General features: G+C 66.3%; 51 protein-coding genes (1 of these 51 running past the window's edge). 18 read left to right on the top strand and 33 right to left on the bottom strand.

The features are described from left to right. Both VGM20_12585 and VGM20_12590 read left to right on the top strand, forming a co-directional pair. A partial coding sequence (locus VGM20_12585; GenBank protein HEY4101701.1) for a M13 family metallopeptidase occupies positions 1–1,416 on the top strand: 1,416 nt, incomplete at its 5' end. 6 nt (positions 1,417–1,422) lie between these two features. After that, complete coding sequence (locus VGM20_12590) at positions 1,423–2,238, top strand: carbon-nitrogen hydrolase family protein (GenBank protein HEY4101702.1); 816 nt, start codon at positions 1,423–1,425, stop codon at positions 2,236–2,238. A 9-nt stretch (positions 2,239–2,247) separates the two neighbouring features. Here VGM20_12590 and VGM20_12595 read toward each other — a convergent pair whose 3' ends face one another. The 3 genes from VGM20_12595 to VGM20_12605 form a co-directional block, all read right to left on the bottom strand. Next, positions 2,248–2,616 (bottom strand): hypothetical protein, encoded by a 369-nt coding sequence (locus tag VGM20_12595; protein ID HEY4101703.1) that lies wholly within the window; start codon positions 2,614–2,616, stop codon positions 2,248–2,250. Positions 2,617–2,670: 54 nt separating this feature from the next. Beyond that, positions 2,671–4,143, bottom strand: a complete 1,473-nt coding sequence (locus VGM20_12600; protein ID HEY4101704.1) for a pyridoxal-dependent decarboxylase — start codon at positions 4,141–4,143, stop codon at positions 2,671–2,673. Between the two features lie 103 nt (positions 4,144–4,246). Next, entirely contained in the window at positions 4,247–4,636 is a 390-nt protein-coding gene (locus VGM20_12605; GenBank protein HEY4101705.1) for a hypothetical protein, read from the bottom strand. A 481-nt stretch (positions 4,637–5,117) separates the two neighbouring features. Between VGM20_12605 and VGM20_12610 the strand changes: the two genes are divergently transcribed. Together VGM20_12610 and VGM20_12615 are read left to right on the top strand one after the other, a co-directional pair. Continuing rightward, positions 5,118–5,588, top strand: a complete 471-nt coding sequence (locus tag VGM20_12610) for a hypothetical protein (protein ID HEY4101706.1) — start codon at positions 5,118–5,120, stop codon at positions 5,586–5,588. Positions 5,589–5,626: 38 nt separating this feature from the next. After that, complete coding sequence (locus tag VGM20_12615) at positions 5,627–6,286, top strand: hypothetical protein (GenBank protein ID HEY4101707.1); 660 nt, start codon at positions 5,627–5,629, stop codon at positions 6,284–6,286. 42 nt (positions 6,287–6,328) lie between these two features. On the opposite strand, the gene VGM20_12620 is transcribed toward VGM20_12615, so the two are convergent. Both VGM20_12620 and VGM20_12625 read right to left on the bottom strand, forming a co-directional pair. After that, positions 6,329–6,454 carry a hypothetical protein gene (locus VGM20_12620; GenBank protein ID HEY4101708.1) on the bottom strand — a complete coding sequence of 42 codons (126 nt, stop codon included), beginning with the start codon at positions 6,452–6,454 and terminating at the stop codon, positions 6,329–6,331. Between the two features lie 140 nt (positions 6,455–6,594). Further along, on the bottom strand, positions 6,595–7,236 hold the full coding sequence (locus VGM20_12625; GenBank protein HEY4101709.1) for a hypothetical protein: 642 nt from the start codon (positions 7,234–7,236) through the stop codon (positions 6,595–6,597). Positions 7,237–7,463: 227 nt separating this feature from the next. Between VGM20_12625 and VGM20_12630 the strand changes: the two genes are divergently transcribed. Further along, complete coding sequence (locus tag VGM20_12630; protein ID HEY4101710.1) at positions 7,464–9,347, top strand: serine/threonine-protein kinase; 1,884 nt, start codon at positions 7,464–7,466, stop codon at positions 9,345–9,347. 21 nt (positions 9,348–9,368) lie between these two features. On the opposite strand, the gene VGM20_12635 is transcribed toward VGM20_12630, so the two are convergent. Genes VGM20_12635 through VGM20_12650 form a run of 4 tightly spaced genes read right to left on the bottom strand, consistent with a single transcriptional unit; the run spans position 9,369 to position 12,058 of the window. After that, the gene (locus VGM20_12635) at positions 9,369–10,514 is read right to left on the bottom strand and encodes a hypothetical protein (protein HEY4101711.1); all 1,146 of its coding nucleotides are present in this window, start codon (positions 10,512–10,514) and stop codon (positions 9,369–9,371) included. After that, entirely contained in the window at positions 10,511–11,035 is a 525-nt protein-coding gene (locus tag VGM20_12640; protein ID HEY4101712.1) for a hypothetical protein, read from the bottom strand. Before VGM20_12640 ends, VGM20_12635 begins: the two co-directional genes overlap by 4 nt. A 31-nt stretch (positions 11,036–11,066) precedes the next feature. Further along, positions 11,067–11,525 carry an isoamylase early set domain-containing protein gene (locus VGM20_12645; GenBank protein ID HEY4101713.1) on the bottom strand — a complete coding sequence of 153 codons (459 nt, stop codon included), beginning with the start codon at positions 11,523–11,525 and terminating at the stop codon, positions 11,067–11,069. Continuing rightward, positions 11,522–12,058, bottom strand: a complete 537-nt coding sequence (locus VGM20_12650; GenBank protein HEY4101714.1) for an RNA polymerase sigma factor — start codon at positions 12,056–12,058, stop codon at positions 11,522–11,524. The genes VGM20_12645 and VGM20_12650 overlap by 4 nt, the downstream gene beginning before the upstream one ends. Before the next feature lie 105 nt (positions 12,059–12,163). Here VGM20_12650 and VGM20_12655 point away from each other — a divergent pair, with 105 nt between their 5' ends. Continuing rightward, complete coding sequence (locus tag VGM20_12655; GenBank protein ID HEY4101715.1) at positions 12,164–12,847, top strand: hypothetical protein; 684 nt, start codon at positions 12,164–12,166, stop codon at positions 12,845–12,847. Positions 12,848–12,853: 6 nt separating this feature from the next. Here VGM20_12655 and VGM20_12660 read toward each other — a convergent pair whose 3' ends face one another. Then, entirely contained in the window at positions 12,854–13,831 is a 978-nt protein-coding gene (locus VGM20_12660; GenBank protein HEY4101716.1) for a deoxyhypusine synthase family protein, read from the bottom strand. Positions 13,832–13,948: 117 nt separating this feature from the next. Between VGM20_12660 and VGM20_12665 the strand changes: the two genes are divergently transcribed. Beyond that, on the top strand, positions 13,949–15,112 hold the full coding sequence (locus VGM20_12665) for a hypothetical protein (protein ID HEY4101717.1): 1,164 nt from the start codon (positions 13,949–13,951) through the stop codon (positions 15,110–15,112). Positions 15,113–15,119: 7 nt separating this feature from the next. On the opposite strand, the gene VGM20_12670 is transcribed toward VGM20_12665, so the two are convergent. Genes VGM20_12670 through VGM20_12685 form a run of 4 tightly spaced genes read right to left on the bottom strand, consistent with a single transcriptional unit; the run spans position 15,120 to position 20,600 of the window. Further along, positions 15,120–16,076: an EamA family transporter gene (locus tag VGM20_12670; GenBank protein ID HEY4101718.1), complete on the bottom strand. Its 957-nt coding sequence runs from the start codon at positions 16,074–16,076 to the stop codon at positions 15,120–15,122. Continuing rightward, positions 16,028–16,921 (bottom strand): hypothetical protein, encoded by an 894-nt coding sequence (locus tag VGM20_12675; GenBank protein ID HEY4101719.1) that lies wholly within the window; start codon positions 16,919–16,921, stop codon positions 16,028–16,030. The genes VGM20_12670 and VGM20_12675 overlap by 49 nt, the downstream gene beginning before the upstream one ends. A 13-nt stretch (positions 16,922–16,934) precedes the next feature. After that, positions 16,935–19,757 carry an insulinase family protein gene (locus VGM20_12680; protein HEY4101720.1) on the bottom strand — a complete coding sequence of 941 codons (2,823 nt, stop codon included), beginning with the start codon at positions 19,755–19,757 and terminating at the stop codon, positions 16,935–16,937. 45 nt (positions 19,758–19,802) lie between these two features. Next, entirely contained in the window at positions 19,803–20,600 is a 798-nt protein-coding gene (locus VGM20_12685) for a metallophosphoesterase (protein HEY4101721.1), read from the bottom strand. A 134-nt stretch (positions 20,601–20,734) separates the two neighbouring features. Here VGM20_12685 and VGM20_12690 point away from each other — a divergent pair, with 134 nt between their 5' ends. The 3 genes from VGM20_12690 to VGM20_12700 all read left to right on the top strand — a co-directional run bounded on the left by VGM20_12690 (position 20,735) and on the right by VGM20_12700 (position 26,356). Next, positions 20,735–21,307, top strand: coding sequence for a hypothetical protein (locus VGM20_12690; protein ID HEY4101722.1), 573 nt, complete (start codon positions 20,735–20,737; stop codon positions 21,305–21,307). An 87-nt stretch (positions 21,308–21,394) separates the two neighbouring features. Further along, entirely contained in the window at positions 21,395–23,899 is a 2,505-nt protein-coding gene (hrpB, locus tag VGM20_12695) for an ATP-dependent helicase HrpB (protein ID HEY4101723.1), read from the top strand. Positions 23,900–24,004: 105 nt separating this feature from the next. Further along, entirely contained in the window at positions 24,005–26,356 is a 2,352-nt protein-coding gene (locus VGM20_12700; protein ID HEY4101724.1) for a DUF5916 domain-containing protein, read from the top strand. A gap of 105 nt (positions 26,357–26,461) precedes the next feature. Here the strand turns inward: VGM20_12700 and VGM20_12705 are convergent, their stop codons facing one another. The 11 genes from VGM20_12705 to VGM20_12755 form a co-directional block, all read right to left on the bottom strand. Next, positions 26,462–28,570: a CocE/NonD family hydrolase gene (locus VGM20_12705; GenBank protein ID HEY4101725.1), complete on the bottom strand. Its 2,109-nt coding sequence runs from the start codon at positions 28,568–28,570 to the stop codon at positions 26,462–26,464. Then, positions 28,567–30,000, bottom strand: a complete 1,434-nt coding sequence (locus tag VGM20_12710; GenBank protein ID HEY4101726.1) for an APC family permease — start codon at positions 29,998–30,000, stop codon at positions 28,567–28,569. Before VGM20_12710 ends, VGM20_12705 begins: the two co-directional genes overlap by 4 nt. Continuing rightward, the gene (locus tag VGM20_12715) at positions 29,997–31,382 is read right to left on the bottom strand and encodes a dipeptidase (protein ID HEY4101727.1); all 1,386 of its coding nucleotides are present in this window, start codon (positions 31,380–31,382) and stop codon (positions 29,997–29,999) included. Before VGM20_12715 ends, VGM20_12710 begins: the two co-directional genes overlap by 4 nt. Next, complete coding sequence (locus VGM20_12720; GenBank protein ID HEY4101728.1) at positions 31,379–32,146, bottom strand: SDR family NAD(P)-dependent oxidoreductase; 768 nt, start codon at positions 32,144–32,146, stop codon at positions 31,379–31,381. The genes VGM20_12715 and VGM20_12720 overlap by 4 nt, the downstream gene beginning before the upstream one ends. Beyond that, complete coding sequence (locus VGM20_12725; GenBank protein ID HEY4101729.1) at positions 32,143–33,171, bottom strand: 2-dehydropantoate 2-reductase N-terminal domain-containing protein; 1,029 nt, start codon at positions 33,169–33,171, stop codon at positions 32,143–32,145. Before VGM20_12725 ends, VGM20_12720 begins: the two co-directional genes overlap by 4 nt. After that, positions 33,168–33,881: a creatininase family protein gene (locus VGM20_12730; protein HEY4101730.1), complete on the bottom strand. Its 714-nt coding sequence runs from the start codon at positions 33,879–33,881 to the stop codon at positions 33,168–33,170. The genes VGM20_12725 and VGM20_12730 overlap by 4 nt, the downstream gene beginning before the upstream one ends. Positions 33,882–33,992: 111 nt before the next feature. Further along, entirely contained in the window at positions 33,993–35,021 is a 1,029-nt protein-coding gene (locus VGM20_12735) for a hypothetical protein (GenBank protein ID HEY4101731.1), read from the bottom strand. After that, complete coding sequence (locus VGM20_12740) at positions 35,021–35,776, bottom strand: gamma-glutamyl-gamma-aminobutyrate hydrolase family protein (GenBank protein ID HEY4101732.1); 756 nt, start codon at positions 35,774–35,776, stop codon at positions 35,021–35,023. The genes VGM20_12735 and VGM20_12740 overlap by 1 nt, the downstream gene beginning before the upstream one ends. Beyond that, the gene (locus VGM20_12745; protein ID HEY4101733.1) at positions 35,776–36,882 is read right to left on the bottom strand and encodes a carboxylate-amine ligase; all 1,107 of its coding nucleotides are present in this window, start codon (positions 36,880–36,882) and stop codon (positions 35,776–35,778) included. Before VGM20_12745 ends, VGM20_12740 begins: the two co-directional genes overlap by 1 nt. After that, the gene (locus VGM20_12750; GenBank protein ID HEY4101734.1) at positions 36,879–38,231 is read right to left on the bottom strand and encodes a hypothetical protein; all 1,353 of its coding nucleotides are present in this window, start codon (positions 38,229–38,231) and stop codon (positions 36,879–36,881) included. The genes VGM20_12745 and VGM20_12750 overlap by 4 nt, the downstream gene beginning before the upstream one ends. Before the next feature lie 39 nt (positions 38,232–38,270). Further along, positions 38,271–39,227 (bottom strand): hypothetical protein, encoded by a 957-nt coding sequence (locus tag VGM20_12755; GenBank protein ID HEY4101735.1) that lies wholly within the window; start codon positions 39,225–39,227, stop codon positions 38,271–38,273. Positions 39,228–39,368: 141 nt separating this feature from the next. On the opposite strand from VGM20_12755, the gene VGM20_12760 reads away from it, so the two are divergent. Further along, a complete protein-coding gene (locus VGM20_12760; GenBank protein HEY4101736.1) occupies positions 39,369–40,127 on the top strand; it encodes a DUF3108 domain-containing protein in 759 nt (252 codons plus the stop codon). 3 nt (positions 40,128–40,130) lie between these two features. Here the strand turns inward: VGM20_12760 and VGM20_12765 are convergent, their stop codons facing one another. Both VGM20_12765 and VGM20_12770 read right to left on the bottom strand, forming a co-directional pair. Then, entirely contained in the window at positions 40,131–40,856 is a 726-nt protein-coding gene (locus tag VGM20_12765; GenBank protein ID HEY4101737.1) for an alpha/beta hydrolase-fold protein, read from the bottom strand. Between the two features lie 12 nt (positions 40,857–40,868). Beyond that, a complete protein-coding gene (locus VGM20_12770; GenBank protein ID HEY4101738.1) occupies positions 40,869–41,387 on the bottom strand; it encodes a DUF4440 domain-containing protein in 519 nt (172 codons plus the stop codon). A gap of 188 nt (positions 41,388–41,575) precedes the next feature. Here VGM20_12770 and VGM20_12775 point away from each other — a divergent pair, with 188 nt between their 5' ends. Continuing rightward, positions 41,576–42,037, top strand: a complete 462-nt coding sequence (locus VGM20_12775) for a hypothetical protein (protein HEY4101739.1) — start codon at positions 41,576–41,578, stop codon at positions 42,035–42,037. 20 nt (positions 42,038–42,057) lie between these two features. Here VGM20_12775 and VGM20_12780 read toward each other — a convergent pair whose 3' ends face one another. Continuing rightward, positions 42,058–44,739, bottom strand: a complete 2,682-nt coding sequence (locus tag VGM20_12780) for an ABC transporter permease (protein HEY4101740.1) — start codon at positions 44,737–44,739, stop codon at positions 42,058–42,060. Then, entirely contained in the window at positions 44,739–45,083 is a 345-nt protein-coding gene (locus tag VGM20_12785) for a PadR family transcriptional regulator (protein ID HEY4101741.1), read from the bottom strand. The genes VGM20_12780 and VGM20_12785 overlap by 1 nt, the downstream gene beginning before the upstream one ends. A gap of 138 nt (positions 45,084–45,221) precedes the next feature. Between VGM20_12785 and VGM20_12790 the strand changes: the two genes are divergently transcribed. After that, positions 45,222–45,656 carry a GNAT family N-acetyltransferase gene (locus VGM20_12790; protein ID HEY4101742.1) on the top strand — a complete coding sequence of 145 codons (435 nt, stop codon included), beginning with the start codon at positions 45,222–45,224 and terminating at the stop codon, positions 45,654–45,656. 15 nt (positions 45,657–45,671) lie between these two features. Here VGM20_12790 and VGM20_12795 read toward each other — a convergent pair whose 3' ends face one another. Next, on the bottom strand, positions 45,672–47,270 hold the full coding sequence (locus tag VGM20_12795; protein ID HEY4101743.1) for a DHA2 family efflux MFS transporter permease subunit: 1,599 nt from the start codon (positions 47,268–47,270) through the stop codon (positions 45,672–45,674). 25 nt (positions 47,271–47,295) lie between these two features. On the opposite strand from VGM20_12795, the gene VGM20_12800 reads away from it, so the two are divergent. The 5 genes from VGM20_12800 to VGM20_12820 are packed head-to-tail and all read left to right on the top strand — an operon-like array spanning position 47,296 to position 55,156. Next, entirely contained in the window at positions 47,296–48,588 is a 1,293-nt protein-coding gene (locus VGM20_12800) for an MFS transporter (GenBank protein HEY4101744.1), read from the top strand. A gap of 55 nt (positions 48,589–48,643) precedes the next feature. Further along, positions 48,644–49,219, top strand: coding sequence for a helix-turn-helix domain-containing protein (locus VGM20_12805; protein HEY4101745.1), 576 nt, complete (start codon positions 48,644–48,646; stop codon positions 49,217–49,219). Then, positions 49,216–50,829, top strand: a complete 1,614-nt coding sequence (locus VGM20_12810) for a TolC family protein (GenBank protein ID HEY4101746.1) — start codon at positions 49,216–49,218, stop codon at positions 50,827–50,829. Before VGM20_12805 ends, VGM20_12810 begins: the two co-directional genes overlap by 4 nt. After that, complete coding sequence (locus tag VGM20_12815) at positions 50,829–51,944, top strand: efflux RND transporter periplasmic adaptor subunit (GenBank protein ID HEY4101747.1); 1,116 nt, start codon at positions 50,829–50,831, stop codon at positions 51,942–51,944. Before VGM20_12810 ends, VGM20_12815 begins: the two co-directional genes overlap by 1 nt. Before the next feature lie 2 nt (positions 51,945–51,946). Further along, positions 51,947–55,156, top strand: a complete 3,210-nt coding sequence (locus tag VGM20_12820) for an efflux RND transporter permease subunit (GenBank protein HEY4101748.1) — start codon at positions 51,947–51,949, stop codon at positions 55,154–55,156. 36 nt (positions 55,157–55,192) lie between these two features. Here the strand turns inward: VGM20_12820 and VGM20_12825 are convergent, their stop codons facing one another. The 3 genes from VGM20_12825 to VGM20_12835 form a co-directional block, all read right to left on the bottom strand. Continuing rightward, a complete protein-coding gene (locus VGM20_12825; protein HEY4101749.1) occupies positions 55,193–55,606 on the bottom strand; it encodes a DUF1761 domain-containing protein in 414 nt (137 codons plus the stop codon). Then, positions 55,606–56,208: a methyltransferase gene (locus VGM20_12830; GenBank protein ID HEY4101750.1), complete on the bottom strand. Its 603-nt coding sequence runs from the start codon at positions 56,206–56,208 to the stop codon at positions 55,606–55,608. The genes VGM20_12825 and VGM20_12830 overlap by 1 nt, the downstream gene beginning before the upstream one ends. Before the next feature lie 82 nt (positions 56,209–56,290). Next, on the bottom strand, positions 56,291–57,671 hold the 3' portion of the coding sequence (locus tag VGM20_12835; protein ID HEY4101751.1) for an ABC transporter permease. 1,034 nt of this gene lie beyond the right edge of the window; 1,381 of the gene's 2,415 nt are visible here — the last part of the coding sequence; its start codon lies beyond the right edge, outside the window; its stop codon occupies positions 56,291–56,293.

A 57,671-nucleotide genomic window follows, 5' to 3' on the forward strand; every position in this document is an offset into this window, starting at 1 on the left:
AACTACATCACGACGATGCTGCGCCTGGCGGGATTCGATCACGCCGATCTTCGCGCCGGCGCCGTGCTCGCACTCGAAATCTCGATCGCCGGCACGCAGGCAACGCACGAGGCTACCGAGAATGACCACAACGCCGACCACGTCTGGATGCCGGCGGACTTCGTGCGCAACGCTCCCGGCATCGACTGGCCGGCGTTCCTCGCGGCGGCCGGACTCGACACGACGGCAGGGATCGTCGCCTGGCAACCGAGCGCCGTCACCGGAATGGCATCGCTGGTGGCGTCGGAACCGGTGGCGATGTGGCAGGACTATCTCCGCTTTCACCTCCTCGACGACAACGCCGATATCCTGCCGCATCAGTTCGCCGACGCCGCACGTACGATGCACGACGCGATCAGCAGCGCGCCCGCCCCGGCGTCGCGAGCGCAACGGGCGCTCGATGCCACCATGGCTGCGATGAGCGACGAGATCGGCCCGGTGTACGCCGAGCGGTATTTCCCGGCAGACCAGAAGCGTCGCGTACAGGACGCGGTCGCCGGCGTGGCTGCGGCGTTTGCGCGACGCGTCGCGTCGGCAACCTGGATGTCCGCGGCTACCCGCTCGCTGGCGCTGGAGAAGCTCCGCACGTTGTACATCGGGATCGGCTATCCGGAACGATGGCCGGCTGACACCGCGCTGGTGATCGATCCGCACGATCCCGTCGGCAATCTCGGGCGGGTTGCTGCGGAGCGTCGGCGTCGCGCGGTGTCACAGATCGGGCTGCCGGTCGATCGATCCGACTGGTGGATCGCGCCGCAAACCGTCGGCGCCATCCTCATCTTCCAGCAGAACGCCTATGAATTTTCCGCCGGACTGCTGCAGCCTCCCCGCTATGATCCGCGGGGCTCTGACGCGGCGACGTACGGCGCCATCGGTGCGATCATCGGCCACGACATCAGTCATTTCATCGACCGCCTCGGTGCGGAGTACGACACGACGGGGGCGATGCGTCGCTGGTGGCAGGGCGATGAACTTGCGCGCTTCGATTCACTCGCCAGGCCACTCGTGGACCAATTCTCCCAGTATCACCCATTCCCTGACGCATCGGTCAACGGGGCACTCACCGCATCGGAGAATATCGCCGACCTCGCCGGTCTCTCTGCGGCGCTCGACGCATTCCACAATTCCATCGGCGCCCGGGCGAGTGACACGGCGTATGTCGCACCGCTGGATCGCGAGTTCTTCCTTGCCTTTGCGAGGAGCTGGCGAGTTCGCTTGAGCGACTCGGCGATGCGCGCGCAACTCGGCCAGGATCACGCGCCCGAGATGTATCGCGTCGCGACGGTGCGGAATCTCGACGCCTGGTATCGCGCGTTCGGCGTGAAACCCGGCGATCGGCTCTATCTCCCACCCGCCGCACGCGTACGGATCTGGTAGCAGTCGATGCGTGTCACCGCGTGTGAATTGCCGCACGAGCCGAATGTGCTCGCCGCGGCCTGGGCGAAGCTCTGCGAGCACAGCTGGCGTCACGAGTCGGAACTGGTCCTGCTTCCGGAGCTTGCGATGGTCGAGCCGCTGTGGGACGCTCCGGCGTTCGACGCCGCGCGGTGGGAGCGTGCGGAAGAAGCGAGCGAACGATGGCTGGCGCTGTTGCGCGAGCTGCACGCCAGGCAGGTCATCGGTACCGGTCCGATTACCATCGGGGGGAAGCGATACAACCAGGGATTCTGCTGGTCGGCGTCGGATGGCCTGCGGCCGTTGCGGCGGAAGTTTCATCTCCCGTCACAACCCGGCGAATGGGAGACACGCTGGTTCGACCGAGGCGACGCCGAGTTTCCGGAGTTTCGTTCCGGCGAGCTGGTGTTCGGACTCAACATCTGCAGCGAATTGTGGGCGTTGGAGAGTTACGCCGGCTATGCGGCCGGTGATGCCCAGGTGATCTTCGCGCCGCGCGCGACAGCTGCCGCCACTGTGGCGAAATGGTTGGCGGTCGGTGTGGTGGCAGCAGTGCGCTCGGGGGCGTATTGCGTTTCATCCAACCGCGTCGACGCCGCCGGCAATTGCGGCGGCGTCGGCTGGATCATTTCGCCGGACGGAACAATCCTCGCGACGACGAGTGCGGCAACTCCGTGCATTACCGTCGATCTTGATCTCGCCGCGCCGGCGGCGGCGCGCCGGAGTTACCCGCGTTATCTGTTCAACGGACCCGGCCCCACGGCGGCGCAAGGGGATTTCGCCGAACGCCGCCGCATCGCGTGAGCCACCAGTTCACTGCTGATGATCCTTCGCCTGTTCGCGGTCGACCGACAGCGTCGGCTGATTGCCGGCGCCCATCGTGGCCGTGACGGTGTACCTGGTGTCGCCTGCGAGTGATTGCGTCCGGGTTGCCGTGGCGGTATCGCCTTCGATCTTGAGTGAGAAGGTCACCATCGTGTCGGTCACCGTGGCAAAATCGGTCTGCGATCCGGCGGCCACACTTTCGAAGAGCACCTTGTTATTCGCCGACAGCGTGGCGATGTGGCTCATCCCGAGACGATTCGCGAATCGTACCGAGCTCGACGGGAGGATCTTGGGGCCCGCCATTGCCATCGTCGCCACTGCCGCTGCAGCGAGTGAGATTGCATATGCTGCACGCATCGTGTCCACTCCAGCTGAAAGGCACAGTGGGGGACGACGCGCTTCCGTCTCGGGTCACATCGCGGCGAGGAGCTCCTGGCCGATCCGCTGCATGTCGGCAAAGGTCGCCTCGATGTCGGCGATGGTGGTGCGATGCGAACAGATCGACAGGCGCTGCGTCACCCGCCCGCGAATGCGCGTCGTCATCGCAAAGGCGAGGAGGCGATGCTGCAGCTCGTCGGAGATCCGCTGATTGAGTTCGTCGAGCAGTGCATCGTTGCCACGCAAGGCCCTGGGCGCCCAGCGGAAAGCGTAGATGTAGAGCACTGGTGCCGGCTGGACCACTTCGAAATCGTCGGACTCGCTCACCAGCTCATGCAGCCGAGTGGCGCACTTCATCGTCTGGCGGAAGAAGGTCCGCATCCCTTCGGCGCCGTAATAGCGCAGCGTCATCCAGACCTTGAGCGCGCGCCAGCAGCGCGACAACTGCGGCCCGTAGTCGAAGAAGTTGAGGCCGTCGTATTCGTTCTCGCGCGCCGGAAGGAGGTAGGTCGCCTGCATCGACCAGGCGCGCCGCATGGCGTGCTCGTCGCGCACGAGGACGCACCCTGCTTCGTACGGGACACCGAGCCACTTGTGTGCGTCGAACGACACGGAGTCCGCCTCGCCAAGTGCACCGAGGAGCGGTTGCAGTTCGGGAAGCATCCCGCCCAGGGCGCCGCACGCGCCGTCGAGATGGAGCCACAGGTTCTGTCGGCGGGCGATCTCCACCAGCGCAGGGATGTCGTCGATCGTGCCGACGTTGATCGATCCGACGTGGCCGACAATGCAGAACGGCGTCATTCCAGCGGCGCGGTCGGCGTCGATCATCTGCTCGAGCGCGGCGGTGTTGATGGTGAAATCGTCATTCGACGGGACGCCGCGGAGCGCGGCGCGGCCAAGGCCGAGGAGGTCGACCGCGCGCACCAGCGACACGTGGGTTTCGTGGTCGGCCATGTAGACGGTCAACGGTCCGGCGCTACCGCGTCCCTGTACGCCGTGCGTGCCGATATCCCAGTCGGCCTTGGCGACCATCGCCGTGCGCAGCGCCGCGACGTTGGCCATCGTGCCGCCGCTGAGCAGGACACCGGCGCAATCCCTGGGATATCCGATCAGCTCGGCGAGCCAGCGCACGGTGCAGCGCTCGATCTCCGTCGCCGCGGGCGACGCACGCCACCCGCCGCAGTTGGGATTGAGCGTGCTCGCCATTGCATCGGCGAGGGCGCCGATCTGACTCCCCGATCCGTTCACGAAGCCGAACCATCGCGCAGATCCCTGCCGCGATGAATTGGGAATGATCTTGTCGCGCCAGTCGGCGAGGATCGTGCTTACCGGCTCGGCCTGCTCCGGCGGCGGACCGCTGAAGAGCGCAGCGACTTCATCGGGCTTGCACGCCGGAAAGGCCGGAGCGGTGTCGAGCTCGGAGAAATACTGGGCGAGAAGATCGATGACGTCGTGACCCAGCGCCGTGAATTCGGCGGCGGGAAGATCGGGATGAAGATCGGGCACGTCCGCTCCGCAAGGTGGTGAATGACCAGACTCGCGGAGCATTATCGCCGGTTACCGCCGGATCGGCCACCGCAGAACGGATCGGGTATCGGGCAACGACCAGTCAGGGCATCGTGTCACCCGGCGGTCGGTCGCGTTCCACAGCCAGTTCCGGGCGAACGCCGTTGCCATACGTTGCGGTCACGGTGTAGTACGATCCCGCCGCGAACTTGTAATTGGTCGATGCGGCAGCCGAGTCGCCGGCTCGCAACACCAGGGTGAGATGCATGATGGTGTCGTTGAGCGCCGAATACGCGGTGGTTTCATTCGGCCGGACATCGCCGAAGATGACGGCGCCGTTCGCCGCCAGCGACCAGTTCCGGTTTCCGGAGAGATGGTTGGTGAAACGCACTTCGGCGTCGAGCCTCGGCGGCTGCGAGGCGTGGCGAGTCGCGCCGGCACCCACTGTCGCGGCGATTGCGGCGAGAGACGCCGCATAGAATCCGAGCTGCATCGTTCCTCCTTGCGGCCCATGGGGCACGCTTCGCCATGGGTGACGCAGGGGAGACAGCGGCGATCACAGCGGGTGGATCGGTATCGGGCGCTTCCTTGACGCGATTCTTACCGACTGGTGGGGGCTGTCGGGCCGCCGACAATTGCCGTGGTATTGCGAACGCGTCACGGGGATTTTCCGGACCATCGCCGCACCATCGGACGCGCTAGCTTGGTCGCGTTGGCGGCCTGCCTCCGGGGTCCAACTCGATGGAGTGCAAACGCTTCCATCGCGGGAGCCGTCGATCGGGCTCCTCCTGAGTACGGCCTTCGCGGGGCTCCGCAGCGTCGCACCGGAATCTCCTGGCCCCGAGGCGGGGCTGGTTCCGTGCTCTTCGTTCGAGATCGGCGCGGTGCCCTCTCTGCGAATCGCTATCCCCACCGTCGGTACCGACCGTTAATCTGAAAGGGTTCTGCAGCCGGCCCATCACCACGGAGGAACAATGCGCTCTCATCTGTTCGCTGCAGTCGTCGGTGTCTCCGCCCTGGTCGCATGCAGCGGCACGTCCGTTCCCGATCCGCCCAGCGTGTCGGGGACGTGGGACTTCACCTATTCCTCAGTATCCAGCCAGACAATCACCTGTCACGGGAAGTTGAAGATCGCCATCACGCAGACGGGCGAAGATTTCACCGGCCAGCAGGTTGGTGCCGGGATCGTGGGATGTGCCGGCGCGACACCGGCACTCACGACGATCGCAGCCAACGACACCGACCTCGTGCTCGGCAACGAGGTGCTTCATGCCGGGCGTTCCGACAACGGAGATGTCGCCTTCGTGCTGGAGGAGCTGCAGACGCAGGATCACGGGTCGCTCACGTCATCGACGACGATGTCGGGAACGTCGACGTGGACGCTGCCGGTCGAGCCCGCCGGCTCCGTCATCCTCCACGGAAACTGGACCGCGACCAAGGAATAGCCCGGTCGACCATCGCGGCATGCGGCTAGTTTGTCCGCATGCCGCGATCACGTGATGCCACGCGCCTCGGGGGCGTACGCAAGAGCAGGAGCGCCTCCCACGCGCGGGCACGCCGAGAGCTTTCGGCGCGGCACGAGCGGCTCGCACGGCTCTGCACCCTGGCACATCCGATCGAGCGGATCATCCCCGACCAGCGACCGCTGTCGCATCTGGTCGTCCGCACCATCGTGGGCCAGCTGGTCTCCACGGCGGCGGCCCGGAGCATCATGAACACGCTCCTCGCTGCGCACGGCGACATCGACGGCATCATTGCGTGGGCGATGGCGACGCCAGAGGACGCGCCGGTATCACATTCGCTCTCGCGGGCCAAACGCAAGGCGATTGCGCATTGGGGATTCTTTCTGGCCGAGCAGGGCGATCCACGCGCGCGATGGAGCGTGCTCGACGCCGATCAGCTCGTCGCCGAGATCATGACCCTTCGCGGGCTGGGGCGATGGAGCGCCCACATGGTTGCGATCTTCGGCTTTGGCCACCCGCGGATCTGGCCCGAAGGCGATGCCGGCGTCATGCGCGCCGCACGGGTGGTGTTCAAGGGAATGCGCGCGCCCACCGTCCGCAGGCTGATCGAGGGGCACGAAACCCACGTCGCCCTCTGCTGCTGGGCGCTCCTCGACAAGGGGAAGCTGGAGCGATTCTGACGGGGTCGGCGCGGCGCGGCCGCCGCACCGATCGGAAGGGAGCTACTTCTCGCGATAGCCGCGCATCGCCGCGACCACATTCGCGACGACGAAAATCACGATGATGCTGGCGATGAATGCCAGGATCCACGCGTATTCCGGCAGCTTGTGATAGAGCGCGTGATACATCGAACAACTCCATGGTCCGCGGTTCGCTGATCGACCGGTCGCCGGTACCCGGCGGCCTCCGGTAACATAGCCACCGGCCCCGGGTTCGGCACCGGGTCCTGGCTACTCGGTAGTGTCCCAGGTTGAGCCAGGACTGTCCCCTACTCGTCGCTGGCGACGGTGATCCCCGCGATGTGTACCGACAGGGAATGATTGACCCGAAATCCCACCACGCCATCGACGACCAGTTCGCTGCGGGGACGGGTCGTCACCGGCGTTCCGTTGACCGCGAATTCCACCGAATCGGGGGTCGCGTGCACGGAGAGGACATTCTCCACGTTGCCGCTGTCTCCCGCCGGTACCGTCCTGATCGCGCTCGACGGCGTCCAGTCGACCACCGTCGAGACCCGGTTTCCCGATCGCCGCTTGAGGAGATAGGTCCCGTTGTCGGCGACGACGAAATAGACGTACGCCTGACTTGGCCCCGAGAGGTCGCGCCCACCCACGATGACGCCGTATCCCTCGGGGTCACTCCCCGGAGGACCGAAGAAATAGGTGTCGAGTGTCGTGGTGAAGTTCCCCGACGCAGCCATCTCCGGTTTGAAGAAGATCGCGTGGACCGGCCCGGTGGCGACGTGCCAGCCGGGGTTCATCGGCGTCAGCGTCAACTTGCTGACATCAGCCGTGGGATCGTCCGGCCGGACGGTCCAACCGCTCAACCGGGTGAGATGGACCGGCCTGGGATTGCTGCAGCCCGTGGCGATGCCCAGCAGCAGCGCGGCGATCGGCGGGAAGATGCGCATCGCGAGACCTCTGCGGCGTTGGATGACTGTCGCGAATCTACCCGGTAACGAAGCCGGGCGAGAGCCCGCGACGTACCGTTTCAGGACAGTGAGTGTCTCAGCCTTGGACAGAGGGGAGCCGTATATTCTCTGGATTCGGGATCATCGAAGCCGGCAGTCTGACGAGTCACTCGTCGAACAATTCCGCCACACCATGCGGGACAGGGGTTATTCCGGATGAAGGCTGCGTGACCGACACGCTGGTCGAGCATCTCCAGCACGCCCTCGGCGATGCCTACACCATCGAGCGCGAGCTCGAGGGTGGCGGGATGAGCCGCGTCTTCGTGGCGCGCGAGCACGCGCTCGGCCGCGAGGTGGTCATCAAGGTGCTCCCGCCGGATCTTGCCGCCGGGGTCAATCGCGACCGCTTCCGTCGCGAAGTCCAGCTCGCCGCCCGGCTGTCGCATCCGTACATCGTGCCGTTGCTCCATGCCGGTGAGGATGGCGAGCTCCTCTGGTTCACCATGCCCTACATCGCCGGTGAGTCACTCCGCACACGATTGCAGCGGGGCGGGCCATTGCCGCTCGCCGAAGTCATCCGCCTGCTGCGCGACGTGGTCGAAGCGCTTGCCTACGCGCACTCGCGCGGCGTGGTGCACCGAGACATCAAGCCGGCCAACATCCTCTCCGACGGCCAGCATGCGCTGGTCACCGATTTCGGCGTGGCGAAGGCGCTGAACGCCGCGCTTCCGATGACCGGTCCGGGGCACACGACCTCGGGGATGGCGATTGGCACGCCGGCATACATGGCGCCGGAACAACTCGCGGCCGATCCCGAAGCCGATCAGCGAGTCGATATCTACGCAGTCGGGCTGCTGGCCTACGAACTGTTGAGCGGCGCGAGCCCGTTCGCGGCACCATCGCCCACCGCGACGATGACCGCGCAGCTGACCCGCGTGCCGTCGCCGCTGCACGAGCTGCGGTCCGATGTTCCCGAAGCATTTTCGCGACTGGTGCAGCATTGCCTCGCCAAGTCGCCGGAAGACCGGCCGCCGAACGCCGAAGCGATTCTCGCCGAACTCGACCAGATCTCTGGCGCGCTTGCTGCCCACGCGCACCGCGGCGGCGAAGCGCTGCGCCCCAGGGCATCGTCGGTGCCGCTGGTCCTCGCGACGATCGCCGTCGTGGTGCTCGTCGCCGGCGGATTCTGGTGGACGCAGCGTCATGCGATCAACGCGGTCACGCGAGACAGCACCGTTGGCCGCGTCGGGTCGGGCGACACCAGCGACGCAGCCACGATCACCAAGCCGATGACGCACGCCGATTCGCTCGCGATCGCCGAGGCGTTCCGCGATCAACTGAAACAGCTCGACCCGAAGTACGCCAGGAAGCCGCCGGCGAAGAGCGTCGATTCCATGCCGCTCGACATCCAGATCGAGCGCACCGATTCACTGGTGCGCGCGCGGCTGCGCGAATACGCGGCGCAACTTCCCATGGCCGTCCGCCCGCCGGCGGCGAACGTCGTTCCGCCGGGAGGTACTCCGAGCGCACCAACAATCCCGAACGTGGCGGCGACGGTCAGCGGGACACGCTCACTGACGATCGTGCTGCCGGGGCGTCACGGGCCCGACTCGGCCCTCGAGCACGACATCGCCTCCGAACTGGAGCGTCGGCTCACGCGCTTCGGTGAATGGGACAAGGTGACGATCGACAGCAGCTGGCGGGGGAACCGTGCACCGGGAACCGGGCCATCCGACGCGTATATCTATCTCAATCTTCGGCACGGCAGCAACGATTCGGTGACGTTGTCGCTGTACATCCGCAACGCCGCGCCGGGAACGAGCTTCGGCTATAACGCGCTCAACAGCGACCCGGTCTACCGGCCGACCGGAGCCGCGCCGTTCGGCAGCACGATCCGGCGCGCCGGCCAATTGCTGGGGCAGTTGCGACGCCTCCCACCGGGGCAGCCCTGGTCGCAGGACATGGGGCGCGGCGGGCCGTCGTCGTATATCGAGGTCAATCCCGGTATGGGGCGCGGATTCACGCTGCGGATGGATTCGCTGCGGCACATCGGCGATTCGATCCGGGCGCACGGCTATCGCCCCCCGCCTCACCGGGATTCAGTGCCGTAATCCGGCACGCCGCGGTGCGGCCTATCGCACCAGCAGCAATCCGACCCGACCTCCAAACCCATCATCGCCTGACGGCAGGCCAGCCGGCGGTTGCCACGCCCCACCGTTGGTGCTGAGCTCCACGCGATACACTCCGGCAACTGCGGGGAGGACGATTTCCCATCGTCCGTCACCAGTGCGCTTGAGGGTTTGTGCGCGCCACTCGGTGAGATCGCCGGTGAGCGATGCGGTGTGCGTCGAATCCGGGAGCATCAGGTAGAGATGGACGGTCGATGCATTCTCTCGCACCACCGACGCGAGCGCGGCCGGTTGAGGTACGACGGCCGTCTCGGCGGTGTGGTGAATCAGATCGAGCTTGACCCCGGCGGTGGTGTATCCGCCGCCGCGCGACGCCAGCATCGGGTCTGCCGCGAGTTGTCCCGCGCGAACCACGACCGACAGGATCGGCGTGATCCGCATGGCGCCTTCTCCCTCCCACCACGTCTCGGGAGTGACACTCACGCCGAATCGCCGGCCTGCCCGCGCGTTCATCGACCAGAGCCCGTGGTCCCACGCCATCCGGACGGCAAAGTCGCGAATATCGTGGAACGAGCCGGTGCCGAGGGAGTCGCTGTTTCCGGCAATCGGCGGCGCATCACCACGGATTGACGACACCGGGATGCGATTGCTGGTGCTCTGCCACGACGCACCGAAGTGCCACGCCTTGAGATGAAGCTCTGCGTCGAGCATCGGCCGCGACCACGAACTGTTCTGCGCGCCGATCCACGCCATCCCCTCGTCCCACGCCGCGCGTGCCGTCACCGGACCGATGGTGCGTTCCGCGCCGATCTCGCCCGCCGCGGTGGTGGCCCACGGCTCGGCGATGCTCTGACCGCTTTCAACGACAGGTCCGGCGTCAAGCGACCAACCCGCGGCGGTCGTCCGGTAGTGCGCCGCGCCGCTGAACCGACCTTCGACGCCGAGGCCTACGTGATCATCGACGCCGCCGTCGAACGACAGACGGAATCGAGGTGTCGAGGAGAGGAACGCGCTGGAGATGCGCGTCAGCGAACTCGACGGAAGCTGATCGAGCCGCGATTGGCCGCTGCCGGTTTCGAGCGAGAACTGCGCGGCAAGCGGCGCGGTGTACGCTGCCAGCGCAACGAGAACGATCGTCGTGGTCTTCATTCCATGTCTCCGCTTCCCGCGGGGGGGTGTCCCCGTTTGCCGGCCGCATCGTTGGTCAGGCGGACGTAGTCGCCGTCACTGGCGCGACGCTTGGCGAGATCCGTGACGGTGCGCCACGCCTGCGCCGTGCTCACTCCGCTCGCCACCAGATCGAGGTATGCGCCAAGTGGCGCTGTCAGCGGCTGGCCGCCGCGCAGTTGCCGGAGTTCGGCGAGTCGCGTGCCGGGCACGCCGGCCTGCAGCGCGGCAGCGGCGGTGGTGAGCTCCGGTACGCTCGCGCCGGGGCCGAGAGTTGCCTGCGCGGTGTGCAGCGCGTCGCGAAGCCGGTCGAGTGCGTCGACGATGCGGTCGAGCGGGACGCTCTTGGCCTGCCCTTCGAGCGCACGCAACACCAACGGATCGGTCGGGAGATTCTCGCGGCCCGCGCTGTCGATCAACGCGGTGAGGCGCGCTGCGTCGCTGGCCGAAAATCGCGCGCCGATCCGCGGATCCTGTGCCCGCGCCGGCGAGGCGGCCGCCATGAGAACGAAGGTCAACAGACCGGTCCGCATCCTATTCCCTCACCACCGTGACCACCGAAGTGGGACGGCCGAAGTCGTCGGGCGCATTCGCGGCCCGCGCATCGGCTCGCCATTCATCCTGATTGACAAGATACGCGAAGCGGTAGCGACCGGGGGCGAGGCGGACCGTAGCCGTCCACTCCCCACCGGTGGCCCGATGCAGTTCGACGCGGTCGGTGCGCCAGTCGGTGAAATCGCCGACCAGGGCAACGGAGTGGACCGCCGGTGCCGTGAGTGCGAACGTGACCGCAGTACCATCGTGCTGCCTCAAGAGGAAATCAGCGATGCCGATCGCCACCACGAGCATCGCCACGCGGATGCCGCGCGCAATGGTGCGGCGTCGCGCGCGGCGTCGCGCTCGCTCCGGGAGTCCGGGTGTCACGTTGACCGGGCGGCGCAGCGCATCCACCGCACGTCGCAGCGGATCGTCGGGAGAAAGTTCGTCGCTCATCGCTTCACCTCCGCAAGTTGTTGGCGCAGTTCCTGGCACGCGCGAGCCACCCGCATCTTGAGCGCCGGGATGCTGGCGCCGGTACTCAGCGACATCTCCTGATACTCGAGCCCTTCGACGTGCTTGAGCAGGAATGCTTCGCGGAGCACCGGTGAGAGCGCGGCGAGTGCCGCATTGATCTCTGCCAGCCACTCCGGTCCCGATTCGGCATCGGACGCCGCGGTGGCGGCAATGGCGTATTCGGCTTCGCGGCCCGACACGAACGGCCACCATCGGCGCCGCTTCGACCGGCAGCGGTTGACCGCGATCCGGAAAAGCCACGCCTCCATCCGCTCCGGCCTGGTCCCTTTGCGGATGGCGCGTTCGGCACGAAGAAAGACATCCTGGAGGACCTCATCCGCGTCGGCCGCGGAGCGGAGAAAGTGCGTGGCAAAGCGCATCAGCGCCGGCGAATACTTCGCCATGAGCTGACCGAGTGCCTCGCTGTCGCCCCGGGCGATCCGGTCGACCAGTTCTTGATCTGTCGCCGTCACCTATGCCAGACCCCGCGCGTTCGACGAGGGTCACATGTGACTCCGGGGGGGCACCGGGAGTCCTTGCTGTATCGACCGTCAGCTCTCCACACACCCGAGGCTCTCATGCGTGTCCCGATTCTTGTCCGCGGCGCCCTCGCCGTGATGCTCGCCACCGCCTGTACCGACAGCGTCCCGGTGCCATCGGGGAGCGTTTCGCTGCGGATCGTCAACGCCCTCACCGCGTCCGGCGCTCAGCTCAAGGTCGACCAGGCCGGCGTCACCCTTCCGGCAATCGGCCAATCGACGTCGGTCCTCGTCGCTCCGGGGTCGCACCACCTGCAACTCAATGGGTCGGGCGGCGCGTCGCTGGTCGATACGAATGTGTCGGTGAATCCGAACGGCAACCAGACCGTGGTCCTCACAGGGCCGGGTGCGGTGTCGGTGGCCACAGACACCAATACCACGAATCCCGGAAACGGCGGCTACAAGTCGATTGTCGGGAGCGTGCTGCTGGTCAACTCGGCGCCGGGGGTCGGACCATTCGACGTGGTCGTCTACCAGGCCAACAGCGACTCAGTCTATCACTTCGGCAGCTTTGCATACGGGGCCGGATCGCAGCCTCCGCCGGCGCCATACGGCTTCTACATCCCATTCGTTCCGGCCACCTACACCTTCACGGTGGCGAATCCGGGCAGCAATACGGCGCTCGCATCGACGGAGCTCACCCTCGCCACCGATGACAAGTGGACGGTGCTCCTCACCAAGTCCGTCGAAGGCGACCTGGTCCTGACCGCCACGAAGCAGTAGCGCGGATCACTGGCCGAGAATCATCGCGAACACGAGCGGCGCCACGATGCTGGCGTCGCTCTCGATGATGTACTTCGGCGTGTCGATGCCGAGCTTCCCCCAGGTGATCTTCTCGTTGGGAACGGCGCCCGAGTACGATCCGTAGCTCGTCGTCGAATCGCTGATCTGGCAGAAATACGCCCAGACCGGAATGTCCTCGCGTTGCAGGTCCTGATGGAGCATCGGGACGACGCAGATCGGGAAGTCACCGGCGATCCCGCCGCCGATCTGGAAGAAGCCAATCCCTGCGCCATTGGCGTTCGCCATGTACCACTCGGCGAGCGTCATCATGTACTCGATCCCGGTGCGCACCGTGTGGACGTTCTTCACGTCCTTCGTGATGCAATGTCCCGAATACATGTTGCCGAGCGTCGAATCTTCCCAGCCGGGAACCCAGATCGGCAGGTTTCGCTCGCACGCCGCGAGCATCCACGAATGCTTCGGATCGATCTGGTAATGCTGCTCGAGCTTTCCGCTGCGCAGCACGCGATAGAAGAACTCGTGCGGGAAGTAGCGCTCGCCTGCCGTATCGGCCGCGACCCATTCTTCGAGCACCGCGCCTTCGAGGCGGCGCATCGCTTCCATCTCGGGTATGCAGGTGTCGGTGACCCGATTCATGTGCCGGTCGAGGAGCGCCTTCTCCTCGTGCGGCGTGAGGTCCCGGTAGTGTGGCACGCGTTCGTAGTAATCGTGCGCAACGAGATTGAAGATGTCTTCCTCGAGATTCGCGCCGGTGCAGGTGATCGCCTGGACCTTGTCCTGACGGATCATCTCGGCGAGCGAGAGTCCGAGCTCTGCCGTACTCATCGCACCGGCGAGGGTGATCATCATCTTGCCGCCGCGGCCAAGATGCGCGACGTAGCCGTCGGTGGCATCGATGACGGTCGCGGCGTTGAAATGGCGGTAGTGATGCCGCAGGAAGTCGGAGATCGGACGGGTCGTCACTGGCGCAGCCCTGGCTGAGGTCGATGATCGCCCACCGACCGGCTGCGGCGGGCGGCAAAAGATAGCGCGATCGGCGTGGGGAGCCGTGACTGCTGTGGCCGCCGTTACGTTGCTCCGATGCCTCTCGGCGGCACATTCACCGCGTTCGCAAGCACGACTCCCGGGCTCGAAACGATCCTCGCCGGCGAACTCGCCGCGATCGGCGCTGTCCCTGGCCGCGCCGAGCCTGGCGGCATCGAATTCGACGCCACGCCATCGTTGCTCGCCCGGGCGCTCCTATCGCTTCGCACGGCGCACCGCATCACGGTGCGCCTGGCGACATTCCACGCGCGGACGTTCGGGGAGCTGGAACGTCACGCGGCAACCGTTCCATGGACGGAGTTCGTCGCGAAAGGCGGCGCCGTCCACTTCCGGGTCACGTCGAAGAAATCAAAGCTCTACCATCAGGACGCCATCGCCGAGCGGCTCGAGCGCGCAGCGTTGAGCGCGTCGTCGGGCGTGACGGCGGTGCGCGCCCCCTCATCCGCCGAGGCGATGGAAGAGGATCTCGAGCGGGTCCCTGCGATGCAGCGGATCGTGATTCGCGTGATGCGCGATGCGGTGACCCTTTCCGCCGACGCGAGCGGAGCGCTGCTGCATCGACGAGGGTATCGCCAGGCCGTGGCCAAGGCACCGCTGCGCGAAACGCTCGCTGCAGCGCTGGTCATCGCCAGCGGGTGGCATCCGGAGGTGCCGCTGCTCGATCCACTCTGCGGGTCGGGGACGATCGCGATCGAAGCCGCGATGATCGCGCGCCGGATGGTGCCCGGGCGTGCCAGACGATTCGCGGCGGAGCGATGGCCGGGCTTCGGTCCGATCTTCGAGATCGCCAGGCGGGAGGCGCTGGCGGCTGAACTTGCCGCTGCATCGTCGGTGATCATCGGCCGCGACCGCGATGCGGGCGCGATCGACGCCGCGCGATCGAACGCCGAACGCGCCGGGGTCGCGGCCGACGTGAATTTCGGGCTCGGCGCCCTCTCTGCTACGCCCGATGATGCTGCGCCCGGATACGTCGTGACCAATCCGCCGTACGGTACGCGGATCGGCGAACGTGCCAAGCTCAGGGACCTCTATGCCACGATCGGTCAGCTGATGCGGGCGCGCCTGCCGCGGTCGTCGCTGACGATGCTCACCGCCGACCGCGTTCTCGAAGGGCACACGGCGCTGGCGTTTGATGAGCTGTTCCGCACCACCAACGGCGGGATTCCGGTGCACGCCGTCCGCGCCTTCGGACGTTCGTGACGCCGCGTCAGCCGGCGCGATCCTGATCGGATTTCGGCGCCGCGGTCCCGCTCACCACCAGCACCACCGCCGGAATCAGCACCACCGTCGCGATGATGGTGCGCACCGTCAGCACTTCATGTCCGAAGACCACGCCGAGGGCGAGTGCGACGATCGGGTTGACGTAGGTGTAGCTGACGACAGCCGTTGGATCGGCGACCGAGAGGAGCCACTGGAAGACCGGGTACGCGAGCAGCGATCCCGCGATGGCGAGGTAGCTCCACGCCAGTACAACGCCGAGTGAGATCGACTGGCCGTGCCGCAGCGCGAGGTCGCCAGTGACGACACCTGCCGCGAGCGCAATCACTCCGCCGGCGAGCATCTGCGCGGCGCTCGCCATGAGGTGATCCGCCGGTGCGGGCCAGTCGCGACCCCACGTCGACCCCACCGCCCAGGCGATCTCGGATACCACGAGGAGCAGAATCGGCCGCACGTCATGCACCGCGACGAACGCCGAATCGGCGAGGATGGCGAGGCCGGCGGTGCCGAGGAGGACGCCCAGCATCCGTCCGCGGCCGAGCCTTGCACCGGTGCGGCGCCGGTCGAAGAGCGCGATGAGCAACGGCGTCCCCGCGGCGAACAACGCCACGACGCCTGATGCGAGCGATTCTTCCGCTGCGACGACCGCCGCGTTGCTCAGCACCACCATCAGCGTGCCGACCGCTGCCGCGCCGAGCCACTGACGGATGGTTGGGAGAGCGATGCCGCCGCGCCAGCGGCGCCAGAGGAGCAGCGTCCCACCGGCGGCGATGAACCGCAGCCCCGAGAGGACGAACGGCGGGACCTCCGCCACCGCGACACGGATGGCGAGATAGGTCGAGCCCCAGACGAGATAGAGAACGAGGAACGCGGCGACGAGGACCGCGCGCGACGGTGTTACGGATGAGCTCCGGGCGGCGGATCCATCACTTTGTGAAAGAGGCACGGCTCCTCGGAGTAGACGTGCGGGATCTGCCACTGCGTGCCATCCCAGCGGATGAGCCCGCTCGAGGAGACCACCGCATCTGTCGCTCCGTCATCGACCGTACCATAGATGTCGACATTCCCGATGGCCATTGCGACCGGATAGCCCCACGCGTCGACGATCCATGTCTGCGCGGTGTTCGGCCTGTCAGGATAATCATCCCGCATCGCAAATGAGAATGCGGCGTAGGTCCGGCCGCCGGGGCCGCGCACCCCGAACATCTTCACCTTCGACCAGAGCGCGTCATCCTTGTCGGTCCAGAAATCGGTGTGCGCATAGCCGAGGGCGATGTCGCTTGCCGGATGGAGAAAGGTGCGGTAGCGATCCCACGCCGAATCGGCGACGCGCTTGAAGAATTGCCACGCGCCGTCGCGAGCGACCGGCGGCAGCGGCTTCACCTCGGGCGCCGGAAAGGTCCCCGGGACGATGACGGCAAACGGCGCGCGCGCAGCGGGTGTGAGCGCAAAGAACCAGCCCGGATGCGCGATCTCATCGCACGCCGCGCGCCACGACGTGGGCGGCTGGAAGCGCTGCCGCCGGACGATCTTCGCGTGGACCGTGTGTTCGAGATGATCGCCATCGGGGAAGAGATACACCGTGACCGGATCGCCAACCGCTCCCATCGGTACGTCGCCGAGCGAGTCGAACTGCGATGCGATCCCGGATTTCATCAGCCGCGCGCCGGTGAATCGTGCCTCGGCGACACGCGGCGGGTTGGGATCCCTGGTCACAAGTGCCTGCGCACCGAGCACGCCGGGAGCGAGGAGGAAGACTGCAAGCAGGCGGTGGGTTTCGATGGATCCCATGGCGATTACCTCATCATTGTTCCGGCAGCAGGACGAACCGCGCGACACGCGCCGGATCGAAGTATTGCAGCGCCGCGGCCCGGACCCGGTCGGGAGTGAGGGCGTCGAGGCGTGCGCTCCAGTCGAGCATCTCGGCAAGTGGCCGGCCGATCTCCGGACCATCAGGGTCGGCGTAGTCGGCGAGCTGCTGCATCCACCACTCGTTGGTCTTCACCGCAACTTCCGTTTCGCGGCGGGACTGTTCGGTGAACTTCTGCAACTCATCGGCCTTGGGACCGTCGGCCCGAAAGCTGGCAATGATCTGCTGCGCAGCCAACCAGAGAGTGTCGGCCTGCGCTGGTGCCGACTTGAAATCGATGATCGTGCGATAACGTTTTCTCGGCACGCGTTCCAGGGTGGTCGACACATCGACGCCATAGGTCGCCCCCATCGCCTCGCGCAGCTTGTCGAGGAGCCGCTCCTGAATGATCTCTGCCGCAGCGTCGCCGGCGAGATCGTCCGCTGGTCCCGCCGGATCGGCCGGTCCACTGAACAGCACGATCTGTTCGCTCACCGGCTCCTTCCCCTTGTGCACCACCTTGGTCACAACCGCAGCGGGGGGAAGTGGTTCCACGTCGCGCCACGCATGCTCGGTGCGGGACGACGGCAACCCGCCGAGCCATTGCTCCACCAGCGGCCGCAGCGAATCGACCTTGACGTTGCCGACAATGATGAAGACGAAGCCGTTGAAGTCGCGGTACCAGTCCCGGTAGATCGCGAGCGCACGCGTGGCGTCGAACGAATCGGCGCGCGCGGCGGTCATCGGGCGCGCGCGCGGTGATCCCTGGCCCAGTGTGTATGCGATCGTGTCGCTGAGCACCGCTTCGGGTTGCGCGCTGCGGTTCTGCAGGACGGTGCGCACCTGGGTGCGGAACGCCGCCACGGCGTTGGTATCGAGCCGCGGCGCCGTGCCGGTGAGCCAGAGGAGTTGCATTCCCGACTCCAGATCCTGCGGTGCGGTCACGAGACCAAGGCCCTCGCTGGTTTCGTCGACCTGCGGGAAGGCAAAGGCGATCTTGCCGGTCAACTTGCGCTTGAGCGACATCGCATCGAAGTCGCCGGCTCCGCTCTGCTGCATCACCGCCGTCGCGAACGCCGCGTTGGTGAGCTGGTCGTCGGGAATCAGCGACATGCCGCCGGCCGCTTCGCCGGTGACCTGGACCTGATCGGCCTTGAAATCGGTCGGCTTGATCAGCACGCGCACGCCATTCGACAGCTTCCAGTCGGTGACGCCGAGATTCGCGTAGGTGGTCTCGGAGACGATCTTCCCCGGTGGCGGGGGGTTGGGAACCAGCGCGGTGGTGACCGAATGTTCGACCCACTCCGGCAGCGTCATCGTGTCGGTGCGCGCCAGGATTGCGAGGAGCGAATCCCGGGTCGGCAGCGTCGCCTTCGCCTTGTCAGGCGCCACCACCGCGATGAAACGATCGTTGCCGTGCGCCATCTCGCGGATCGAGGCATTGACTTCGTCGACGGTGATCGTCGGGAGGATCCGCTTCGCCAGCGCGTACCGATCGGTCGCCGACACGACGGTGTTGCCGAAGAGATAGAACGACGTCGCGGCGCCGACGAAGCCGGCCGACTCGCTCTTCCCCACTTCCTTCGCCGCGTCTTCGCGTGCGCGAAGCATCGACGCCTTGGCCCGGTCGAGCTCGGCCGGGAGGACGCCGTGCTCCTCGAAGCGTCGGAGTTCGCGCAGCGCGGCCTCGAACGCGGCGGCGCTCTCCCCTTCCTTGGCGGTCACGGCGAGCTCGAACAATTGCAGGTCGCGGATGAATCCTCCCGGGCCGAAGAACGCCGTGACGAACGGTTCTGCCGGCCGGCGGCTCAGCTCCTGCATCCGCTGCGACGCGATGGTGCTGAAGAGCGAATTGATCTCGGTCCGCCGCTCGTCCGCTTCGGTGTGATAGTGCGTCGTGGGGCGGCGGACGAGGAGCTCGACTGATTCGGTGGTCTCTTCGGGATCGGTGATGATCGCCACGCGAGTCCCCGCGATATCCGGGACCGGTGCGTCGACGCGTGGCTTTTCCGGTGCCGGATTCTTCAGCGCGCCGAAGCGGCTCTTGATCAGCGCGCGCAACGAATCGAGCGGATAATCGCCGACCGCAATGACGCCGATCAGGTCGGGGCGATACCAGTCACGATAGAATCTGCGCATCGGCGCGGCGGTCGCCCGCGTGATGATCCCGGTGTCGCCGATCGGGAGCCGCACGGCGTAGCGCGACCCCTGGAAGAGGACCGGGAGTTCCTTGTCGCGAATCCGCGATCCGGCGCCGAGACCGCTTCGCCACTCGCCCAGCACGACGCCGCGCTCACCAATCACCTCGGCGCTGTCGAACTTGTCGCCGGACGCCCAGTCCTGCAGGATGTCGAATGCGCGGGCCACCAGCTCCGGCTTGTCGCTGGGTACGGGGAGGATGTATTCGGTTTCGTCGAACGACGTTTCGGCGTTGAGATCGGCGCCGTATTTCACCCCGATCGATTCGAGATACTTGACGAGGTCGTTGCGCGCGAAGTGCGTCGTCCCGTTGAACCCCATGTGTTCGATGAAATGCGCCAGGCCGCGCTGGTCATCCGCCTCGAGGATCGAGCCCGCGCGGACGACGAGTCGCAGCTCGAGGCGGTGCGCCGGATAGCTATTGTAACGAATGAGATAGCTGAGTCCGTTGGACAGGTGTCCCACGTGCAGCGCGGTGTCGGCCGGGAGACGGGGTGCCGTCGCCGGCGGATGGGCGGCTGGATGCTGTGCGGCAAGGCGTCCGGCCGCGACGATCATCGCGAGGATGGTGAGGCGCATCGTGATTCCCGAAGGGGTCGGCTGGAAGGTAACGGCGGGATCGACCTACACGTCGACTGACTCGATGGCTGGCGCGCCGTACCGCGCGCCGGACACGACGCATCGGAGATTCGGCGCGATCGCGACGTCGGCTGCCACGTGGGTATGACCGCACCACACCGTGAATTGCTGAGTCGGGTGCGCCGCGGCGAACTGCTGCAGAACCGCACCGGTCGCGCCGCACACCAAGATCGGGAGCCACGCCGGGTCGGCGAGGCGTCCCATGGTCGGGAGCGCCTCGGCAAACGGTGGGACGTGCGTCGCGACGATCACGTGGCGAGCCACCGTGACCGCGCAGTCGAGCAGCACCGCCAGGCGCGCTGCGTCGCCGTTCGCGAGTTCGCGCTTGACCGCGATTTTCCCCTGGCGCGACGCAAAGGCGGCGATCTCGGCGATCAGCTTGTCGTCGTTGAGTCGGAGCGGCGTGGCAAGGGGATCACCGGCCCGCCCATCGGCCCAGCCGTCGACGCCAATGAGGACAGTTCCGTCGCCGAGATCAACGACTCCCGCGGGCGGAAGCCAGGTGATATCCGGTCGTCTCATGTTCAGTTCGGCAACGGCGTCGCGGACCGCGGCAACGCTTGAACCGTAGTGATCGTGGTTGCCGAGGACGAGGTAGACTGGGCGCCGGACGGCGTCGGCGATGAACTCGAGATCGGCCACGAGGTGCGGGGCGATCGAGGTGTCGCCGGTCAGGATGACGGCCTGGCCGGGGAGTTCGCGCAATGTGGCGCGCAGGGTGTCGCGGCCATCGCCGGTGACGTGGTCGAGGTGGAGGTCGGCGGCCCGGAGAATCGTTCGCATGCTGAAAGGTACGGCTCTGTACCAATGCCCTAGACGGCGGCGGTTACAGGGGTTACGTCTTGTGTAACCGGTCAAAAAGTAGTCAAATTGGTACTTTACCCTAGGGATTCACTCTACCCCGTTAAGGAGGCTTCATGCTGGTGAAACTGCTTCGTGGAATGACGTTCGGCTCGACCGCCGCTCTCGGGCTGGCGATCGTGGCGCCCGTCGCGGCGCATGCGCAGGCGCAGACTGCAGGGACCCGGTTTGGTGTGGAGGCCGCCTATGCGGATCACTTCAACCTCGGCGTCGGCGCGTTCGTGAAGTTCCATCTGGCGGAATTGAGCGGGCATCCGATCACCGGCAGGGCCTCGTTCGACTACTACTTCCCCGGCAGTTACAACTATTGCGCCCTGGATGCCTGCGATGTGAAGCAGCACTATTTCCAGATTTCCGCCGATGGTCTCTACGACATCTCGTCAAAGGGCAACGTAAAGCCCTACGTCGGCGCGGGGCTGGTGTACTCGCATTACTCCATCGGCAACAGCGATAACTGCCCCGGCTGCGACTTTGGCAGCGGCGGCGTCGGCCTCGACATCATGGGTGGCTTGAATTTCATGGCCAACAGCAAGCTGATGCCATTCGTCGAAGCAAAGCTTGGCCTTGGCGGTTCCGTCGGCGCCTACGGCAGCGGCGAGTTCGTCCTCAAGGGCGGCATTCACTTCTAGTTCGTCGTCACGCAGCAGTTGTCCAGCCGGCGGCTCCCCTGGGGGCCGCCGCGCTGCTTTTCATCCAGCGCATCTAGCTTCCCCCCGATGTCCCTCCCGATCGAATCCGCCATTCCCGCACTGCGCGCCGCGCTGGCCGAGCATCGCGCCGCCGTGCTCGAGGCGCCGCCCGGCGCGGGGAAGACCACGCGGGTCCCGCTCGTGCTTCTCGAGGAGAAGTGGCTCCGCGGACAGCGGATCGTGATGCTCGAGCCGCGGCGCCTCGCCGCGCGAGCCGCGGCGTCACGAATGGCCTCGACGCTCGGTGAACGGATCGGCGAGACGGTCGGCTATCGCATTCGCCGCGAGACGCGCGTCGGTCCGTCGACGCGGATCGAAGTCGTGACCGAGGGAATCCTCACCCGGATGCTGCAGCACGACTTGTCGTTGGAGGGGGTCGGCCTCGTCATCTTCGACGAATTCCACGAACGCTCGATCGTCGGAGACACCGGGCTCGCGCTGACCCTCGCGGCGAGCGAATCGCTCCGCGCCGATCTTCGCATACTGGTGATGTCGGCGACGCTCGACGGACAACGCGTCGCGACGCTCATCGGCGATGCCCCGGTCATCCGGAGCGACGGGCGGAGCTTTCCCGTGACGACGCGGCATGCGCCGTCCCGCGACGGCGTGCGCCTCGACGCGCATGTCGCCGGCGTCGTGCGCGACGCACTCGCGGTCGAGAGCGGTTCGATCCTCGTCTTTCTCCCGGGTGCCGGCGACATCAATCGCACCGCCGACCGACTGGCCGGAGGGATCCCGGCCGACGTCACGGTGTATCCGCTCCACGGATCGATGGCGGCGGATCAGCAGGACGCGGCGATCGCTCCGGCTCGACCTGGGGAACGGAAGATCGTCCTCGCCACGAGCATCGCGGAGACGTCGCTCACGATCGACGGCATCCGGGTCGTGGTCGACAGTGGTGCGATGCGAATCCCGCGCTTTTCGCCGCGCACCGGGATGACGCGGCTCGAGACAGTTCGCGTATCGCGCGCCTCCGCCGATCAGCGCCGCGGCCGCGCCGGGCGCCTCGAACCGGGGATCTGCGTCCGCTGCTGGAGCGCCGCGGAGGATGCCGGCCTCGTGCCGTTCACCCGACCTGAAATTCTCGACGCCGATCTTGCCTCGCTGGCGCTCGATCTGGCGGCTGCGGGGTTCACCGATCCGGCGGAGTTGCGCTGGCTCGATCCGCCACCGGCGGCCGCCTTTGCGCAGGCCCAGGAACTACTGCGCCTTCACGGGGCACTCGACCTGCACAACCGGATCACCCAGCACGGCACCGCCATGGTCGAGCTCGGCGCCGAGCCACGCCTGGCGCACATGCTGGTCCGCGCACGGGAGGCGGGACCGCGGTCGATCGCGACGGCGTGCGCGCTGGTGGCGTTGCTGGAGGAGCGCGACATCCTGCGTGGCAGCGGTAGCGCGCCACCGGCGGATGTCACGCTGCGACTTGATGCGGTCGGCCGCGACGTCGATTCGATGCAGCTGGCAGGGGCGACCCTCGACCGGGGCGCGGCGTCGCGGATGAGAGAGAGCGCCCGTGAATGGGAGCGTCGCGTTGCGCTCGCTCGTGGCGGGCGCACCGGGGACGATGATCTCGATGCCGGTTTGCTGCTGGCGCTGGCGTATCCTGACCGCGTGGCGAAACGGCGCGACGCACCGGGGCGATTTCTCCTGCGCAACGGCCGTGGCGCGACGCTGCCGACAAACGATCCACTTGCCCATGCGGAGTGGATCGTTGCCGCGGCGATTGACGACGCGGGACGCGACGGACGTGTCACCCTCGCCGCGCCACTCGACATCGCGGAACTCATGGCGTGCGCGGCAGAGCAGGTCACGACGTCGGACGAGATCGCCTGGAGCGATGAGCTTCGCGGGGTCGTCGCACGCTCGCGAACGATGCTGGGCGCGCTGGTGCTCCGCGAGACGGCACTCGCCTCTCCCGATGCGGAGCGCGTGGGCGCTGCCCTTCGCGCGGGGATCGGTCGGATCGGCATCGACGCGCTGCCGTGGGGTGACGCAGTAACACTTCGAGCGCGGCTCGGGTTTGTCCACCATCATGACGCGTCGTGGCCAGACATGAGTGCTGACGCACTCGCCGAGCGGCTCGATGAGTGGCTCGGTCCGGACCTGGCAGGGGTGCGCAACCTCGATCAGCTCGCGGGCATCGACATGAAGAGTGCGTTGCTGAGGATGCTCGACTGGGAGCAGCGTCGTGCCCTCGACCAACTCGCGCCCGAGCGGATCGATGTTCCGAGCGGTTCGCGCGTTCAGGTCGACTACAGCGACCCCGCGGCACCGGTGGTCGCGGTGCGGCTGCAGGAGGTCTTCGGGATGACGGCGACTCCGACAGTTCTCGGCGGCCGTATTCCGATCACGATGCATCTCCTCTCGCCGGCGCGCCGACCGGTGCAGGTGACACGTGACCTCGCCTCGTTCTGGGCGAATGGCTATTTCGATGTGCGGAAGGACCTGCGCGGTCGCTATCCAAAGCATCATTGGCCCGACAATCCGCTCGAAGCCGAAGCGGTCCGGGGGCCGAAGAAACGGTCCTGAATCGGCTCCTTGGCCCGAGCCTCCGGGCGGCAGCTCCTTCGTCAACACTCCGTTAGAGCGCCGCGCGGCAGAAACCCGGCACAGGAGAATCACGTACCGCCGCCCATGCTCGCATTCGCATTGTTGCTTGCCGGCTCGATCCAGGGAGCCGGCCCAGGAGATCCGCATGTCTACGCCGGCCGGGCCGGCCAGACAGCAGTCAAGCCGCCGAGGCTGGACGGGGCGGCGACGATCGACGGGGTGCTCGATGAGCCGCAGTGGCAGCAGGCGGCGATTCTCACCGGATTCTCGGAATTCACCCCGGTAGATGGCGTTGCGGCGTCCGATTCCACCGAGGTACGGATCTGGTATTCGTCGACCGCCCTCTACATCGGGGTCAAGGCGCTCGACAAGAGCGGGGCGGTGCACGCCACCGTCGCGGCGCGCGACCAGATCTTCAATGACGACAACGTGCAGATCTACCTGTCGACATTCAACGACGGACGGCAGGCGACGCTCTTCGCCGTCAATCCGCTCGGCATCCAGGGCGACGGCGCGGTGAACGAGAACGGATCGATCTCGTGCAACGGCATGTCGAACTGTGCCACGCAGACGCGCCAGCCGCCAAATCTCTCCCCCGATTTCGTCTGGGAATCAAAGGGGCATGTCACGCCGGACGGATACCAGGTCGAGATCAGGATTCCGTTCCGGAGTATCCGCTTCCAGCAGGCGAAGACCCAGACGTGGGGACTCAACGTCTTGCGCGTGGTGCAGCGGAGCGGGGAAGAGCAGACGTGGACGGCGACGCGGCGCGGAGCATCGTCGTTTCTTGCCCAATCTGGCCAGCTCGAAGGACTGACCGACCTCGATGCGGGGCACGTCCTCGATGTCGTCCCCACCGTGACGTCGCGCGTCGACTACGGCCCGCCGCCCGGAAGCAGGGACTGGCAAACGAGCGGCGGGTCACCGCAGATCGGTGGGGATCTCCGATACGGGCTGACCCACAACCTCACGCTCAATGCGACGGCGCATCCCGACTTCTCGCAGGTCGAAAGCGACGTCCCGCAATTCGCCTTCGATCCCCGTCAGGCGATCTTCTATCCTGAAAAGCGCCCCTTCTTTCTCGAGGGCGCGGAACAGTTCGACGCGCCGTTCGGCCTGATCTACACCCGGCGGATCGTGCAGCCGGTCTTCGCCTCGAAGCTCACCGGGAAGACGTTGGGGACGCAGATCGGTGTCCTCGCCGCGGTCGATGACCGGCTCGCATCCAACTTCGGCGACAATCCGGTCTTCCTCATTGCGCGGCTCGCCCGCGATCTCGGTCCCGGGTCACGCGTCGGCCTCGCGTGGACCGAGCAGCACGACGGCCCGGAGACCAATCGGGTCGGTGGATTCGACGGGCGTATCGTGTTCGGCAAGGTGAACTCGATTGCGTACCAGGGCGCGTTCGCGCACGACGACAACGGCACCACCACCAACAACGGCGATGCGTGGGCGGTCTCATATCACCGCGACGGCGCCCACTTCCGCATGAACTACGGCTTCTCGGGGATATCGCCGGATTTCATCACGCGCTCGGGATTCATCGGCCAGGCGGGTGTCGGCAACGCGCAGCTCAGCACCAGCTACACCTGGCTCCGGCAGCATCGCGCCATCCAGTCGCTCACGTTCGAGATCGTCCCGTCGGCGCACTGGACCTACGAGGATCTGGTCCATGGCGGCCCGATGCAGAACCGGTACCTGCACTTCAATCTGAACGCGCGCATGCAGGGCGGCTGGGCTGCGGGGCTCTCGTATTTCCAGGAGAGCTTCGGCTACGACCCTTCGATCTTCACCAACTACGGACTGTTGCACCCCGACGGTTCGATCACGCCGTTCACCGGCGGCAACGACCGGCTCCCCAATCACGATTACGTGGCGTCGTTCAACACTCCGGCGTGGCGGCACTTCGATTTCGCGATGTTCGTGCTCGGCGGGCTCACCGACGAGAACTACTTCGAATGGGCGCGGGGACGAATCGTCACCGGGTCGCTGTCGGCGGACTACAAGCCGACTGACAAGCTCCGCTTCAATCTCAGCTACAACCACACCCAGGTCTTCCGGCCGAGCGACGGGTCGCGGGTGGTGACGCAGATCGTGCCGGTCTTCACGGCGATCTACCAGCTCTCGCGGGCGGTTCAGCTCCGGGTCATTTCGCAGTACGCGCTCAACGATCAGGATTCGTTGCGGGACGATTCGCGGACCAATCTCCCGATCGTGCTTCGCGGGGCGGATGGGACGTATTCCCGTGCCTCGGCGTTCACCAGCGGCGTGCTGCAGACGAACTTTCTCTTCACCTTCCTCCCGAATCCGGGAACGGTCGCATATCTGGGTTACGGCACCGTCGATCAGCGCCCGGATCTCGACGGCCGCGCTCTGCTCGGCCCGACGCAGAGCTCGTTCTTCCTCAAGGTGTCGTACCTCTTCCGAAGGCAGTGAGGCGGAGTGTGATCACCTCGGCGATACCAGCAACAGAAAGCGCGCGAACCACCTGGTCCGCGCGCTTCTGATTCTGAGCCGCCGGGATTTGGCGACTGGCCGAGCCTACCGCGGGATGATCGGCAGCGTCACGTAGGTCGGATGTGCCGCGTCGTGGAGAATTCGTTGATGCGCCGGGACGAACGTCGAATCGGTCTCGTTATTCCCCCCGGTGTTCAGGTTGCGGTCGTACTTGGGGAAGAGCGCCGACGAGATCGTCACGCGGAGCCGGTGACCTGGCGCGAACACCTTCGATGTGAACCAGAGGCCCATGTTGTACTCCTCCGGCTGCCCCTTCACGAGTGGCACCCCGTGGTCCATTCCTTTCCGGAACCGCGCTCGCACGAAGCCATCCTGGACTCGTTCGGCATGTCCGTCCGGGAAGACGTCGAGCAGCATCACCGCCCAGTCGGTGTCCTTTGCGTCACTCGACGCCCAGACGGTCGCCGTCATTTCGCCGGTGATTTCGAGGGGCCGCGTCAGTGGCTTCGACGTAAACACCAGTTCATCGGGCCGGGTAGCATTGAGCTGCGTGTAATCCTCGTTGAGCGACTCCTCCAGCTCACGCGAGTCGATCAGGTACGGCGTCGGGTCGCCGGGATTGTAGGTGAAGGTATCGGATGCGGCGCCCTTCGGCGGCATCGAGTCGAGCACGCCATTCCCGGAGCTGAGGTGCGCGTTGCCGGCGGACGACACAAACCACTTGGTCAGGTGCTGTTCCTTCAGGGGCCAGTCGCTTTCCTGCCGCCACACGTTGTCGCCTTGCACGAAGATGTCGACCGGCGGGAGCTTGTCGACCCCGTTGTTCCGGCCGAGGAGGTAGTGATCGAACCACCGGATCTGCAGGTCGCGATAGTTGTAGCGTGCGTCGGGGCCGTAATCGCCGGCGACGTAATCATTCCCCTTGTGTGCGCCGAGCCCCATGACGATGTGCCAGGCCGGATGATTCTTGACCTTGAGCAGCGCGTCGGTGTAGTCCATCGGCCCCCGCGAATCATCATGCCAGCCGGCAAGGGACATCGCGGGGACGTTCACCTTGTCGATGTAGGTGGTGGCCGCGTGTGAGCGCCAGTACGCATCGAGCGTCGGGTGCGCGACCCAGCGATCCCACAGTGGCACGTCGCCGCAACCGAGGCGTTGCGGAAGCGTCGACAGCGGCAGGTGGGTGATCGCTTCGCCGATGTCGAGATCAGCGGTGTTCTTCGTCGTTCCCTGCATCATGCATGCCCAGTCCACATTGATCGGTCCGAACGCCATCTCGGCGTACGGCTCGATCTTCCACGGATCGGTCGTGGCTGCCGACGGTGCGATCGCCGCGAGATGTGGCGGGGCGCTCACGGCGGCGTACCACGCCAGGCGTCCTTCGTCCGAGTGACCGATCAGCCCGACCTTGCCGTTGCTCCCGGGGAGCTTGGCGGCATCCTCGACCGCGTCGTATCCGTCCTGGATGTCGGCGGCATAGTCGCCGAAGTCTGCGGGGTTGCCGCTCGACTTGCCGCGGTACCGGACCAGCTGCCCCACGTAGATGTATCCGCGCTCCGCCCACCAGCGTCCCGCCGCGGGATTGGTTGCACGGTACGGCGAGCGCTGCATTACCACGCCGAAGGGACCGTTGCCGGCGGGACGGACGATGTACGTCTCCAGCTTGGCGCCGTCTCGCATCGTCATGGTGCTGGTCGTATCGAAGATCACGGCATACTGCGAGTCCGACGCCGGCATCTTCCAGACTTGATAGTCCTTCTCGACCACACCAGGCGTTGAGCGCGGCACGAAGCGGTAGCGGCGATTCGGAGGCGTATTGCCGGTGTAGAGGACGCCCTCGAGTGTGTCGCGGTGCCATGCTGCGCGCATCACCGTGCTGCCATCCTGCGACAGGATCACCGAATCACCGTTCAGCGCCACCTGGTTGACCTTGAGCACCGGCTGACCGGTGCGCCGTTCGATGAACCCCACATTCCCGGAGTCGCCAGCGGCAAAATGGGCGAACGCCATGCGCCGCCACCCTTCGAAGCCGAACTTCGGTTTCGCGCTGAGCGCGATGTAGACATCCCACTCGCCTGCGAGATTCCCGTTGCGGCGATTGCTTCGCGCGGCGAGCGTCGTTGTCGCCACAGCGAGCACGAGCACCACGGCGAGCCAGCGGGCACCGCGGTGACGCCAATGCAGATCCTTCATGCCACTACCCCCGTTTCAGGCATCGATTGCGAACGCCGCTGTGCGGCGATCAGGATTCCCACACCGACCAGATTCATCACCACGATCATCGCCGTGATCTTGAGCGCGAACCCGAGCACGCTCTGCACGTTGATGATCGGGAAGATCGACAGTACCACGTAGAGAACGGTCATCAGCAGCCCCGACCAGGATGCCACCCGCAGGAACCGCGATGGCCGTGGCGAGACGCCGCGCAATCCGAAGATCGGAATCGCGAACATCACGACATAGGTCAGCGCGTAGAAGATCCCGCCGGCGTTGAAGAGGAGCTGGAATGCTTCCGCCTGGCCGGTGCCGACGAGACTGAGCAGCGAGACGACGAAGGCGCAGATCGCCACCAGCACGATCGAATTGACCGGCGTGCGATACCGCGGATGCAGCTTGCTGAATGACGCCGGCAGGAGGCGATCCCATCCCGCCACCATCGGGAGCCTCGTGACGGCGGTGAACGAGACGCTGAGCTGGGCGACGCGCATGGCGAGCGTCATCAGGATCGCGATCGTCACCAGGGCTCCCGCAATGCCGAACGGACCGAAGCCGATGCGGAGGACCTGCGGCATCGGGCCGACGAGGTCGATGTCGTTGGTCGGGACGTAGGCGACGACCGTCGCCGTACCCAGAATGAAGAGGATCGCAATGATCGGCGCGGCGATGTACACCGACTTGCGCATCGCGCTCGCCGGCGCCCGCGTCTCGCCAGCGAGGATGGCGATGTACTCGAAGCCGCCAAGGGCGCCGAAGCCGAGCTTGCCGAGGATGTTGAGATTGTAGAGCGACAGCTTCGGCATCTCGGTCCGGAACGGGTGGAACTCGTGCAGGTGGCCGCTGGCGAGCCCGATGAACGGCAGGATGATCAGCGCGCCGAAGATGATCAGCATGAAGACGCCGCCGACATTGTGCACCCACTTGCCGACCGCGAGGCCGATCGTCGCGGCAACGGCCATCAGCGTGAGGATGATCGCCGACGACAGCGCGACGAACCAGGTGCTCGACGTCATCCACGCGGCACTCGGTCCGATGGCATACGCCAGATAGGTGGCGCACTGGATCCCGATCTCGGACGTGAAGAGGATCACGTAGAGCCAGAGATTCCACGCCAGCAGAAATCCCACGGTCGGATTGAACCCGAGCTTCGCCCACTGATAGAGGCCGCCTTCGAGCGGCATCAGCTGGTTGAGGTAGATCACGACGGCCGTCATCGGCACGTAGAACAGGATGAGCGCGAGCATCCAGAAGACCACATGCGACGGGCCGAGCTTGCCGGCGACGCCGATCCAGGTGAGGCCGATGATGAAGAGGATCTGTGTCAGTGCCAGGTCGCGGACGCCGAGCTCCTTCTTGAGCTCGGCGCTATGCGCTTCGACTCGCGCCTCTTCCTGGGCCAGACTCATGCCACCCCCTCGCCGAGCGCCTGCCAGAGCCGCGCCCACGAGGCGAGCCCCTCGTGCAGGCGGTGCACGCGGAAGAATTCATTGGGCGCGTGGAAGTCTTCGTCGCCGGTGGAGAACGAGAAGTACACGGTATCCAACCCCATGAGACGCTGGAAGATTTCGGCGAGGGGGACGGTCCCACCCATTCTAACGATCAACGGAGCCACCCCGTAAGTGGCAGCGAGCGCTCCGGCCGCGGCCTTGAGAACCGGGTGATCACGATCGATGTGCGCCGGCCGGGCACCGTGATCGGCGGGGCGCACGGTGAGTGTCACGCCGGGAGGGAGATGCTCCTCGAGGTGACGGGTGACCAGTGCGACGATCTCGTCCGGCTCCTGGTCGGGGACCAGTCGGCAGGTGATCTTGGCGTGCGCCGCCGACGGAACGACGGTCTTCTGCCCCGGGCCCTGGTAGCCGCCCCACATCCCGTTGAGTTCGAGCGTGGGGCGAGTCCACTGGCGTTCGAGCGTCGTGTACCCCGCCTCGCCGATCGCCGCGGGAGCACCGACCTGGGCGAGATACGATGACTCGTCGAACGGCAACCCGGCAATGTCGGCGCGTTCCGCCATACTGAGCTCGCGCACGCGATCGTAGAAACCCGCCACGGCGATGCGCCCATTCACGTCGTGCAACGACGCGATCAATCGGGCCATCGCATGCAACGGATTCGCGACGCTGCCGCCATGACGACCTGAATGGAGGTCCTTCGCCGCCCCGCGCAGCGTGAGCTCGAGCCCCGCCAGGCCGCGATTCGCCACCGTCAACGACGGTTCGTTGATCCGCCACATCGCGCCGTCGGCCGAGACCAGGACATCGGCCGCGAGCATCTCGCGATGTTGTACCACGAACCCCTCGAGGTGGCGCGACCCGATCTCCTCTTCGCCCTCGATCAGGAACTTCACGTTGATCGGCAGCGCCTTCTGCACGGCGAAGAACGCCTCGGCGACCTTGATCGGGATCAGCATCGGTCCCTTGTCATCGGAGACGCCGCGCGCGTACAGGCGACCGTCGCGCAGCGTGGGCCGGAACGGCGGCGACTCCCACAACTCGATCGGATCTTCCGGCTGCACATCGTAGTGCCCGTAGACCAGCACCGTCGGTGCGCCCGGCGCGCCGAGCCATTCGGCGTAGACGATGCTCGCGCCCGGCGTCGGCATGATCTTCACGGTGAGCGGGCCGGCACGCTCGAGCTTTGCCGCGACCCACGCGGCGGCGGTGTTGACGTCGGCAGCATGGGCGGGATCGGTGCTCACGCTTGGAATCGACGCGAATTCCACGAGCTCGCCGAGAATGCGGTCGTGATTCGCCGCGAGCTGCGCGAGAACGGCGTCGATCGCGGTCACTTTCCGCCGTCGATCGAGAGGACCTGTCCGGTCACCCAGCCGATGGATTCCGATGCAAAGAAGAGCACACCGTTGGAGATGTCATCCACCGACCCGAGCCGCTTGAGCGCGATCTTGTCGATGAGTGCCCGCTGTCCCTCGGCACCGTACGATTCCCACTGCCGCTCCGTCGTGGGATTCGACCGGACAAATCCCGGCGCGATGTTGTTGACGGTGATCCCCCACGGCCCGAGTTCGTGCGCCAGCTGCCGGGTGAGGCCGATCTGCGCCGCCTTGGCCGATGCATACGCCTGGATGCCGGTGAGTGAAATGCCGAGACCGGCGCCGCTCGAGATGTTGACGATGCGGCCGAAGTTGCCGCGCTTCATCCCGGGAGCCACCGCCTGGGTGCAGTAGAACGCGCCGCTCACGTTTACGTCGAAGATCGCCTGCCATTGTGCGGGAGTGACTTCTTCGAGCGGCTGCCCCACCTGGCCCAGTACACCGCCGGCGTTGTTGACGAGGATGTGGACCTGTCCCGCGGCCCTCGACGCATCAGCGACAACCTGGTTGACGGCGCTCGTGCTGCTCACGTCGACGATGCGACCGGTGCACTCGCCGCCCACTGACCGGCAAAGCCGTTCCGTCTCGGCCACCTCGTCGGCGAGCACGTCGCACGCCCAGACGGCAGCGCCATGTTGCGCGAGTGCCACCGCGATGGCGCGCCCGAAGCAATGAGCCGCGCCGGTGACGATCGCGGTTTTTCCATTGAAATCGAGATTCATGAGGCCAGTGTGTCGAGGTTGTCGAGAGCGAGCGGCCGGATGCCACGCTCGATGTCACCGATCAGCGTGACCACGCGCGACGTCAACGGCGTGGCAACGGCGCTCTCCGCGCCGAGGGTCACGACGATGCCGAGTTGCGCGTGCACTTCGGTGGGGCGCTTCCGGATGGCGAGGTCGCGCCAGATGCCGCTGTGGGTCTTCGCCGATTTGCGATTGTGTGCCACGAGATGGTCAAGCGACTGCTCCGCGGCCCCCGTCGGCGCGTCGGGGAGATACGCCGCCGGATCGAATCCGTCGAACGCTTCCGGGCGAATTCCGCGTGCCTTCGCAACCGCCAGGATTTCCCGCGCCAGCGCGATGTAGAGGTGCCGGTATTCCGGCCGCGCCAGCGCGTCGGCGATCGAATCGTTGGTGAGCGCGGTGGCGAACAGCATCGCGCCGTATGCTTCCTTCCCCCACAGATAGCCGAAGATGTTGTCGGTGGTGAAGGCGCGCTCGTCGAAATCGCGCCACGCGTCGCGCAGCGCGCTCACGCGCGGCGAGATTCGTGATGCTGGCGGCCCGAACGCTTCGCCCACCGTGACCGTGCCGCGGCCGCCGTAGAGGAGCACGCCGGGCTCGATATAGTCGGCGCCGAAGTTGACGAACGATCCAACGGTTCGCCGTTCGCCGGCGATCGTCGCGATCTCGAGTTCGTTCAAGCCGTTCTGCGCCGAGACAATGGCTCCGGAATCGGTGAGGTGTGGCAGCAGGGCCTGCACCGCGGGGACCGTGTGCTGTGCCTTGGTGGCGAGGACGATCGTGTCCCACGATCCGCGAATGGTATCGGGGGTCCACGCCGGCGCCGTGGCGGTGAAGTCGGCGATCGGTCCGGTGATGCGAAGCCCGGAACGGTTGATCGCGTCAACGTGCTCGGCGACGTTGTCGACCAGCGTCACGTCGTGGCCGGCGCGGGCAAGGAAGGCGCCGATCGTTCCACCGATCGCGCCGGCCCCCCAGATCAGCGACCGGCTCTTGGTCGTCACGACGCGCTACCGCCCCACGAACCGTCCAGGAGCGCCCGCGTTTCCTGCACCGCGACCTCCCAGAGTGCCAGCAGTTCGCTGTCGGGGCGCTCGTACCGGCCCCCGAAATTTCCATCGGGAATCAGGGAACGCATCCCTTTCGGGTCGGTCATCCGCACCCTGAGCATGTCGACCATCGGCCGCCCCGCGGTCGGCATCGTCACGCCCGGAAGGCGGGTCCACGGGAAGTTCTCCATCCACGAGCCATGCGAGGCGACCGGGTCGATCTCCTGCACCTTGGCCCAAGTCCTCGGGGCGTTCCACCAGTTGTGGAAGAGAACCTTGCAGCCGGGGTGGTCCGCCGCCCATTCCTGGGCGAACTGCTGCGCCGCGCCGTTCCCGCCGTGGCCGTTGCAGAGCATGATCCTGCGGAAGCCGCTGTGGGCCATTCCGTCAAGAATGTCGCGCACCATCGCGAGATGTGTTTCGACTCGAATCGAGATCGACCCGGGAAACTCCCGGAAATACGGAGTGACGCCGTACGAAAGCACCGGAAAGACCGGGATCCCGAGCGGTTCGGCGGCGTCGGCGGCGACTCGCTCCGGGAGGATGCAGTCGACGGTGAGGCGGAGATGGGAATGCTGTTCGGTGCTGCCGAGGGGAAGGACGGCGCGATCGTCGTGCTTGAGATACGCCTCGACCTGCATCCAGTTCATGTCGCTGATGCGCACGGGAATAGTCCGGGTCCGATTGGTTGTATTTGGAAGCGAGGGAGAATAGGCGGGATAGGGCGGAGAGGTAAGGGCTCGGCGTGAGCGGTCCGCGCGTTTGGCCATGCCGTTTCAATCAGGTGCGGGAATGGGCGAGTATCCGATCCCATCGGACCACGTCCCGATGACGGCGGTGTTGATGATCTCGTTCGTCGCGAGATCGATCGTGATGACCCGGTTGCGCCCCTGCAACGTCACGAAGGCGAATCGGGAATCGCGAGAGGTCGTGACGCCTTCCGGCGATGCTGAGCCGGCGACTTCGGCGGTTGGTACCAGGGAGTCAGGGGCAATCTTCAGCGTGCGGCGCAGCGTTCGCGTCGGCACATCGTACAGGCGCACTTCGTCGCGTACCGGATCGGTGATCACCGCGATCCTGCTGTCGGGGGTGATCGCGATGCGATACGCCAGGCCGAAGCCCCGCAGGGTATCGACCACGGCACCGCGGTGGGGATCGACGACCATCACCACGCTGTCGACATTGCTTCCTGCCCACACGCTCCTGCCGTCCGCCGCCACCGTGACTCCTTCCGGCTGGCGCGCGACCTTCACGACCTGTGCCGAATCACCGCTCGCGGGGTCGATGATCGCCACCGTGCCGCTGCCGATATTGCCGGTGTAGAGGCGATCACCGGCCGCGGTCGATGCGACGATGTGCGGCGCGCGACCCGAGGTCGGGAGCGTCCTGAGCACCGCTCCGCTGCGAAAGTCGACCAGCAGAACCGCTCCGCGGGTTTCGCAGGTGACCGCGACAACGGTATCGCCAGGCAGGAAGGTCATTCCGTGCGGTCGCTGGTACCCTTCGAGCGTGATGGTGCGGTCGACCGTGCGCGCGGCAATGTTGATGACGGTGAGCGTATTGCCGGGCTGTCCTCGCGCGCCGTAGTTGCTCACCAGCGCCCAGCGGCCGTCGCGGGATATTGCGACCTCGTGCGGCCCGTTGCCGGTGGGCAACGTGGCCCGCACCGAGCCACTTGTCGCGTCGAGAATCATCGCGGTGTTGTCGTTCATGTTGGCGACGACCAGCGTCCCCGACGGGCGGGACTGCGCCATGGCGAGCCGCGGAATGGTGCAGAGAGCGGCGATGGCAATGGCGCGTCGCATCACGCGGCTTGCGCCTCCGCGACGAACTCCTCGAACAACCTCCCCGCCGCGTCATCTCCACTGGCAAACATTTCGGGATGCCACTGCACGCCAACGGCAAACGCATCTCCGGTGAGCTCGAGCCCTTCGATCACGCCGTCCGGCGCCACCGCGGTGGCGACCATACCATCCCCGAGTTCACGAATGCCCTGATGATGCATCGAGTTGACCATCACGCGCAGGCGACCCTGCAGCGCATGGGCGAGGCGCGTATCGGGCTTCACGTCGACCGGATGCGCCAGATGGTTTCGCGCAAATCCCTGACTCGGGAAGAAATCGTGCTTCGCCGATTCCGGCCGATCGTGCGCGAGATCCGGCCAGAGCGTCCCGCCCGCCGCGACGTTCAACAGCTGGATGCCGCGGCAGAGCCCGAGCACCGGCTTCCCGTCGTCGAGCGCCCATTTCGCCAGCATCAACTCCGTCGCGTCGCGATCAGCGTCGAGCCGATCGAGCCGCCCGCCACGCGCCGCGCCGTAGACTTCGGGGTCGATGTCCACGCCGCCCGGAAAGACGATTCCCAGCAGCCCGTCGTACACCGCACGCAACGCCGCTTCATCTCCCGCAATCAGCGGCACCAGCACCGGCGCGCCGCCGGCATGGGTGAGCGCGCGGACATAGTGCTGGTTCATCACCCACGACGGCGGGAGGTCGGCGGGGACGCCATCAATCACCTGAAGTGTCTGGGTGGTGACCCCGATCACCGGCCTCGATCGCATCACAGCACTCCCTCGGCGGTCTCGCGCACCAACTGATCGACGACTGCCTTGAGGTCGCCGGTGGCGCGGAAGGTCGCCAGCTGCCGATCGGCGCTCGTCCCCCCCTCCAGCATCCGGAAGGCGTACTCCACTTCCCTGCGCGAGCCGAGCTCGTCGACGATGTCGCCGATGAACCACTCGATCAATTCGCGAATCAGGTCACGCGCCGGCAGCTCCTTGGCGTGACCGAAATCGATCATCCGTCCATCGAGCCCGAACCGCAACGCGCGCCACTTGTTCTCCTCGATCAGATTCGGCGAGTACTGGCGCCACGTCATGTTGTCGCGGCGCAGTTTCCACAGCTTCGCGATGATCGCCTGGAAGATCGCGCCGATCGCCACCGCTTCGTCCACGCGAGTGCAGACGTCGCACACCCGGAACTCGAGCGTCGGGAACTTGTGATGCGGCCGCACGTCCCACCAGAGCTTGCTTGCGTCGGGAATCGAGCCGGTCGCGACCATGACGTCGACGAACTCCTGGTAGTCCGACCACGACGCCATCGTCCGCGGGATTCCGGTGCGGGGGAAGGAGCGGAAGACAATGCTCCGGTACGACTTGAGCCCGGTGTTGCGGCCCATCCAGAACGGTGACGACGTCGACAATGCCAGCACGTGCGGCAGGAAATACCGGCAGACATTCATCGCGTCGATGCGGAAGTCCGGGTCCTCGATCCCGATGTGGACGTGCGTGCCGAAGATGAGCAGCGACTGCGCCAGTTCCTGCAGATCCTCCTTCACGCCGATGTAGCGCTCGAGCGGGGTGATCTCCTGCTCGATCCACGACGAGAACGGATGCGTACCCGCGGCCGCGATGACGAGCCCGTTTTTCGCGGCGAGATCCATCACCAGCCGCCGCAGGCGAATCAGCTCGGTACGCACTTCGCCCGCGGTGTGGCAGATCTTGGTGCCGATCTCCACCATCGATTGATGCAGTTCGGGCTTCACTTCACCGAGCAGCACCGAATCTTCCTGCAGGATCTCCGTGATATACGAGCGCAACTCGCGCGTCGCCGGGTCGATGATCTGGTATTCCTCTTCGATTCCGATCGTCAGTGACGGTGCCTTCATCGCGGCTCCACGACAAAAGTGGGAATGGTCGAACCGCCGCCCGCGGTGACATTGACCAGCGTCGACGTGGAGATCCGCGACAGCATCCCGTCGGCCCAGGCGCCGTGCCAGCAGAACGGCGCGGTGTCGACGATCCTGTCGTCGCGGGTCACCAGCCCGTCGATCACCGCCGCAAACGGCTCCGACGGCAGGGTGATCCGGCGTTGCACCACGTATGGTTCGGCAAGTGCGCGCGTCACGGCGATCTCCCATTCCGACGGGTCGACTTCCCAGCCGAGGACGATTCCCGATCCGCCATAGTCGTCGTTCGGCTTGAGCACGAGGTGATCGCGGTGCGCGCCGATCCATTCGACGAGATCGATCTCCGCGCCGCCGATCGTCGTGGAGCGTTCCTCGACCACCCGGGTCCATGGCACGTGCCGCGCGATCGCCTCCCGCTGCGGCCCACTGAACAATCGCGCATTGCGCTCGTCGGTCAGCACCGCGAGCGACGCCTTCTTGTGCAGCGGTTTGCACGAGAACGGGTTCACCATGCAGACGGCGCCATCGACGACGGCGCGCACCAGCGGATGGCCGAGTCCGCATTCCTCGATCAATTCGTGAATCAGGACGCGCTTGTATACCAGGTCGACCACCATCCCGCCCGCCTCGCGCAGCTCCCCGCCTTCATAGGTCAGCGCGTCCGGGGTGGTGATTGCGCAGTCGCATCCCATCGACTGGAAATACGATTGGCAGATCCGGAACTCCGGGACCGTCGGAACGTCGTGCCAGTCGACGATGGCGATCGACGGCAACGTCCGCACGCCACGGAAGGCGTGCCAGGTCTCGAGCAGCGTGTTGAAGAGATGATGCCGCGCAAAGAGCGGCTTCACCACCCAGTCCGTGCTGAACCGCCGCATCGCCGGCATGGCGAGAAAGAGCTCGGTCAGCACGTCGCAGTACCCGGTTCCCGCCGGTGTTTCGGCGTTGTACTCGGTGATCTGTACCACGCCATCCGCCGGGTCGACGAACGCATCGAGTCGCGACAGCGGGGCGATCGTCCGGAGCGCGGGTGACGATTCGAGAAGGGTCACTTCCCAGTCGTTCAACCGGAATTGCCCCCGAAAATCGGCGTCGGTCAGCGCTGCGTCGCCGATCACCCTGAACGCCGCGAGCAGGTCGGCCGACACCCCGCGAAGCGCCGCGTATTCGTTCTCGCGCATCAGGCGTGGACGAACCACCGTGCAGAGCGGCCGATCGCCGAAGGCGAGGCCCCGTTCGAGTTGGCGCGCGGCGAGCCACTCCGCCGACTCGATCGCGAGCTCATCAGTCAGGGCGTCGTGCCATGCGCTGATCGGATCGTTATTCACCGCGGCGATCCCCAAGGCGATCAGCGCGAGTCGCCGGCATCACGGAATCGCCAGCTCGCGGCCCGCGAAGAATGCCGAGGCCTTCGGCTTCGGGATTCGTCGTGGTTCGAGCGCCCGCTCGATCGCGACGTCGGCCATGGCGCGCACCGCCCAGTCGAAATACGCGGGTGTCAACGAATTGATGTCGAAGTCGGGGGCCGGATTCATGAAGTCGATCGCGTACGGCACCCCGTCCTTGATCGCCCACTCGATCGAGTTCATGTCATAGTCGAGCGCGCGCACCAGCGTGCGCGACTGCGCGATGATGCGCGCCCGCATTTCCAGCGAGAGGAAGGTGTCGTCAGCGTGGTACTTGCGTTCCTTGGGGTCGTACTTGATCGGCAGGATGTCGGTGCGCCCGATGCAGATGCAGCGCACGAACTCGTCCCACTCGATGAACTCCTGCACGATCATCGACAGGAGGCCGGACTCGTCGTAATGATGAATCAGTTCTTCCAGCGTGCGGCAGACGTAGACGTCGCGCCATCCGCCGCCGTGCGCGTCCTTGAGGATGCAGGGCAGGCCGACGTGGCGGATCACACCTTCCCAGTCGAGCGGATACTGCAGGTTGCGCAGCGACTCGTCGTGCTTGATCCCGGGGACGTACGCCTTGTTCGGCAGCGCGACGGTCTTCGGCGACCGGATCCCGCACGCTTCGGCGAGGGTCGCGCCAAAAAACTTGTCGTCGGCGGTCCACATGTATGGATTGTTTATGACGGTGACACCCTGCAGCACCGCGTGCTTGAGCCAGATCCGGTAGAACGGCACCTCGTGAGAAATCCGGTCGATTACCACGTCGTAGGGAATCTTCTCGTCGAGGGTTGGCGCGCCGAGGGAGACGTACTCGGCGACCACGCCGACGTCGCGCTTGCGGACTTCGTCGATGAACGCCGGCGGCCAGGACCATTCGCGGCCGACGAGGAGGCCGATGGTGCGCGTGGGGGAAGTGTGGGGCATCGCGGCTCCGGTGCGGGATCGACAGCGACGACGGGGAACTGCCGGACGGGTCGTCGCCGGCGCCATGGTCTCGCGATGAATCTATCGGGTTCCGGCGAGGTGGAGCGGGGAGCCGCGGGCGTCCTTACCTTGGAATCAACCATGCTGACCGTCCTGCTCGCGGTCCTCTTCGCGCGTTTCGCATCGGCCCCGCTCCCGGGCGTGGCGCAGGGAACATCCGTCCCCTGGCGGGTCGGTGAGCAGCTGGTCTATGGCGGGAGTTATCGTGTCGTCGTGCCAATCAGCATCGGAAAGATTTCCACGCTCTCCGTGGCGGGGATCGACACCATCGGCGGCATGCCGGCCTGGAAATTCTCCCTGATCACCGACATCTCGGTGCCGCTATACCACAATCACAGCGAACTTCTCTCGTGGACCGGCGTGAATGACTTCGTCTCCCGGCGCTTTGTCGACCGGGTGCACGAGAGCCACTACGACCGCGACGACGACTTTGCCATCCGCGCCGACTCAGGCTTCTATACCAATCACGGCGACACGAACCGGCACGCTACGCCGTCGAAACCCCTCGACGACCTCGCCTTCATCTACTTCCTCCGTCTTCCGTCAACGCCGCTCCAGCCGGGAAAGACGTACAAGCTGCCGCGGTATTTCCGCGATGACCGCAATCCGGTGCTGATCAACGTGCTCGATCGCGAGCCGTGCAAGCTCCCGGGGGGAAATCAGACGATGTGCCTGGTGATCTGGCCGGTCGTGGAGGATCCACCGCACGGCATGTTCATGAGCGGGAAGAACGCCCGCATCTGGATGACTGATGATTCGTTGCGGCTTCCGGTGCAGATCCAGTCCGGGTCGTACACGCTGTTGCTCCGGCAGGTGATCCTTCCCCAGCGAGCGCCGTGATCGCTAGTCGTGCCCACCGATGTACATCGCCAGCATCCGCTGCCAGAACGGCCAGTCATGCGCCCAGCCATCCCACACTCGCAGCGCGTTCCCGATTCCCTTGTTCCAGAGCAGCGTTGAGAACGCCTCGTTCGACGGGCAGAGCGAATCGTCGTGCCCCACGGCGAGGATGATGTCCATCCGCTGGAACGCCGCCATCCGCGCGGGATCGTGCTCGTTGGCCATGAACTCGGCGGGATTGCAGAAGTAGACCGGGCCGCCCAAGTCGCCGTGCGTCAGCCGACGGATGTCGGGGAGGCCGCTCAGTGACAACACCCGCGCGACAAGTTCCGGGTGCCGCATTGCAAACGTGATCGCATGGTACCCTCCGAACGACGCGCCCGCAGTGATCAGCGTCGGATCGGGATTGCCCGATGCGAGCAGCGGCAGGACTTCATCCTTGAGATATCCATCATATCGCAACTGCCACTCGGCACGTTCCGCCACCGGAATCGTCTCGTCGTACCAGCTCGCGTCATCGACGCTGGCGACGCAGCAGAGTTGCAATGCACCCGCCGTCAACTGCTCGCCGAGCACCTCGGGCATCTGCCGATCTTCCCACTCGTGATAGCTGCCGCGGGAGGTCGGAAATGCGAGCACCCGCGCACCGGCATGGCCGAAGAGGAGGAGATCCATCTGCCGGCCGCCGAGCGCGGGGCTCGCCCAGGAATGATGTTGGCGCTGCCACATGCGCCAATATTACTACGGCGCCTTCTGTTTCCCGGCCTTCGGCATCGACGCGGCCATCGCCATCAGCGCGCTGTCGTCGTTCGCGGCGAGCGTGGAAATCGCCTTCCACGTCGAATCCTTCTTCACCGCCGCCGCCATCCAGGCCCCGTGGGAATTCATCCCGTTCGCTGCTGCCATCGTCCATGTTCCGCCCGCGATCGCCGACGTCAGCGTGAGGAAGCGGATGTAGGTCGTGGCGGTGGTCATCGTTCCGCTGTCGGGTGGCATGCCGGCCTTCATCGCCGCAACCGCAGCGTCGTGTCCCTGGGTGACTTTCCCGGTTACATCGACATCCTGATAGTCATCAGCGATGACCGGGGAGATCAGCGTTGCATCGTGCTTGCTGAAGGCCTGGGCGTAGTCGGCGGCAATCGCGCGAATCGCGGCACTGTCCGCCGCCGTGCCCGCCACCGGTCCGCCGGCACTTGGCGCCGTTGCGCACGCCGCCAGCGCACCGAGTACCGCACTCCAGATCAGCTTCTTCATTCGCATCTCTCCTCCGGCTCGATGAAAGGGATGAGGGCCTCGGTCGATATCATACGGCGCGGAACCGCGATCCGTAAGCATCGTCGCATCGCTGCGACGGATTGCACATTCGGCGCATCCTCACTCCCCGAACACGCCAACCACCAACCAGCAGCCGCCCGGCGATTCGCCCGGCCTGGAAAGGGGAGACAATGATGATTCGAATTGCCGCCGCGATGATGATGGTCGCGGCAGGCGCCACGCGGCTGTCGGCGCAGGACCCGATCGCCGGCAAGTGGAGCATGGATTACCCGACCGCGATCCGCAGCGAGAACGGCGAAGAGACCGTCGTCTCGAGCCGGAAGGCGACCTTCGATTTCACGATGCGCGGCGACTCGATCGCCGGGACGTGGACCCTCGCCCCCGACAGCACCGGCACTGCGCCGAAGCCGCTCGCCGTTCACGGCGTGCGCACCGGCACGTCGTACACCATCGAGACCGAACCGGTCGACCGTCACATCGTGATGAACGGCGACGACCACACCATCCGCATGGCGACGAAATACACCTTCGAAGTGCACGGTGAGCAGCTGGCCGGCGCGTCGACCCTCTTCGCGGTCGATGGATCGATGGACATGCCGAGCCGGCTCTTCGTCGCCGCCCGCGAGAAGCCGTAGCGGCGGCTTCAGCGCTCCCGCTAGTCGTTCCGCATCACCGTGGCAGGGTCGACATGGAGCGCACGGCGCGCAGGGACCACGGTCGCGACGATCGCCGCGACCAGCAGCAGTAGCGGCGCCGCGACGAAGGTGACCGGGTCGTGAATCGCGACGCCGTAGACCAGCGATGACGTGACCCGGGCGAGTGCCCACGCACCGGCGAGTCCGACCGCAATCCCGATCGTGGCGACGATCGCCATCTCGCGTGACAGCAACGCCATCAGGTCGGCGCCGGAGGCGCCGAGTGCAGAGCGGATGCCGAGTTCGCGGCGCCGCTGCGTGACGCCGTACCCAGCCACGGCGGCGACGCCGACCGCCGCAAGCACGAACGCGAGTGCTGCGAACACGCTCAGCAGCAGCGTGTTCGTGCGTCTCGGCGCCAGCGACCGCCCGAGCACGTCGGTCATCGTCCTCACATTGTAGACCGCCTGCGTCGGATCAATCGCACGCACAGCATTGCGAATCGCGTCGAGCATGGCGGCAGGCGCCATCGTGCCGCGCGCGACGATCGCGACGTTCGGCGGCGTCCACTGCGCCATCGGCATGTACATCTGCGGCGTCGGATCGACGTCGAGCGTCGATTGGCGAGTGTCGGCGACGACGCCGACCACGGTGATCGGCGTGTTGGGGTCGGAGCGGAATACCCGGCCGAGCGGTGATTGTCCCGGCCAATAGTGGCGTGCCACCGACGTGCTGATGATCGCCACGGACGGGCCGCCGGAATCGTCGGTTGCGGCGAAATCGCGCCCGGCAATCACCTTGATGCCCAGGGCGGCGAAATACCCGGGCGAGGCGAAAAGATCCCGGGCGCCCACGTCATCGTCATGCGCGGGAACCCCGTCCGCCGTGATCTGGAGGGCGATGCCGCCGCTACCGCTGAGCGGCAGGTCGTTCACGGCGCCCGCGGCAACGATCCCCGGCGACGCGCGGAGACGATCGAGGATCGCGTTGATCTCGACCCGCTTGCGCCCCCATGGAATTGACGAGGGAAAGGTCAGTTGCAACGTGCCCGCATGTTCGACCTGCATCCCGGAATCCGTGTCGAGGAGGCGCGCGAACGAGCGCAGCATCAATCCGGCGCCGATCAGCAGCATCACGGCGAGGGCCAGCTCTGCGCCGACCAGCAGCCGTCTCGACATCCCGAACGCGGCCCCCGTCGAACCGTGGCCGCCTCCGGACTTGACGGCGCCACTGAGATCGCCTCGGGACGCGCCGAGCGCCGGCCAGAGTCCGAGGACGATGCCCGTGAGCAGTGCGAGTGCCGCCGCAAAGGCGAGGAGGCGCAAGTTCACGCCGATCGGCGCGACGCCCGCGAGTTGATGCGGTATCAGCGACGCAATGACCCGCAGCGCCGCCGGCGCGGCCGCGACGCCGATCGCCGTCCCCATCATCGCGAGCAGCACGCTCTCGGTGAGGAGTTGGCGCACGATTCGCGATCGCGTGGCGCCGAGCACTTCGCGCACCGCGACTTCCCGTCGACGCGTGCTTCCCTGCGACAAGAGCAGATTCGCCACGTTGGCGCACGCGATCAACAGCAGCAAGCCCGTCGCCCCGAGCAGCAGCACCAGCGCGGTGCGCCGGTCGCCGACGAGACCCCGCTGCAGCGAAATCATCCCGCCGCTCTTTTCGAGGTCGTGGAGCGAGTCGTGCAGATACCCTTGCCCATTGGCCTCGCCCTTGAGTCCTGGTGCCAGTCCCTGACGCCAGCGCGCCAGCAACTGATGCGATGCCGTGGTGGCCGATATCCCCGGCGCGAGCCGCGCGATCACCGAGGATGGCAGGTAGTTCCGGAACGCCTCGAACGACTCGAACGTCGTCGGCAACGTCATCGGGATCCAGAGATCGGCCTCCTCCGGGAAGGAGAAGCCACGCGGCATCACCCCGACGACGACGTACGGTTTGGTATTGAGGATGATCGACCGTCCGATCATCTCGCGGCCGCCGAATTGCCGCTGCCACAACCCCCACGAGAGAAGCGCCACGTGTGACCGACCAGGCACCCCCTCCTGGGCTGCGAACGTCCGCCCGATCGCGCTGCCAATGCCGAGCGTGGCGAAGAAATTCGTCGTGACCGCCGCGATCGTCAGTCGCGTCGGCCGCTCGGCATCGCCGAGATTGAGACCGCCGACGGCGTATCCGGCGGCGCTGGAGAACACGTTCGGCATCGCATTGGCGTCGTTGAGGTCGACGAAATGCGTGGCGGATTTCGGGAAATGCTGTGTCGGTCCCGGATCGAACGGGATATTGACGTCGGGCAGAATCACGAGCCGGTCGGCATGCGGAAACGGCAACGGTCGCAGGATCGCGGCATCCACCGCGGAGAACATCGCGGTCGTCGCCCCGATGCCGAGCGCCAGCACGATCACCACGGCGGCGGTGAATCCCGGACGTTGCCTCAACCGCCGCGCCGCATAGCGGAGATCCTGCTGCAGTGTCTCCGCCGCCGCGAATCCCCATATCTCGCGGCTCGACTCTTCCACGTTGGTCGCGTTGCCGAATCGTCGCTGCGCCATGGCGCGCGCGTCGGCATCGGAGATCCCCGACCCGGCCAGCTGTTCGGCACGCAGCGCCCGGTGCAACCGCATCTCCTCCTCCAGCTCCCGCGACGCGCGATCGCGAAAGAGGAACAGCTTGGCGCGACGCCACCACGACAGGTCAATCATCACGCCGGCTCCGGATGGAGGACTCGTGCAATGGCCCGGCTCACATGCCGGTAATCGTTGAGCTCGCGGGCAAGCTGCTTCCGTCCCGCCGCCGTGAGCTGGTAATAGCGCGCGCGGCGATTCTCGGTCGTCCGCCCCCACGTTCCCGTGATCCATCCCTGCACCAGCATCCGCTGCAGCGCGGGATAGAGCGACCCCTCCTCGACCCGCAGTACGTCCGCCGAGGTGTGCTGGATCGTCTCGGCGATTTCGAAGCCGTGCAGTTCCTTGTGGTGCGCCAGCGTGCGGAGGATCAGCATGTCGAGGGTCCCCGGCGGGATCGGATGGCGGTCGGAAGTCGTCATGACATAGATGATCTATGTTATCCGGTCGTCGCGCAACCCCGGGCCGGTCGCCGCCGCGGATCTCCCCGGGATTGCGACGCCGTCACACCGTCGTCATGATCGGGAGGCGATCCTTCTCTGATCCGATCCGGAGGGCTGATGAACGACACCCCGCAACTGTGGACCCGCGGCGACTATGCCATCTCGACCGACCGCGCCCGGCTCGACCTCGACGCCGCGCTCGAACTCCTCCGCACCACCTTCTGGGCGCGCTCGATTCCGGTCGACGTCCTCGCGCGTGCGGTGGAGAATTCACTCGCCTTTGCGCTGTACCGCGGCAGCACGCTGATCGGGTTCGCCCGCGTGGTGACCGATCGCGCCACCTACGGCTACGTGACCGATGTCGTCGTCGCCGACGGGCACCGCAACGCCGGACTGGGACAGTGGCTCACCGAATGCGTCATCGCACATCCGGATCTCCAGCAGCTGCGCCGGCTCACCCTCCTGACTCGCGACGCCCGCACGCTGTATGAACGCTGCGGCTTCGCGGTCGGCCCCGATGCAACGCATGTCTACATGGAGCGCACCCCGTGACACCGTAATTCGCCGCTATTCCACGGCGATCTCGACATCGGCGTCGTCGCCCTTGTGGAGGAAGTACACCAGCGGCAGGCCGACCAGGAAGAGAATGGCGACGAGCTGGAAGAGGTGATTGTACGCCAGCGTCGCCGCCTGCTGCTCGGCGTCGGTGTTGAGAATCTGCAGCGCGCGTTGATGCGCCAGCACCGGATCGGCGCCGGCCCGCATCAGCGCGGCGGTGGTATTCCTGATGAACGCACTCGCCTGCGGATTGGCGACCCCCGCACCCTGCGCCAGGATGTCGTGATAGCGTGTGGTGGCCGTCGTGAGCTGCGTCGCGGCAATGGCGATGCCGATGCTGCCGAACACCTGGCGCACCACGTTGTACAATCCCGTCGCCTGCGTCATCTGCGGTTTGGGGATCGTCGCGAGTGCCGCGGTCGATAGCGCCACGAAGATCAACGAGAAGCCGACCCCCTGCCACACCTGCGGCCAGATGATGTCGCTCATCCCGACGTCGGTCGTCAGGTGCGAGATCGCCCAGAACCCGTACGCGGTGACGACGAGCCCGGCACCGACGAGCAACCGGGGGCCGAGCCGGTTGTAGAATCGCCCGCCGATCGGCATCAGCAGCGCCATCGCCAGCGAACGCGGCATCATGGCGATCCCCGAATGCGTCGCGTCAAATCCGATCAGGTCCTGCAGGAAGAGCGGCAGCAGGAAGAGTGAGCCGTTCAGTCCGAGACCGAGCACCCCTCCGATCGCGGTGGCGGAACTGAAGGAGATGTTGCGCAGTATCCGCAGGTTGACCGCCGGGCGCTCCGCCGCAAGTTCTCGCCAGACGAAGAGGAGCAGCCCGACCGTTGCGATGATCGCCAGTCGTACGATGAACGCCGACTGGAACCAGTTCTCCCGCTCTCCCTCCTCCAGCAACAGTTGCAGCGCTCCGAGCCCCACCACGAGCAGACCAAGCCCGGGGAAATCGATGTATCCCTTCTCGCGTACCAGATACGGCGGATCCTTGATGAACCGCGTCACCATCATGACGTTGATCACGCCGATCGGCACGTTGATGTAGAAGATCCACGGCCACGAGTAATTGTCGGTAAGCCAGCCGCCCAGCGTCGGCCCGAAGGCGGGAGCAAGCACGACGCCGAGGCCGTAGATCCCCATCGCGATTCCCTGTTCCTCACGCGGGAAGCTCTCGCGCAGAATGGCCTGCGAGACAGTGATCAGCACGCCGCCGCCGATCCCCTGCAGGATGCGGAAGGCGACCATCACCGGGAGCGTTCGCGCCAGACCGCACGCCATCGACGCCATGGTGAAGAGGACTGCGCTCGCCATGTAGAAGTTTTTCCGGCCGAATCGCGCGCTCAGCAGCGCCGTGATCGGCATGACGATGACGTTGGCGAGGATGTATCCGGTGACCACCCAGGTGATTTCGACGATCGTCACGCCGAGCGAGCCGCTCATGTCGGGCAGCGCAACGTTGACGATGCTCGAATCGAGCGCCGCCATGATCGAGCCGGTCATGACGCTGGCGGTGATCAGCCATTTCCCGGAATCGGACGCGGTGGCCGAGCCGGGCGGCGTCCTCGTCGCAGCAGGCGGACCGTCCCCGGGTGTCATGTCGTCCTCTCTAGATTGCGCCGCAATGACTTCGGCCCCAGTTCCGGCGCGGCGCAGCGTTCCCTCGCTGGCCCGCGCCCTGCGCCATCGCAACTACCGTCTCTTCTTCGCCGGGCAGGGGACGTCTGTGGTCGGCACCTGGATCACCCGTGTCGCGACCTCCTGGCTCGTCTTCCGCCTCACGCATTCTGCCGTCCTCCTGGGCTTCGTTGCCTTCTTCGGACAAGTCCCGACGTTTCTCCTCGCGCCGATCGCCGGAGTATGGGTCGACCGGCTCGACCGATACAAGGTGCTCTTCGTCACCCAGACGCTGGCAATGTTGCAGTCGTTCGCGCTGGCGGCGCTGGCGCTCACCGGGGTGATCCAGGTCTGGCACATTCTCGTGCTGCAGGCGTTCCAGGGAATGATCAACGCCTTCGACACGCCGTCGCGCCAGAGTTTCCTGATCGAGATGGTCGACGATCCCGCCGATCTCTCCAACGCCATCGCACTCAATTCGACGATGGTCAACGCCGCGAGGCTGATCGGCCCGGCGATCGCCGGCGCGCTGATCTCGTCGGTCGGCGAAGGGTGGTGCTTCCTGATCGACGGCGTGAGTTATCTCGCCGTGATCGGCTCGCTCTGGCTGATGCGCGTTGCGCACGAAGTCCGCGAATGGCGCGACACGCGGGTCTGGGACGAGCTCGTTGCTGGTGTGCGCTACGCAGGCGGCTTCCCGCCGATTCGCGCCATTCTCCTCCTCCTCACGCTTACCAGCATCGCGGGGATGCCGTATTCGACGCTGATGCCGGTGATCGCAAGCGACGTGCTGCACAGCAACGCACTGGCATATGGCTTCCTGATGGGTGCCGTCGGCGTCGGCGCGCTCATCGGAGCGCTGCATCTCGCGTCACGCCGGTCGGTGCGCGGCTTGGGACGGCTCGTTCCGCAGGCGACGCTCACCTTTGGCGGCGCGCTCGTCGCCTTCTCCTTTTCGCGGAACATATTTCTCTCGATCGGGCTCCTCCTCTTTGTCGGCATCGGCTTCATGACGCAGATGGCGGGGAGCAATACGCTGCTGCAGACGCTGGTGCGCCCCGAGATGCGCGGGAGGGTGATGGCGTTCTACACCATGGCGATCATGGGAACGGTGCCGTTCGGAGCCCTCCTCGCAGGAGAACTCGCCGCCCGGATCGGCGCGCCGCACACCATCCTGGCCGGCGGCCTCACCTGCGTGGCGGGCGGACTCGTCTTCCTGCGGATCCTTCCCGGTCTCCGCGAGCATGTGCGCCCGATCTATATCGAACGAGGGATCATTCCACCGACGGAGGAGCCATGACCTGACGTTAGCAAGCACTTGCATTTCATTGCCGCTTCGGTACTTTGCCCCTCCCATGCCTACCCGCGATTCCCTTCTCGATGTGACCGCCCGGCTCTACGCCGAGTACGGGTGGAGAGGAACGACGACCCGCCGGATCGCCGAAGCGGCCGGCGTGAATGAGGTCACCGTCTTCCGGCAGTTCGGTTCCAAGGAATCCTTGCTGCTGGAGGCGATCCAGCATGCATCACAGCAGGTCCCGGCAACGCTTCCGGGCGTTCCCTCCGATCTCCGGAGCGAGCTGGTCCGCTGGGCGACCGCGCACCATCGGTCGATCGCCCAGAAGCGCGGGATCATCCTGAGCTGTCTCGCCGAGGCCGAAGAGCGGCCGGCGCTCGCGCCGCAGGCGTGCGAGGGGGGCCGCGTGGCACGCGAGGAATTGACCGCCTATCTCCGTCGCGCCGCGGACCGCGGGCTGATCACGCTGCCGCGGCTGATCGATGCCGGTGCCGCCCTGCTGATGCGCAGCGTCTTCATGGACGCAATGACCCGCGACGTGATTCCCGAAGTGCACGCCATCGATTTTCCGACGCTGATTGACTGCCAGGTCGAACTCCTGCTTCGCGGCCTCGGCGCCGGGGAGGACGCATGAAATCACTGCTGTGGGCAGCCGTTTTCCTCGTCGCCACGGCGACCCGGGCCACCGCACAGGGAGGGCCGCTGTCGCTCTCGCTCCAGGAGGCGCTGGCGCGCGCCGATCTGGCATCGCCGGCTGTGGGCATTGCTCGCGCAGGGACGACCAGTGCCCAGGCGAGCTGGCTGCGGGCGCGATCGGGGTACCTCCCGCAGATCAATGGGAGCGCGACGTACACTCGCACGCTCAATTCGGAATTCTCCGCCTTCGCAGCCTCGAACACCGACACCTTTCCGACGCCGGTCAACTGCCATCATTTCGCGCCGAATCCGTCGCTGCCGCTCGCCGACCGGCTCGATTCGCTGGAGCACGCCCTCGACTGCACCGCGAATGGATCGGGCTTTTCGCTGGCGAACCTGCCGTTCGGACAGGCGAACACCTGGAACTTCGGGTTGTCGGGATCGATGACGCTCTTCGACCTGAAGGTTGCCGGTCAGGTCGCCACGGCGAACGCTGGTCGTGACCAGGCGTCGATCGAAGTCGATGCACAGCGCGCCGCCGCCGTGCTCAACGTGGCGCAGGCGTACTTCGACGCGCAGCTGGCGCAACGGCTGGTCGACATCGCCGATTCGACGCTGGCACAGGCGCAGCGCACCTTTGAGCAGACCCGTCTCGAGCGGCAGGTCGGCAACGCCGCCGAATTCGATCAGCTCCGCGCCGGCGTGGCGCGCGACAATCAATCGCCGGTGGTGATCCAGCGCCGCGCCGACCGGGATCACGCCTTCCTGCGGTTGCGGCAGGTGCTCGATCTTCCCGCGTCGACGCAGCTTGTGCTCACGACGCCGCTCACTGACACCGCGACGGCGCCGCTCCCCGCATACGCCGCGCGCGTCGCGGCGGCGAACGACACGGCGGTCGACGCGCGCGCACCGGTGCGCGAGGCACAGGCTGCGGTGCGGGCGAGCGACGGCCAGGTACGCACGGCGCGGGCCGAGCGGTTGCCGGCGGTGTCACTGTCGAGCACGTACGCCAAGATCGACTTTCCCCAGGACGTCTTCTCATTCAACCGGTTCCTCACCGACTGGTCGGTCAACGTGCAGATGACGGTGCCGATCTACGACGGCGGCCGGCTCCACGCCGATGTTCTCGCGGCCGAAGCGGCGCGCGAGCAATCGGAGATGCGGCTCAAGGAAGCGCGCCAGCAGGCGCAACTCGAAGAAGGTGATGCGCGCACCCAGCTGGAGAGCGCGCAAGCGGCGTGGACCGCGTCGCTTGGCACGACGGCGCAGGCTCAGCGCGCGTACGATATCGCCGAGCTTCGGTACCAGAACGGGCTCTCGACGCTGACAGAAGTCGCCGACGTGCGGCTCCAGCTGGGTCAGGCCGAGGCGAACGGCGCCCAGGCAGCGCGCGACCTGCAGGTGGCCCGGATCAGGATTTCGCTGCTGCGCGACCTGCCGTTCAATACCGGCCTCTCCGCGGGGACCGGCGGCGCCGGCGCAGGGACAACTCCCGCCGCGACGCCGGCCACGGCACCCGCCGCCAATCAGGTGAATCCTGCGAATCCGGCGACAGGTACAGGGCGCCCGGCCGGAACCGGTTCTTCCATCGGCGGCGGAGGGAAGTGATGCGCATCGACGTGTTGCAGCTGCGACTCCGCACCCTGATTGCAGCCTCGGCGACTGTCGCGACGATCGCATCGTGCGGCGGCAAGAACACCCCGGCGACCACCGCGGCGGTCCCACCGGTCGATGTCGCCTCGGGGAATGTCGCCGTTGCCGACTCTGCCACGGTGGAAAGCGGTCCCGCGATTTCCGGCACGCTGACTCCCGATCGCTCCGCCCAACTCAAGGCGCAGGCGGCCGGGACGATCGAAGGGATGTACGTCGACGAGGGTGCTGTGGTGCATGCCGGCCAGGTGCTGGCGTTGATCGACACACTCTCCCTCGCCGAGGCGGCACGATCGGCGCGATCACAATTGACCAGCGCGAAGCTCGCGGCGGATGTGGCGAAGCGGAACTACGACCGGAACGTCAATCTGCACGCCGCCGGTGCGATCGCCGACCGCGATCTCGAGGTGGCGCACAATCAATCGGTCGCAGCCGACGCGGCAGTCGCCGATGCGCAGAGCAAGCTCACGACGGCGGAACGACAGCTCTCCAACGCCATCGTCCGCGCGCCGTTCAACGGCCAGGTCAGCACCCGCCCCGCCAACACCGGCGATGTGCTGCAGCTCGGCAATCCGATCATGACGATCGTCGATCCGAGCGAACTCGAACTCGATGCATCGGTCGGCGCCGATTTCATCTCGAGGATCAAGGCCGGCACCAAGGTCGACTTCTCGGTCAACGGCAATCCCGGGCACACCTTCACCGGGCACGTCGCGCGGATCAACCCGACGGTCGACACGGTGACGCGGCAGGTCCGCCTCTACATCACCGTGCCGAATCAGGACCGGTCGCTTGCCGGAGGGCTCTTTGCGCAGGGACGGGTGGCGCTGTCGGTGGTGCACGGGATCGCAATTCCCACCGCTGCGCTCGATACGCGCACCGCGAGCACCATGGTGCATCGCGTCCGTGGCGGCAAGATCGAGGACGTGAACGTATCCCTCGGCGTGCGCGATGACCTCGCCGAGCGAGTGCAGGTGCTGAGCGGACTTTCCGTCGGCGATACCGTTCTTCTCAGTGCCGCGCTCGGCACGCCGGCCGGTACGTCCGTGCGCGTCACGCAGGGAGATCACTGACGATGGCGGGGCACGACGTGCCGCAGCACCGGATGTGGATTTCGGATTTCGCGATCCGCCGTCCGCTGATCACCGTCGTCACGATGATCACCCTGGTGGCGTTCGGGGTGGCAGCGCTGATCAATCTGCAGACCGATGAATTCCCCGACATCGCCCAGCCGGTCGTCGGCGTCACGATCACCTATCCCGGCGCGGCACCCGACGTGGTCGAACGCGAGATCATCGATCCGGTCGAGGAAGCGATCTTCGGGCTCTCCGGCGTCGACCGCAACAAGACCACGGCGAACGCCGTCGATGGCCTGGCACAGTTCACCGTCTTCTTCGACTTCAGCAAGCCGGTCGCCGAAGCAGCGCAGGATGTCCGCGACGCCATCTCGACGATTCGCAGCAACCTCCCGGCCGAGATGGATGATCCGGTCATCTCGCGATTCGACCCGAGTGAACAGCCGATCCTCTCGCTCACCGTGACCGGCGCGGGGATGGATGCGCGCGCACTCACCCAGGTCGCCGATCCGACGGTGGTGCGCGCGCTGCGCGGCGTTCCCGGTGTCGCCCAGGCGACGGTCGTCGGTGGGTCGTATCCCGAGATGACGGTGCAGCTCAAGCCCGACGCGATGCAGGCCGCCAGCGTCGGCGTCAACGATGTCGTCGCAGCGCTCGGCAGCGAGAATCTCGCCGCGCCGGTCGGCCGCCTCAACGGCGCGTCGACCGAAGAGTCGATCCGGCTGCGCGGCCGCCCCGAAGACGCCGCGGCGTTCCGGCAGGTGGTCGTCGCGCAGCGCAACGGTTCGCTCATCCGCCTCGGCGATGTCGCCGACGTCTTCGAGGGGAACGAGGAACTCCGCACCGCGGCCGACTTCAACGGCAAGGCGGCAGTCGGCATCGAAGTGAAGAAGTCGAAGGGGTATTCGACGACGCAGGTGGTTGATGAATTGAAGACCGTGATCAATCAGATCCAGCCGACGCTCCCCCGCGGCGCCACGGTGGCGATCGTGCGTGACGCCGGTGTGCGTGTGTCGCGCGCGGTGGAGAACGTGCAGAGCGCCCTGATCGAAGGGGCACTCCTCACGGTGCTTGTCGTCTTCCTCTTCCTCAATTCGTGGCGGTCGACCGTCATCACCGGTCTCGCGCTTCCGGTCTCCGCGCTGGCGAGCTTCATCGCCGTGTGGGCGTGCGGCTTCACCCTCAATACGATGTCGCTCCTCGGCCTCTCGCTCGCGATCGGCATCCTGATCGACGACGCGATCGTGGTGCGCGAGAACATCGTGCGACACGTGGAGATGGGGAAGGATCACCTGCGCGCGGCGCAGGAGGGGACCGCCGAAATCGGGATGGCGGTCGCCGCGACGACCTTCTCGATCGTCTGCGTCTTCGTGCCGATCGCGTTCATGTCGGGGCTGTCGGGGCAATGGTTCAAGCCGTTCGCGCTCACCATCGCATGCGCGGTGCTGGTCTCGCTCTTCGTATCGTTCTCGCTCGACCCGATGCTCTCGGCGTACTGGCCCGATCCGCACCGGCACGAACACCAGAAGCACTGGATCACCCGGCAGCTCGACAAGTTCAATCACTGGTTTGCGCGGCGCACCGACAACTACGCCAGCATCGTCGGCTGGGCGCTTGATCACCGCTACACGATGGTGGCGCTCGCCGTGCTTTCCTTTGTGGGCGCCATCGCGTTGCAGATGACGCTGGGTGGATTCGGTTTCGTCCCCGTCTCCGATCGCAGCGAGATCGAGGTGATCGTCGAAGCGCCGCCGAGCTCGAACCTCGCCTACACCGAGGAACGGACCGAGGCGATTGCGAAGCTCGCGCGGGCACATCCGGAGGTGGAATACACCTACGCATCGATCGGGAGCGCGGTGCCGCTCAGGACGCCGGGTGTCGATCAGGCCGACCTCTACATCAAGCTCACGCCCAAGGCGTCGCGGTCGCTGTCGCAGAACGATCTGGGGATCATCTTCCGGCGAGAGTTCGCACAGATCAACGGCGTGAAGGCCTCGGTCTTCACCGGGGGCTTCGGCGGGGCGATCAAGGAGATGCAGTTCCAGATTCGCGGCCCCGATGCTGCCGTCCTCACTCGCCTCGGCGAGCAGGGGGTCACGCTCGCGAGCAAGGTGCACGGCGCCGCCGACGTGGGACTGTCACAGCGCGGCGCGCGACAGGAACTCACCGTCGATGTCGATCGCGCCCTCGCCGGCTCGATGGGACTCTCGATCGCACAGGTGGCGCAGGCGATGCGGCCGGCGTTCGCCGGGATTCATCAGGGTGACTGGGTCGATCCCACCGGCGAAACGCGCGACGTCCGGATCCGCCTCGCTCCCGAAGCACGCCAGCGCCCCGCCGACCTGGCGCAGCTGCCGATCACCGTCACCGGCACCGATCGGCGGGTGCACGTCATCCCCCTCGGCCAGATCGCGAAAATCGGCGTCGAAGAGGCGCCGGGACAGGTCGATCATATCGACCGCAGTCGCGTCGTATCGGTCGAGGCGAACACCCAGGACCGCGCGCTCAACGAAGTCTCCAACGACGTCCTCAAGCAGCTCAGGACGCTGAACCTCCCGCCGGGGTACGCGATCGCCCTCGGCGGGCAGAGCAGCGACCAGGCCGAAGTCTTCCGCGACATCTTCACCGCACTCGGCATCGCCGTGCTGCTGATGTACATGATCCTCGTGGTGCAGTTCGGCTCGTTCCTCGACCCGATCGCGATCCTGATCTCGCTGCCGCTGTCGCTGATCGGCGTGGTGATCGCGCTGATCGTGACGCACGACACGCTCAACATCATGTCGCTGATCGGCGTGATCCTGCTGATGGGAATCGTGGCGAAGAACGCGATCCTGCTTCTCGATTTCGCCAAGGCGGCGCGCGAGCAGCGCGGTCTCTCGCTGCGTGACGCGCTGATCGAGGCGGGACGGATCCGTTTGCGGCCGATCCTGATGACCACCTTCGCGCTGATCGCGGGAATGTTTCCGGTGGCGCTCGGGCATGGCGAGGGCGCCGACTTCCGCGCGCCGCTCGGCCGCGCCGTGATCGGCGGGGTGATCACCTCGACGATCCTGACGCTGCTGGTGATTCCGACGTTCTACGAGATCATCGACGGCGGCAGGACGTGGTTTGCGCGCGCGGCGGCGAAGGTGTTCGGTGGGAGTGCTGCGTGGGCGCCGAAAACGGCGGAGCATGAGGTGCCGGAGGTCGTCGCCGCGGAGAAGCGGTAGCCGCGGGTGTCATCCCGAGCGTAGCGAGGGATCGGCTTACGTACGGTTCATCACCCCCAGCACCGCACCCATCACGGTGAACTGCACCACGTAATACCCCGCGCTGATCGCCCAGTGCCGCACTGACTTCCGCTCGAAGGCGTAGTTCGACGCGAACGACATCGCGATCCAGCAGACGCCGCCCGCAAACCCCCGCTTGACGCCGATCACCAGCGAATGGTGTTGCGGCGTGACCAGCAGCACCGCCATCGCGTACGCCGCGAGCAGCGCCGCGATCAGCGCCGCCGAGTACCGGCGCGCCACCATCGGATCGGTGCGGATCATCTCCAGCGTGACGCCGCTCTCGGCCATCCACGGACGCGCGAACATCAGCGGCGAATACCAGAGCGCGCCGAGCACGAATGCGGCTGCGGCGGCAGCGACAACGGCGAGATAATTGACCTCCGGCATCAGCGCCGCCGCCGCTTCGGTACCATTTCCGCCGGGAGCTCTTCAAGCGAAATCGGGCCGGTGTGCGGCGGCGGTGTCCACGCGCGGCGCATCGGCAGCCAGCAGCGGACTTCACGCCGGTAGAGTTCGAAGTCGCGGCCGAAGACTTTCTGCAGCGCGTCCTCCTCGGCGGGACGGATGCCGAAGTTCCAGATCAGCGCAATCGCCGCAACGAAGAGCAGCACGAGCACCGAGCCCGAGTAGATCCCGACACCGATCCCCTGGACAACGAGCCCGATCACCAGCGGGTTTCGGAACCACGCATAGGGCCCGCTCACCACCAGCCGGCGCGGCGCGTCGAAGGGCAGCGGTGTCCCGCCGCCCTTGATCGCGAGCACCACCGCACTCCACGCGACGAGGAGCGTGCCGAGTATCAGGACCGCGAGACCGAGATCGCCGCGCTCAGGAAAGAAGAAGGTGTCGAGTGCGGCGTCGTGCTGCCACGCCACCATGATCTTCGGGACGAACCACGACAGCACGAACGACCCTCCCGCAATGATCGGGACGGTCTTGGTCAGGTTCCAGAATGCGGGGGCCGGTCGGGCCACGCGATAACGGGGCACGAAACCGAAGATAGGAAGCGGGCCAGCCCGTCACCAGTCTGTGCGACGCCGCGACAATGTTGGCCCCGCGCCACAGTGTCCGCTATTCGACGCGCATCGCTGTCAGCGGATCGACCCGCGTGGCGCGGAATGACGGGACCAGCGTCGCGGCGAGTCCCGCCACCGCCAGGAGGGCGCACGCTGCAACCCACGTCACGACATCGAGCGGATTGACCCCGTACAGGAGGCCGGTGAGCAGCCGCGTCACGACCGCCGACCCGGCGAGACCGATTGCGGTGCCGATCCCGACCAGCACCATCCCCTGTGACGCGACCAGCCGCACGATCCCCGCCGACGAACTCCCCAGCGCATTCCGGATCCCGAGCTCGCGCGTCCGCTGCGCGACTGCGTAGCTCATCACGCCATAGAGCCCCGCGATCGCCAGGATCACCGCAACGAGCGCAAAGGTGCCGAGGAGGATCAGGAAGAAGCGCGGTTTCCCGACGCTGGTCGTGATGATCTCGTTCATCGTGCGCACACCGGTGACCGCTGCGAGCGGATCGATGCGGCGCACCGCAGCGCGCACCGCTGGAAGGACCGCGTTCGGGTCACCATGCTTCACCCGCACCATGACGGGAAACGACGTGGTCCCGATACCACTCTGCCGATAGGTGCTGTACATCTCCGCAGTGGGTGGAGCGAACGGTCCCGCGTTGCGGATGTTGCTCACCACGCCGACGATGGTGCCGAAGGTCGTGTCGCCGGTGTAGAAGCGCTTGCCGATCGGATCCTTTCCCTTGAAGTCGCGCGCCACGAGTGCCTGGTTCACGACCACGACGTAGGGTGACTCCTTGCGCTCGTCATCCGATGGCCGCAGCAACCGACCGGAGATCAGCCGCTGCCTGGTCACGGCGAAGAAGTCCGGCGTGATGACCCGGTTCTCCGCCAGCGGCAGCTGTGTCGGGTTGTCGCCGGGCTGACCCTCGTAGCGAACGTTGCCGTTCCATCCCCAGTTGTCGTACGGAAGCAGCTGGATTGCCGCGGCGGCGGCGACCCCCGGAACCTGCTGGATTGCCGCGATCGCCGGGTCGAGGAATTGTCCGAACGGTGCCGTCGGGCCGGGGTATGCTTGCGGCGAGACGGTGAGGTTGAGGGTGAGGATCGGGTTGGGGTCGAAGCCCGGATCGTTCGACATCAGCCGCGAGAATCCCTTGAGCACCAGTCCCGCGCCGACCATCAGGATCAGCGACAGCGCCACTTCGGCAATCACCAGCGCGCCAAGGGTGCGATGCTGTCCGCGTCCCATCCCGCCGCCGCGCCCGTCGCGCAGCGCATCCTGCGGATCGACCGACGCCGCGCGCCACGCCGGCACCGCGCCGCACGCAACGGCGACGATCACCGCAAGGACGAGCGCCATGGCGACCACGCGGGCATCGACGGTCAAGCCGGCGAGTTGCGGCAGTCGCGCCGCCGCGAGGGCACCG

It is taken from the genome of Gemmatimonadales bacterium (assembly GCA_036500345.1).
In the GTDB taxonomy this organism is placed as follows: Bacteria; Gemmatimonadota; Gemmatimonadetes; order Gemmatimonadales; family GWC2-71-9; genus Palsa-1233.

Coding starts and splice junctions, on each gene's coding strand:
- VGM20_12610 (HEY4101706.1), top strand. CDS start 5,118: ATGCGCTCTCATCTGTTCGCTGCAGTCGTCGGTGTCTCCGCCCTGGTC.
- VGM20_12645 (HEY4101713.1), bottom strand. CDS start 11,525: ATGAGCGACGAACTTTCTCCCGACGATCCGCTGCGACGTGCGGTGGAT.
- VGM20_12745 (HEY4101733.1), bottom strand. CDS start 36,882: ATGAAGGCACCGTCACTGACGATCGGAATCGAAGAGGAATACCAGATC.
- VGM20_12665 (HEY4101717.1), top strand. CDS start 13,949: ATGCCTCTCGGCGGCACATTCACCGCGTTCGCAAGCACGACTCCCGGG.
- VGM20_12590 (HEY4101702.1), top strand. CDS start 1,423: ATGCGTGTCACCGCGTGTGAATTGCCGCACGAGCCGAATGTGCTCGCC.
- VGM20_12690 (HEY4101722.1), top strand. CDS start 20,735: ATGCTGGTGAAACTGCTTCGTGGAATGACGTTCGGCTCGACCGCCGCT.
- VGM20_12820 (HEY4101748.1), top strand. CDS start 51,947: ATGGCGGGGCACGACGTGCCGCAGCACCGGATGTGGATTTCGGATTTC.
- VGM20_12815 (HEY4101747.1), top strand. CDS start 50,829: ATGCGCATCGACGTGTTGCAGCTGCGACTCCGCACCCTGATTGCAGCC.
- VGM20_12765 (HEY4101737.1), bottom strand. CDS start 40,856: ATGTGGCAGCGCCAACATCATTCCTGGGCGAGCCCCGCGCTCGGCGGC.
- hrpB (HEY4101723.1), top strand. CDS start 21,395: ATGTCCCTCCCGATCGAATCCGCCATTCCCGCACTGCGCGCCGCGCTG.
- VGM20_12720 (HEY4101728.1), bottom strand. CDS start 32,146: ATGAATCTCGATTTCAATGGAAAAACCGCGATCGTCACCGGCGCGGCT.
- VGM20_12620 (HEY4101708.1), bottom strand. CDS start 6,454: ATGTATCACGCGCTCTATCACAAGCTGCCGGAATACGCGTGGATCCTG.
- VGM20_12755 (HEY4101735.1), bottom strand. CDS start 39,227: ATGCCCCACACTTCCCCCACGCGCACCATCGGCCTCCTCGTCGGCCGC.
- VGM20_12760 (HEY4101736.1), top strand. CDS start 39,369: ATGCTGACCGTCCTGCTCGCGGTCCTCTTCGCGCGTTTCGCATCGGCC.
- VGM20_12795 (HEY4101743.1), bottom strand. CDS start 47,270: ATGACACCCGGGGACGGTCCGCCTGCTGCGACGAGGACGCCGCCCGGC.
- VGM20_12625 (HEY4101709.1), bottom strand. CDS start 7,236: ATGCGCATCTTCCCGCCGATCGCCGCGCTGCTGCTGGGCATCGCCACG.
- VGM20_12740 (HEY4101732.1), bottom strand. CDS start 35,776: ATGCGATCGAGGCCGGTGATCGGGGTCACCACCCAGACACTTCAGGTG.
- VGM20_12700 (HEY4101724.1), top strand. CDS start 24,005: ATGCTCGCATTCGCATTGTTGCTTGCCGGCTCGATCCAGGGAGCCGGC.
- VGM20_12615 (HEY4101707.1), top strand. CDS start 5,627: ATGCCGCGATCACGTGATGCCACGCGCCTCGGGGGCGTACGCAAGAGC.
- VGM20_12605 (HEY4101705.1), bottom strand. CDS start 4,636: ATGCAGCTCGGATTCTATGCGGCGTCTCTCGCCGCAATCGCCGCGACA.
- VGM20_12640 (HEY4101712.1), bottom strand. CDS start 11,035: ATGGCGGCCGCCTCGCCGGCGCGGGCACAGGATCCGCGGATCGGCGCG.
- VGM20_12770 (HEY4101738.1), bottom strand. CDS start 41,387: ATGCGAATGAAGAAGCTGATCTGGAGTGCGGTACTCGGTGCGCTGGCG.
- VGM20_12800 (HEY4101744.1), top strand. CDS start 47,296: ATGACTTCGGCCCCAGTTCCGGCGCGGCGCAGCGTTCCCTCGCTGGCC.
- VGM20_12790 (HEY4101742.1), top strand. CDS start 45,222: ATGAACGACACCCCGCAACTGTGGACCCGCGGCGACTATGCCATCTCG.
- VGM20_12805 (HEY4101745.1), top strand. CDS start 48,644: ATGCCTACCCGCGATTCCCTTCTCGATGTGACCGCCCGGCTCTACGCC.
- VGM20_12780 (HEY4101740.1), bottom strand. CDS start 44,739: ATGATTGACCTGTCGTGGTGGCGTCGCGCCAAGCTGTTCCTCTTTCGC.
- VGM20_12775 (HEY4101739.1), top strand. CDS start 41,576: ATGATTCGAATTGCCGCCGCGATGATGATGGTCGCGGCAGGCGCCACG.
- VGM20_12735 (HEY4101731.1), bottom strand. CDS start 35,021: ATGCGACGCGCCATTGCCATCGCCGCTCTCTGCACCATTCCGCGGCTC.
- VGM20_12825 (HEY4101749.1), bottom strand. CDS start 55,606: ATGCCGGAGGTCAATTATCTCGCCGTTGTCGCTGCCGCCGCAGCCGCA.
- VGM20_12710 (HEY4101726.1), bottom strand. CDS start 30,000: ATGAGTCTGGCCCAGGAAGAGGCGCGAGTCGAAGCGCATAGCGCCGAG.
- VGM20_12680 (HEY4101720.1), bottom strand. CDS start 19,757: ATGCGCCTCACCATCCTCGCGATGATCGTCGCGGCCGGACGCCTTGCC.
- VGM20_12595 (HEY4101703.1), bottom strand. CDS start 2,616: ATGCGTGCAGCATATGCAATCTCACTCGCTGCAGCGGCAGTGGCGACG.
- VGM20_12705 (HEY4101725.1), bottom strand. CDS start 28,570: ATGAAGGATCTGCATTGGCGTCACCGCGGTGCCCGCTGGCTCGCCGTG.
- VGM20_12785 (HEY4101741.1), bottom strand. CDS start 45,083: ATGACGACTTCCGACCGCCATCCGATCCCGCCGGGGACCCTCGACATG.
- VGM20_12635 (HEY4101711.1), bottom strand. CDS start 10,514: ATGAAGACCACGACGATCGTTCTCGTTGCGCTGGCAGCGTACACCGCG.
- VGM20_12685 (HEY4101721.1), bottom strand. CDS start 20,600: ATGCGAACGATTCTCCGGGCCGCCGACCTCCACCTCGACCACGTCACC.
- VGM20_12810 (HEY4101746.1), top strand. CDS start 49,216: ATGAAATCACTGCTGTGGGCAGCCGTTTTCCTCGTCGCCACGGCGACC.
- VGM20_12675 (HEY4101719.1), bottom strand. CDS start 16,921: ATGGGATCCATCGAAACCCACCGCCTGCTTGCAGTCTTCCTCCTCGCT.
- VGM20_12655 (HEY4101715.1), top strand. CDS start 12,164: ATGCGTGTCCCGATTCTTGTCCGCGGCGCCCTCGCCGTGATGCTCGCC.